Below are 57671 nucleotides of genomic sequence, written 5' to 3'. Positions count from 1 at the left end.
TGTTCGTCCCGTGAACCTTTACGAGTCACCCGCACCAACTGCTCGCCCCAGTCGACGTCGGCCATCCGCATCCCGAGGATCTCCCCAGCTCGGGCACCATTGCTGACCGCCATCGACAGCAGTGCCCTGTCGCGATTGGAGGTGAGCGCACCGAAGAGCCGAACCCATTCCGGATCGGGAAGGACCCTCGGACGACGTTTCGGTATGGGCGGGTTGTAGCGAAGCCGGCCGTCGGTTCGGAATGATTCGAGGGGGTTGTGGTGCGCATGGGCGCGCCGGCTCGCGTTGCGCAACTGGACTGGGTTTACCAGGGGCCCAGTCCCTTCGATGATGGCCCATTCGTAGAAGGTGCGCAGCACCGCATTGCTGTGGCGGATGGTCCGCGGCTTGTAGCGGTCGTCGAGGTACTGCTTGCGTGTGACGGCGTTGATCGTGCCCGCGGTCGAGACGGACACGGTCCGCCGACCACTTTCCGGCTTGATGGCATCAGACAACCAGAGAACGAACTCGCGCAGGTCTTCTTGTGTGGCACGGTTCCACGGCCGGTCGATCACACGCAACCAGCGCCACCATCGCAGCAGGTCATACGCATAGCTCCGAACCGTCCCGGCGCGGTGACCACGAGTGACCAACTCCTTCAGAAACTCGCCGACCGGCTCGATCTCACGATCGTCCGGTCCAACCAGAGACCAGAACGGAACCCCATCTACTGGGTTCACACGACCCCAGGCCGGAAGCCTCGTCGGCACACCCTTCGCGTCTTCACGGTTCACGGACACTCCCTTCAACAGTGCCCTCGACAATGACCACGCTGACCGCCCCCGCCTCGATCGTCCTCGGCGTGTCCGAACTTAGTCCGGTCAACATCCCGTGGGTCGTGCCTGGTTGTCCGGCGGTGCCGAAGAACAACGCATACAACGACCACAACAGCGCCGCGGTGGTGCCGACCGAGATGAGGGTGTCCATGGTGGCCGCACCGTGGCGCAGGTTGAGCAACGCGGCGCGATGAAACGGCCATGCCGCCCACACGATCACTGGCGCGGCCAACGTCAACGACGCCCACTGCCAGTAGGTGAACTGCAACGCCGGGACCATTGCCAGCGCGATCACCGGTACCGAGAGAACCACCGCACCGATCAGTCGGTGACGCAAGGCCACGAGCTCCCCGTCGTCGTCCGAAGGGTCATCGTCGGGGGCGGCACCTTTGGTGGGAGTGGCGGGCAGCGCAGCGTGGTATCCGGCCTGTTCGATGGTCTCGATCAGCAGGTGTGGGTCGACACCGGCGGGTGCGCTGACGTGAGCTTTTTCGGTGGCGTAGTTCACCGAGGCGCTCACTCCGTCGAGTTTGTTCAGTGTGCGTTCGATGCGTGCCGCGCACGATGCACACGTCATGCCCGACACGGCGAGTTCGATATCGACGGCGCCTGTCTGCTCGGCGGTGGCCGCAGGTGGGTGGATCGGAGCTGAGGTGGTCATGGGGGGGTTCCTCGTTGGGTGAATGCCTCGGCGCAGTGCCCCGGGTGGCGCTGGTCAGCGAGTTAGTGTCCGGCGTGCGGATCGGCCGAGGGGGCCGTGGAGTCAGGTGTCGGGGCCGGGGCGCCGGTGGGGACGTCGAGAACGAAGGTGGCGGTATGCACAGCGCCCTGGACCTGGAAGTCGAGGTAGAGCAGATAGCGGCCCGGGGTGGGGGCGGTGGTGGCGAAGCGGACCTGTGGTCCCGCGAGTTGACCGGCAGTCGGTGCCGCGCCCTCAGGGTGAACATGCAGGTAGGCCAGGTCACCCTGTCGCAGGGCCACCAAGTGACCGAAAGCGCCCAGATACGGCTGCAGGGTGGTGACCGGTTGTCCTGCTCGGCGCACGGTGACGGTCAGTTCGGACTCGACGCCCGCGCGCAGATGACCGGCCAGCCCGATGTCGAACCCGTCGACGGATGACTGTCGTGATTCGGCGGCGGGTGGGGCCGGCTGGTAGTCACCGCTGACTTCGACGGTGCTGGTGAGGGTGAGGGGTTGGCCGGTGGCGGCGGGCACGAAGTCGGCGTAGATCCGGTAGCTGCCTCCCGTCGCCCACTGCCAGGGCAGCGTCCAGCGCCCTTCGGGCGAGAGAGTGGGGTGCACGTGTCGGAAGTGGGTGCCATCCGCGCGGACGACGATCAGGTGCAGCTGCTTGTCGTGCTCGGCGGCGAAGTCGGTGACCGCGGCCCCGGCGGCGTCGAGGATCTCAAAGCTCAGCGGTGCCTGCACCCCGGACGCATGGGGTGCCACCACATTCCCCAGGATGAAGCCGGCTGCTGCCATCGAAACTCCGCGAACCTGATCGGCCCCCGGAGACGAGGCGGATGTTCGCGACTGTGGTGCAGCATTGTGATCGGCATGGGCGGACTCAGCCGGGGAGGTCGACGCCCTGTCGGGAGCGACACCAGCGGCGATGGCGTACGCCGCAGCGAAAACTATCAGCAGGGCCGCGGCGAAGACGCCGAGCTTGGTTGGAACATTCATCGCTGGATTCCTGTCATCGGTGGTGGCGACACCCACGCCGCCCGGGAGAGGCTGAAGTCGCCAGTGGGGCAGACACTTCAGCCCCTCGTCGGCTACTGCGCCAGGTGGTAGCCGGCCTCTTCGATCGCGCCGCGGATCGCGTCGGCCTCGATCGGGGCCGAGCTAGAGATGGTGACTCGCCCGCTGGCCACGTCGACGTCGACGTCAGTTACGCCGGCCAGTGCGCCGACTTCTTCACGCACCGACGCCGCGCAGTGCCCACACGTCATTCCGGAGACGATCACTGTCGATGTGCTCATGAGATGTGCCCTTTCGGTACAGCAGTGGTGCCAACGACCCTCAGGGGGTCTGTCGCTGTGGCGTCTCGCCACACCACCGTTATACCTTACCCCCCTAGGGTAATCAATGGGTTGTGGTGGGCTGAGCTTCGGTGGGGGCGGCGACACTGAGCCATCCGCGGCGGTGCAACAGCAACAGGGCAGACGCCGCCGCCATGCCGGTGAGGACTAGAGCGATCCACACCAGTTCGGGCATGTCGCGGGTGGTGGCCGCGCTGAACAGCCACCCGGTCGCGGCGTTGCCGAGCAGAATCCCGATCCCGACGATGGTGTTGTAGAGCCCGTAGTGGGTGGCGACAAGCGTGCCGCGGGCCAGTCCCACCACCGTGTCCATTTCGAATGGGAACACTGCTGCGGTGGCGGCGGCGAGCAGAGCTGCGGTGAGTAGCAGGGCGGCGATGTTGAGGGCGATGTTGCGCTGATGCGTTGCGGTGCTGGCGACTAGGGGCAGGAAAGCTGCAGCCATCAGCGTCATTCCCACGCTCAGGCTGCCGGTGCTGCCCCAGCGGTTGCCGAACCATGTGGTGATGCGTAGCTGGCCGGCGATGGCCACCAGACCGGTCACCACGAACATTGCGGTGACAACACTGGTGGCGAGGGTGGGGTTGTCTGCTATGCGGTCGGCATGTAGGGGCAGGGCGAGGTAGACCTGGAAGGACAGCACGTAAGAGCTGGCCATCGCCGCAGCGAAGAGCAGGAATCGCCGGTTACGGACGACGCTGCGCCAGTCCTGAATGATTGAGGTGCTGCTCGGGGCAGGTGTTGTTGCGGGTAGCGCTTTGATCTGCACGAGGGTCAGGACCGCGAAAACTGCTGCCGCACAGAGAGAGGTGAGCCGGAAGTCCAGGGCGGTCAGGGCTAGTCCGACCAGCGGCCCGAGCAGGATCCCGGCCTGGTAGAACACGTTGAACACGGCGAATGCTTCGATGCGGCGCTCACCGGCGTCGGCGGCCAGGTAGGCCCGTACGGCGGGGTTGAACAGCGCCCCGGCGAATCCCGTTGCCGCCGAGGCGATCAGGATCGCCGGCAGCGAACTGACCAGGGCCAGTAGGACGAATCCGATGACCCTCATCAGGCATCCGGCGATGATGAGCGGTTTGTAACCCCAGCGGTCAGCGAGTGTTCCCCCGATCAGGAACATGCCCTGTTGGGAGAAGTTGCGTATCCCCAGGACCAGGCCCACTGCCCATGCGGCCAGGGCCAGCGGGCCGGCGAGGTAGGCGGCGAGGTAGGGCATGAGCATGTAGAAGCCGAGATTGATGGTGAACTGATTGACCATCAGCACTTGGCTGGGGCGATCGAAGCTGCGGAAACTGCGGTAGAGGCGTCGCATAGATCAGCTCGTGGGCTCGGCGTGCGGCACGCAAGTGGGGTCGATGATGGTAGGGCACCGCGTCCAGCTGCTCGCGACCTGAGTGAGCGGATCGCTGATGGTGCGGGGTTCAGTGGGCGGCGCCGGGGCGCCGATCAGGTCGTGAGCGCGGCAGTACTCATCGTTGTAAATGGTTCCGTAGTAGCGAGCGGGGCCATCGGGGAACACCGCCGCGATGCGCGTATCGGCCGAACGAGTACGCGCCAGCCAGCCCGAGACCAGGGCCACCGCGCCCACGCTCCAGCCGCCGGTGGCGTAATGCGTGGCGGCCAGGGTGCGACATGCCCAGACTGCCTCGGCCGGCGCCACCCAGTGCACCTCACTGAACTGGTCATAGGCAACGTTGCGGGGGTAGATACTCGAGCCGAGTCCCCGCATAATCCGTGACTGTGCCGGCTGGCCGAAAATCGTCGAGCCAATGGTGTCTACGCCCACAACCTCCAGCTCAGGGTTGAACTGCCGCAGAGTATGAGCCACACCGGCTGAGTGCCCACCGGTGCCCACCGAGCACACCAGCACATCGATATGTCGCAGCTGCGCGATCAACTCCACACCCAACGAGCTGTAACCGGTCACGTTGTCGGGGTTGGAATACTGGTCGGGACACCACGCAGCCTCGTCGCGCTCGAGCAGGGTGCGCACGCGGTCGCGGCGGGCTTGTTGCCAACCCCCGACCGGATGGGGATCGCTGACGACATCGACCTGGGCGCCGTATGCGGCGAGCATCTGCCGCAAGATCGGTTCCAGTCCTGGATCGGTCACCAAGGTCACCGGATGCCCGAACACGATGCCCGCTAAAGCCAGGCCTAATCCCAGTGTCCCACTAGTTGATTCGATGATCCGCGCCCCCGGGGCCAGCTCTTCACGGGCGCGGGCGCGTTCCACCATGTGCAGCGCAGGCCGGTCTTTCATACCACCGGGGTTGAAGCCTTCCAGCTTGGCCCAGAAGCCGCGCCCGTGCTCGGCGAAGGGTTCCTCGATGCGCAACACCGGGGTGCCGCCCACCAGCTGACGACTCAGCCCAGCACGGGGCGACGCGGCTTCGGCGGGGAAGGTACTGGCGAATGGATCACTGGTGGTGAGGCTGTAGGAGACAGTCACACGGGCATCCTCTGCGTTGTTGAACAGGACGCCGCCGGGCAGAAATCAGATCATCAGTGTGAGAGGGAACTGTGTCGTAACGTTCCACCCGGCGACACCGCCACCTTGCCCACCGAACCTCAAGGCTGATCGGCAGCGTGGATCAAGATCTGCTCAAGAATGCCCACGAGGTTGGATGATCGTGTAGACCACCGCCACCATAGGAGCGTGCCCCAAGATCGCAACGTCGTCGACGACCTCCATATGCCGGTGGTCCGACCACCGCACGGTCTGCACGCCCTGGTGATCGAAGATGAGCCCGACATTGCCGAAGTCGTTGCTGACTACCTGCAGCGCAGCGGATTCACGGTCACCGTTGCGCCCGACGGCCAGGAGGGAGTCGCCGCCGCACGCACGGCGAGTCCGGCAGTAGTCATCCTCGACCTGGGCTTGCCGTCACTCGATGGCGTCGAGGTCTGTCGACAGTTGCGCACCTTCACCAACGCCTACATCGTGATGGTCACGGCCCGCGCGGACGAAGTCGACACAGTCGTTGGCCTGTCGGTGGGGGCCGATGACTACCTCACGAAACCATTTCGCCCTCGTGAGCTGATGGCGCGCATCGACGCCATGCTGCGCCGACCACGGCCGACCCCAACCGGCGAGTCGCACCCGCGGACGATAGGGGAGCTCACCCTCGACCCTCAGGGTCGTGAAGTCCAGGTGGAGAGCACACCCGTGGAGCTGACTCGGACTGAGTTCGACGTTCTCGAAGCGCTCACGCGGCGGCCCGGTGTTGTGTTCAGTCGAGAGCAACTGCTCACCGAAATCTGGGGACCCGACTGGGTCGGCGATGCCCACGTCGTCGAAGTCCATGTCGCCAGTCTGCGCCGCAAACTCGGTGACAGCGCCGTAGCCGGCCGATTCATCCGCACCGTTCGCGGAGTGGGCTACCGGATGGGTGACGGCCAACCTCGAGGAGCCAGCGATGAACGATGAACGTCGACGGTTACGTATCCCCGGCAGCTTCGGCTCCCGGCTCATGCTCGCTCAAGCTATCGTCATCGCCGGCGGCGGCATCAGCGTCGCGATCGTGGCACTATTCGTGGCTCCACACACCTTCCACGACCACCTCGGCCAAGCTCGCCTCGAGCCAGGGTCAGTTCAGGCCGACCATGTCGAAGCCGCGTTCACTTCCTCGATCGTCGTCTCAATGTCTGTCGCATTGATCACCTCGACGATCCTGGCCACGGCCGTCAGCTGGTTCCTGGCTCGCCGCGTACAACAGTCAGTCGCCAGTGTCGCCCGCTCAGCCGTGGCTATTGGCGCCGGCAACTACCGCACGCGCGTACCCGATCGCCAGCTCGGCACCGAGTTCACCCAGCTCAGCCGAGCTATCAACCAACTTGCACAACGGCTGGATTCACAAGACGACATCCGTAAGCGGATGCTGTCAGACCTTGCCCACGAACTGCGCACCCCACTGACCACCATCGGCGCGATCACCGACGCCATCGAAGACGGAATCCGGGCTCCCGACTCACAGACCTTTGACGTCGTGCGCACCGCCACCACCCGCCTGCAGCGTCTCGCCGAGGACATCGCGACCGTATCCAGCGCCGACGAGCATCAGATGCCCCTCCACCCGGCGACGATCACTGTCAACGAACTGCTCATCGCGACCTACGAAGAAGCCGCCGACCTGTTCACCGACGCCAAAGTCACGCTAGGCATCGTCACCACCGCCGCGCGCGTACACATCCATGTCGACGCCGAACGAATGAGCCAAGTACTGCTCAATCTGCTCACCAACGCGCTGCGACACAGCTCCCCGGGCCAGCGAGTCGTAGTGAAAGCCGACACCGCCCCGGCACACGCGGTGCGCATCAGCGTCGTCGACTGCGGTGACGGCATTCCCCCTCAACACCTTCCACACATCTTCGACCGCTTCTACCGCACCGACTCCTCACGCACCAGAGACGCCGGCGGCAGCGGAATCGGCCTCACCATCGCCCGCTCTATCGTCGAAGACCATGGGGGCACCTTGCTCGCCGAAAGCCTGGGAGCCGGACACGGAGCCACCTTCACCATCACGTTGCCGACCACCACCCGACGTCACATCCACCGCAGCACCCCTGGAACCGAATTCTCCGTGGCCTTCAAACACCGCCCGCGTCGCGGCGCTGCCGATGCGCTCCAACGGGACCAAGCTACTAACTGAGGTAGTCCGTCGTAAGATTGACCCGCATCTAGAGATGGTGGGTGAAAATGACTGGGCTGGGTTCACTGGAACGCGCAGTGATGGACGTGCTGTGGTCAGCCGGTGCGGCGATGTCGGTGCACGACCTAGTCGAGGAACTCCACGACCGCGAACCGGCCTACACCACAGTGCTCACCGTCGTCACCAACCTGCACAAAAAAGGGTTCGTCGGTCGAGAAAAAGTCAGCCGCGCCTACCGGTACTTCCCCATGCAGACCCGTGAAGAGGCCACCTCACGCACCTTGCGTCAGGTCCTCGACGCCAGCGGGGACTCCGCGGCAGTACTGATGCACTTCGCCCAGACCGTGACACCCGCCGAGCGTGAAGTGCTCAGCGAATACCTCACCCTTAAACCTCGCCACACCCGCGGCGGCGGCACCAAAGCCTAAGCCATAGAAACCCTCCGACAAGGGAAACTCCGGCGAGGCCCAGGCCCGACTACTCAACCGGTCGCGCGCCCCTTGACTGCTGGGAGTAGACGCGCCACCAGCGCACCGGCCACACCCGCAGCGAAGGCCGCAGCACTCAGAGCCGACACCCAGTCGTGCACATCCACAGCGGTCAGCACCCGCAGCTCAACCGGATCACCGCGCCCGACTCCTGAGCGGGGGTCGGATGGCACGAGATCCGACGTTCGGAGCAGCATCACCAGCCAGAACGCGGCCACCGCCTCAAACATCACCACAGCAAGACCCACCGCACGGGAGATCGTACGGGCAGGACCGCGCGGGCCGAACCGACCCGCACGCCGCACCGCGACACCGTCAGTCATGCCTCACCACCTCCCCGCACACCCGCATCACACCCCACTTCTACTAACCACCTTCGTATTTTGTGGCCATCGGGCGTGGGCGCCGGGAACGAGGGTCTCGAAGCAATCACCACAGGAGGCCGGCCGGGCCAGGCGGAAGACTATCGCGGCCACCAGACCGAAAATCGCGATCACACTGCCAGTACGGACCCACCTCGGGGGTCGATTGAGCTCTGCCCTCAACGCCAACTCGGCAATCGGATCAGCAGGCACCACACCACCCTCGATCGGCCCGCCCGTGGCGGCGAACACGATGAACACCCACATCGCCGAGGCCATCCACACGAGCGAGTCCACCATCACCGCCAACGACGCGCCGTGCAGACGAGCAGAAGACAGCATGAACGCCCCAACACAGAGCAGCGCCAACACGATAGCCGCCGCGAAAAAGCCCTGGGGAGCAACCACCATCACGCCGCCGGCCGCACTCACAGCAAGCGCACACGAAACGAGCGCCCGCCAAGCCTCCCCACCTCGACCCGGCCGACGGGCAGCGGCGACACCACACGCTACGACCGCACCGAACAGCCCCAAGAGTGCCCCTTGGGCCACAACGCTTGCGATCACCGCGCCTCCAACAGCCATCTTGAAACTAATCCAAATAGTAGTTCAGATGAGCCGGGAGGACGCTGAGCGGAGGGGGAGTAGCCCTACCCCATGGATGAACCGAGGCCTCCCGAGGCGAGGAACCCTGGGCCGCGCTCACACCAGTCCCTAAAAGGTGTCTGCCACCCGACTTCGAGAGTGACCGCGCGGTACACGCCAAACTGGCGTGCCCGTAACTGGAAGCGCAACAACCAAGTGCTCTCTGGTATCAGATCTCCTGGCAGGTCCCCGATAGCCGGTCCAGGCAGGGGTCACGGTAGTAATGGCGCAAAAAACAACGAAGTTCGCGTAGTGCCTGGTCAGCGGGTAGACGGACGCTCTTGTTGGTGGCCGCTATCGGTGGCTGCGGTCGGGGCCGATGAGGCTGGTGATGCCGCGCATGGCTGCCGGTGAGGGTTTGAAGTAGCGGCGTAGGTTCTCGGGTTTGCGGTGGCGGGACTTGGCCATCAGCTCCACCAGGCTGGCACCGGCCTCGCCGAGATGCGTCAGGCCGGAATGCCGAAGTTCGTGCAGATCCCAACCGGTGCCGGGCCCATTCGTCGCGGTGGCGGCATCCAGCACGGCGCGGGCCTGGCCGTAGGACAGCCGGGCCAGCCCGGTGTCGGGGCAGATGTCCCGGTCGGCGGCGGCCTTTCCGGGGCCCGGTCGGCGGTGGGTGACGAACAGCGGTCCGCGGGTGCGGCCCTTGGTGAGGCGTGGCAGGAGCCGGGCGGTGCCCGCGTCCCAGTACACGAGCTCGTGCGCGTACTCGTGGTAGGTGGCACCGCGGCGGCGGGTGCGGGGCTTGGCGCCCTTGGACTTCACCGGGCAACACCGCCCGGCCAGATCGAGGTCCTCGATGTTGACCTGGAGCAGTTCCTCGGTGCGGGCGCAGGTTTCGTAGAGCATCCGCCACAGCGTCTTCTCTCGGAGGTCGATGTCGCGGCGGGCGATGAGCCGGTCGATCGCGGTGCGCGAGTGCACCGGGGTGGTGGAGTCCGGTGGAGTGGAGCGTTTCACCCAGGCCGGGACCGCCGGGGCGGTGTGGCCGTGCTCGCGGCACCACGCCAGCCACGACGCGACCGCGGCGCGGCGGGCGTTCCAGGTGTTGACTGCTGAGGAGCCCCACAGGGTTTCGAGGGTTTCACCGATCTCATCGTCGGCGACGTCGGCCAGCCGCCGGGTCTCGCCGAGCGTGGCGGTGGTCTTGTCGACGGCGATGCCGTAGGCGCGGCGGGTGTTCGGGGAGCCGATCGAGTCGAGGAAGCTGTCGCCGGCGGCGCGGACGGTGATCCCGGACGGCACGGTGGTACCTCCCTCACTGGGCTTGCCGCAGATAACAGGTCCGCGTCGCGCACCGCCGGAGCGGAGTCGGCGCAGGCCGGATGTCATGATGCTACAGATAACAGGGTGTTATCCGTGGCAGTCGGAAAATGGCCTCACCCGAGTACCGGGCGATGCTCATGGGGTGTCTATGCGCCGATTTCGCGGTGGACGCCGCCGGCGGCGGTGTTGACCGCTTCGGCGAGGGTGGGGTGGATGTGGATGGCTTGGGCGAGTTGGGGTGTAGGTGGCGCCGGTGGTCATGGCGATGACGGCCTCGTGAACGAGGTTCCCGCCGTCGGGTCCGGCGATGTGGCAGCCGAGGATACGGTCGGTGGCGGCGTCGGCGACGAATTTGACCAGGCCGCGGGTGTTGCCGATGGCGCGGGCTTTCACGACGCCGGTGAAGTCCTGGCGCCCGACGACGACGTCGTAGCCGGCGGCGCGGGCGGCAGGTTCGGTGAGCCCGACGGCGCCGACTTCGGGGTCGGTGAACACCGCGTGCGGCACGATGCGCCCGGTTGTGGTGCGGTCCTGGCTTCGGAATATGGTGCGGTAGACGATGTCGGCGTCGTCGCGGGCGGTGTGGGTGAACATGGGCCCGCCGCGCAGATCGCCGAGCGCCCAAACATTTTCGGCGTCGGTGCGCAGGGAGGCGTCGACGGTGAGGAAGCCCTGTGGGTCGGGTTCGAGACCGAGGTACTCGAGGCCGAGATTGTCGCTGTTGGGGGTGCGTCCTGTCGCGATCAGCAGGTGGCTGCCGGTGATGTCGTCGGCTTCGCTGCCGGTGCAGCCGAGCCGGATGTTCCCGGTGGTGCCGGTGGCCGCGGTGCAGGTGGTGCCGGTGAGCACGGTGATGCCGTCGGCGGTCATGCCCTCTCTGACGGCGGCGGAGATGTCGGGGTCCTCGCCGGGCAGCAGCCGGTCGGCGCGTTGGATGAGGGTGACCTCGGAGCCGAATCGCCGGAACATTTGGGCGAACTCGCAGCCGACGTAGCCTCCGCCGACGACGAGCAGATGTGAGGGCAGGTCGGTGAGGTCCAGCAGGGTGCGGGAAGTGAAGTAGGGGACGGTGTCGAGGCCGTCGATGGCGGGGATGGTGATCCGGGTCGGGGCGGACAACACCCCGTGGCCTTACGGGCGCGGCGCCGCAGGGTGTAGCCGACGGCGGCGGCCACGACCAGCACGCCTGCGGCAAGCAGCCACGGGCTGGTCAAGACACCGCCGAGACCGGCGAGCACGCCGCCGGCGATCAGGGCGGGACCGGCGCAGCAGGCGACCATCACCAGCACGCCACCGGCCACTGCGAGCAGACCACCGAACCCGCCCGAGTCGTTGTCGGGTGTGTTCATCGCCTTGTTGTCGGGTGTGTTCATCGCCGCCCACTACCGTCCGCGGCGGGGATGCGCGGGCAGCAGCCCAGCGCGGCGGAGTTGTCGGCCGCCAGCGACCGCGCCAGCATCACCAGGTCAGCTACCCGCGGATCACCCACGGAGTACCGCAGTTTCTTCCCGTCGCGGCGCGCGAGGACATACCCGCAGTCGGCCAGGCAGGACAGGTGTACCGACACCCGGGGCTGCGAGATGCCGGCGTGTTCGACGCAGTCGGCGGAGGTGCGCTCCCCGGCGAGGATGAATTCGAGGAGCTTGAGCCGGGTCGGATCCGACAGGGCGCGAAAAAACTTCGCCGTCGTATCCAGATGCGTACACGCCGACTCGGCACCGGGCACGGTGACAGTGGCGGTGGTGGACCGGGCCATGGGATCGCCTCCACGAGACTTGAACTATTCGGATAAGCGCATAATATGGTTCCGGTAGATATTCGTCAACACGAATAGCAGCCGTTGTCGGTTCAGCGGTTGCCCGACCAGGAGGCACCCTCGTGACCTTGACAGATTCCCGCGCCGATCTGGCGATCATCGGTTCCGGCTCGGCGGCGTTCGCCGCCGCCATCGCCGCGGTCAACCTCGGCAAACGGGTGGTGATGGTGGAGCGCGGGACGGTCGGGGGCACGTGCGTGAACGTCGGGTGTGTGCCCTCGAAGGCGCTGCTGGCCGCCGCCGAGGCCCGCCACGCCGCCGAGGCGGCGGGCCGGTTCCCCGGGCTCACCCCCGCCGAGGTGCCGCTGGATTTCCCCGCCCTGATCGCGGGCAAGGACGCGCTGGTCGGGCAGCTGCAGGCGGAGAAGTATGTCGACCTGGCCGCCGACTACGGGTGGGAGATCGTCTCCGGCACCGCGGTGTTCGACGGCAGCGCCGAGGCACCCGTGCTGCGGGTCGCGCGCGCCGAGGGCGGTGTACGGGTGATCGAGGCCGACCAGTATCTGATCGCCACCGGTGCCGCGCCCTGGGCTCCGCCGATCGACGGCCTCGTTGAGGCCGGGTATCTGACCTCGACCACCGCCATGGACCTCCAGCAGCTGCCGGAGTCGCTGATCGTGGTGGGTGCGGGCTATGTGGGGCTCGAGCAGGCCCAGCTGTTCGCCCGCCTGGGCAGCAAGGTCACGGTGATCGCGCGTAGCCGGCTGACCTCGGGTGAGGAACCGGAAATCTCGGCCGCGCTCGAGGCCGTCTTCGCCCACGAGCGCATCGACGTGCTCACCGCCGCCACCGTCGAGAAGGTCCTCGCCGACGACGGGCACAAGGTGGTGACCGTGCGCACCGGCGGCGGCGCCAGCACCGAGCTGCGGGCCGAGCAGGTGCTGATGGCCACCGGCCGCCGCCCCAACACCGCCGGGCTGGGCCTGGATGCGGTCGGCGTCGCCGTCGACGAGCGGGGCGCGGTCGTGGTCGACGACCGCCAGCGCAGCAGCAATCCGCGCATCTGGGCGGCCGGGGACGTGGCCGGGGATCCGCAGTTCGTGTACGTGGCCGCCGCGCAGGGCACCCTGGTCGCCGACAACGCCCTGGCCGGTGCCGATCGCGTCCTGGACTACACCACGGTGCCGCGCGTGACGTTCACCAGCCCCGCGATCGCCTCGGTCGGACTGACCGACGCGCAAGCCGCCGCGGCCGGGCTGGCCTGCCAGTGCCGGGTGCTGGGGTTGTCGAGCGTGCCGCGGGCGCTGGTCAACCGGGACACCCGCGGCCTGGTCAAGATCGTCGCCGAAGCCGGCACCGGCCGGATCATGGGCGTGCACGCCCTCAGCGACGGCGCCGGGGACCTGATCACCGCCGCCACCTATGCGATGACCGCGGGTCTGACCGTCGACCGGCTCGCCCACACCTGGGCGCCGTACCTGACCATGGCCGAAGCGCTGAAACTGACCGCGCAGACTTTCACCACCGACGTCACCAAACTGTCCTGCTGCGCAGGCTGACGCCGTCGGACGGGAGGCAGTGATGAACGGACACATGACGATCGGGGACCTCTCGGCCCGCACCGGGGTGCCGGTGAAGGCGCTGCGCGAGTACACCGACCTCGGCCTGATCTACACCCTGGGCCGCAGCCCGGCCGGCTACCGCCTCTACACCGACGACGCGGAGTGGTGCGTGCGGTTCATCGGCGAGCTGCGCGGCCTCGGGCTCACCATCGCCGAGATCTGCCAGCTCACCTCCACCGACCGTGACGACCACGGCCGTTCGGTCGGCGCCCATCTCGCCGAGCTGCTGCAGCGGTCGCGGCAGCGGCTGCGCCAGCGCATCGCCGATGCCGAGCAGATCCTCGACCGCATCGACGCCTTCGAAACCGCACACCGTGCGCATCTGGCCACCGACGACCTGTGCTGGGCCGGTGACCCGTGCGGATGCGAGCTACGGGCTTGACCCTCACCCCGGGGACAGACCCTACCGTCGGCACCGTCACTGTCCGATCGCCCTCGAGGAGTCCGATCCCATGAGTACCGACAACCTCACTGCCGACGTTTTCGCCAAGATCCTGCCCGCCGGCCGGGACCGGGCGCTGATGCGCGCCGCGCTGCGGCTGCTCACCCACGGCACCCCGGTCACCGTCACCGAACTCGCCGCCGCCGCGGGAGTGCCCGACCTCGACCCCGCGCAGACGCCGATCGGCGCCGACGTCGAATACGACGAGGCCGGCCGGATCGTCGGCTGGGGCCTGACCCTCAACCCGACCCCGCACCGGTTCAGCGTCGGTGGCCACCAGCTCTACACCTGGTGTGCCCCCGACACCCTCATCTTCCCCGCCGTCATCGGCGCACCCGCCTGCATCGAATCCGACTGCCCGATCACGGGCACCACCGTGCGCCTGACCATCGACCCCGTCACCGGGGTCAGCGACCTGGAACCGGCCACCGCGATGGTGGCCTTCGTCGACCCCGACCGGATCCAGCCCGGTCACCTCCGCGCCACCTGCTGCAACCCGCAGATGTTCCTCGCCACCTCCGACGCCGCCCACCACTGGCAGGCGAAATTCCCAGGCATGACGGTGCTGCCGGTCACCGACGCCTACCACCAGCTCGCCCGCCCCCTCGCCGACGCGATCACCGACCCGACCACGACCACCGGAACCAGCGCCTGCTGCTAGATCGCGCCGCCGCCGATCCGGGCCGGCGCTGCGGGTCAGAACAGGGTGTCCCGCACGCGCAGCGGCCGGTACCCGGTGGGGCCGAGCTGGGCGAGTTCGGCGTCGATGTCGACCTCGATGGCGCCGAAGAAGTTGATGTTCTCGCTGTGGGCCGGGGAGATGTGCGTCAGCACCTCGTCGTCGATGCGCCGCCCGGCCCGCCGCATCTGTTCGGTCGCCAGCCCGTAATACTCTGTGGTCCAGGCGATGACGGCGTTGGTCGCCAACGTGAGGCACCATGCCTGTTCGGTCTGTCCCTCCAGGTGCCTCGCGCGCACGGCGCCTTCGTGCGCGTAGAGCAGGTCGCGGCGGAGCGCGTGCAGGGATTCGCCCTTGTTGAGCTGTCGGGAGATCTTGCGCCGATAGCCCGGGTCGGACAGGTACCGGGCGGCGTAGATCGTGCGCCGCAGCGCCCCGTATTCCTTGAGCGCCGCCGCGAGGGCGTTCTGCCGGCCCGACGCGGAGAGCTTGCCGACCAGCAGCGACGCGGTGGCGTGCCCGAACTTCAGCGACCCGCTCAGCCGGAGCAGGTCGTCGTAGTGCTCGGCGATGAGATCCAGATTCAGCTTGCGGGTCAGCAGCGGCCCGGCGTGCGGGAACGCGGACTCCACCTGGGCCCGAGGCGCCGCCCGATACAGGGTGATCCGGCCCAGGTCCCGGATGCGGGGCGAGAGCTGCAATCCGAGCAGGTCGAACAGCCCGAAGTTCACGAGGGTGACGCCGTGCGTGTCGGTCGCATGCTCGGTGATCGGCAGATCCGTTGCATTGCCGAGGATTTCGTCCAGCACGTAGTGAGCTTCGCGTCTCGTCGCGACGATGACCTTGGTGCCGTAGGTGGCGTGCTGATCGGTGACATGGGTATACGTGCTCAGTCCTTCGTTCGCGAAATAGCGGCTCAACGCTCTGGCGGTGACCGATTTGCCGCGGGTCGGGAACCGTTGCCCATCACTCGACGACAGGGTGCCGGCGCCGAAGACCGGGGTCAGCGGCAGCCTTTGGTGGTAGTCGATGATCGTCAGGTTCGCCGCCCGCAGCGTCTCCTCCCGCACATACCATTCGCTGGTCCAGGCCAGGATGTCGTAGGAGAGGCCCGACGCCTCGGCCATTCGGGTCAGCCCGAGGTTGGTGGAGTAGGCCAGCAGGACGGCGATGAGGTTGCGTTTCAGCTCCGGGCTGCGGGCCTGTTTGCCGCCGGCGTGGGTGAAGCAGTCCAGGTAGCCGGTGCGTTTGTCCAGCTCGATCAGCAGCGACACGATCGGCGCGAACGGCAGCATCTCCGTCAGCTCGGCCTTGAGCGCCGTCGCCTCCGCGGGCACATCCTCCGCCGACAGCGGTGAGATCACCAGGTCACCGGCCTCATCGAGACGGACCGGCCCGTCGCCGCCGGCGAGCACCTTCTCCAACTCGCCCATAGCGGCGTCGAGCTCGTCGGTGGCGGTCGCCAGCGCGCGAGCGGGATCAGCGGACTTGCCGACCAGGCGGCAGAACTCGTCACGCTGCGGCTCCCACGCCTGCGGGGTCAGCAGGTACGCGGCCGGGTCGGCGTAGCGGCGCGACCCCGGCACGAACACATCCCCGCTGCGCAACCCGTCACGCAGCCCCAGCAGCACGCACAGCTCCCAGTAGTGCCGATAGGCGGTGGTGTTACCGGCTTTGCGGGCCTCGTCGAGGTAGCCGCGCCACTTCGTCGGCACGAACCCGGTCGGCGCGTCGTCGGGCACCTTGCGGGTACCGGTCGCGTTCAGCTCCCGCAGCATGTGCACCCCGATCAGCAGCTCGGTCGCGGCGGTGCCGCCGGCGAACCGGACTGTCGACAGCACCTGCGGGGTGAACTGCCGCAGGTAGGAGTACGAGCTGTCCAGAGCGGCCAGGTGCCCGTGATCGCGCGGCAGCCGAGGCTTGGCCTGCGCGACCGCGGCCCGCAACCGCTCCCATCCGATCCGATCGCCCCGGATCAGGCCGCCGATCTCCTCGTCGGGGATCTGCAGGTCACAGACGATCGCCAGCAGGTCGTCGAGCAACCCCTGCCGATCCTCTCCGGCCTTACCGCGCTCGGCCAGCTCGTCGCGCATCCGGCGTTCGGCCTTGCTCAACCTGGCCGAGATCGCCTGATCGAACAGCTGCACCACCTCGTCGAGCACATCGGTGGCCGACTGCGCCAACACGGTGAGCAGAATCGGGTAGCGGCGTTGCGGATCCCGGCGTTCGAGGGCTTGGCCCGTCAAGCGGCGGCCCACCGTCGCCAGGAACCGCCGCCGCTCCGCCGGCAGCACCGACATGTCCAGCTCATCCGCGCCCAGGTTGCGCAGGAACACCAGCTTCTCGACCTCGGCCTTCACCGCGGTCGCCGACGCCTCCACCGGGCCGGTCGACAACCACCGCAACCGCGACATCTCGATCGACGGGTCGACGACCAGCAACGCATTCAGTTCCTTACACCGCTGCGGCGTGAACTCGCGCGCCAACCGGTCGTAGGTCTCCCGCTGCGCCCGCGTGCGAGCGTGCGCGACCCGGCGGACCACCGTTTCCGGGCCCGGCCGGATCACCCGCGCCGAGATCAGGTACTCACACGCCAGCCGGAACAACAGCGTCGGCGAATCGTGCTCCATCGCCCGCGCCAGCAGAAACTCATCCAGCTCCTTCAACTCCATCGCCCCGGCAGGCCGCCACCCCAGGTACTGGGCCACCAGCCGCACATGCTCGGTCCGCGTCTGCGCCCGCTTGCCATACGAACGAAGCTGCGCTGCATCGATATTCAGCTGATCCGCCAGCCGGGCCACCGCCACCGGCGGCGCCGACGGCACCTTGTCCGGCACGAACCCCAGCCACGGCAAGGTGCACAACGCCACCGCCAGGCCCAGACGGACCGCAGGGCCCCTGCCCTGCGGAGCAACAAACGCCAGATCCGCCGGGGTCAGCGTGAAGTACCGGAACAACTCCTCACGACTGATCTCCGGGAACTCCCGCAGGCGCTGCAACTCCTCGTCCGCGAATACCCGCGTCGCCACGAACCCCAGCCTCCAACACGCCGACCAACCTCATCGGCAGACAAGCCAAGCACCAACCACCCCGGCCCGCAGCCCGAACCGAGAAATCGCCGCTGACCAGGCACTACGCGAACTTCGTTGTTTTTTGCGCCATTACTACCGGGACCCCAGGCAGTTCTAGAGCCAGTTTCTTCTAGCTGTCGGTCAGTCGATCTCGCAGCCCACAGGGTGGTGCTGGTGGGTGCATCGGGCAGCGTACTCGGCCGGGGTCTGGTAGCCCAGCGCCGAGTGGCGGTGCCGGTGGTTGTGGTCGTCTTTGAAATCGTCGATCACCACGCGAGCTTCGAGCAGGGTGGGCCAGCAGTTGCGGTTCAGGCACTCGTCGCGAAGCCGGTTGTTGAACGATTCGATGAATCCGTTGTTCCACGGCGTGCCGGGCGGAATATAGGAGATGCCTACCGACCCTGCACAGAACGCCTGGAGCGCCTCTGAGATGAACTCAGGGCCGTTGTCCATGCGTAGCACCATGGGTGGGCCACCCCAGATCGCGAAGGTCTTCTCCAATTCCTCGACCAACCGGTCGGCGGTGATCGAGCGATCCACGATGTTGAGCAACGACATCCGGGTGTGTTCATCGACCATTGATGCGATCTTGACCTTCTTGCCATCCACGGTCGAGTCAAACTGAAAGTCCAATGCCCACACCACCTTCGGCGCATCCGCCGCCACGATCGGCACTGACGATTGCCCGGCTCGTTTGCGCCGCGGCGCCCGGCGCACCTGCAGGCCCTCCTCCGTCCACAGCCGATGCACCTTCTTCTTGTTCACCTCGATACCGTCGTCGAACCGCAGGTGCGCCCACGCCCGCCGGAACCCGTGTCGCGGGTGCTTGCGGGCGTAGGTGCGTAGCTGTGCACGCATACCAGCGTCCGGGTCGGCCGGTGTCTGAGCCAACGGCAGACGCCGGTAGGTAGACCGTGAAAGCCCAACAACCCTGCACGCCATACGTTCTGACATGTTCTTCACGTCTTTGAGCATGTCGATCGCGGCGCGTTTGGCGGTCGGGCTCAGAATTTTCCCTTGGCGATCTCCCGCAGCGCGTCTTTCTCCAACTCGGCGTCGGCGAGCAGGCGCTTGAGCCGGCCGTTCTGCTCGCGTAGCTTCTTGAGTTCCTTGGCGGCATCAGCGTCCATACCGCCGTACTGGCGGCGCCAGTTGTACAAGGTGGCCGCCGACACCTCGAGGTCGGCGGCGATCTCCTCGCCGTTCTTGCCCTCGGCCGCCAGTTCATCGGCTCGGCGCAACTTGCGCACGATGTCCTCAGCCGAGTGACGCTTCCGTCCCGCCATGATCCCTATCGTCCCTTCTCCGCCCTCAACAGGGCAATCAGGACTCTAGAACCACCCGGACCGGTTCACGGGGGACACGCCACGACCACACCGGGAGGTCGTCGACATGCGGGATCTTGCGGTTGGTCGCGAAGGCCGTGTCCGCGCGCGGCGACACCGCCGCCCAACCGACCACGTCCTCACCGTCATCGGTGGTCTCGTACGCCAGGACGCCAAGTGAAATGCCGCCGGCGCACAACTTCTTCACATACTCACCGCGTTCCTCGCGGACCAGCGCCTGGTTCTGCTTGCTCGGGATGCGGTAGCTGAGACACCAGCACACGTTGGAGGTCGGCTTCTTGGGGCCGAGAATCGCGGCCATGTCGGCGAAGTTCGTCGCGGGCCGGACGTCGATCGTCATGCGTCTCAGCATCACAACCGGCGTCGACGTGGCGCAAGGGCCAGATCGTGTCCGCGATCAACGATGGATGCGGGGAGCCGACCGGTAGACCGTGCGGAACCAGATGGTGGTCAGGATGTCGATGGCGGTGTCGTCGTCGGGAATCGACCCGACCACGCCTCCGCGAACGGCGAGCCACGACCAGCACGAGGATTCGAGCGTGTTCACCAACGCCGACGCGAGCGGTTCGAGGGGGAGGCCGACGTCGTATCCGGCGCGTTCCGCACTGTGCAGCCCCGCCAGGACCTGTTTGATCCCCGACGCCCGGTTGGCGTGCCAGCGATCCCGGAACTCGTCGTCGAGCATGGACATCTGGAACAGTCCGATGATCTCGGGCAGGTACTTCTTGTAGGTCGTCCAATAGGCGGTGACCGCGGCGCGCACTCCGGCTTCGGGATCGCTGTGGCGGGTCGCGAGGGACCCCTCGACCACCTCGTCGCTGAACTGGTCCAGCAGAGCCTCGAGGAGCTGATCCTTGTTGTCGTAGTAGTTGTAGAACGAGCCCGTCGAGCGTCCCGCGGCCTCCGCGATGTCGGAGATCTTGGTGTTCAGGTAGCCCTTGTCGGCGAAGCAACGGCGCGCCGCGTCGAGAAACGCGGCCTCGGTCTGACGTCCCTTGTTCGTCGGCGGCACCCGAGCACTCCTTTCTGGGGACTGATCGATGTATCGAACCACGCATCCACATCGGTCGGAGAAGGACCGGACAAACGGTGTGGTGCTTGTCATATTCTGAACCTGAATCTAGCATCAGAAACGCCGCACGGGAACCACCGGTGTCCCCGTGCAACCGATCGCGCCTGCTCGTCCGAACACGCACACAGGAGTCAGCCAGTGGAATCGTTCATCCAGCACCGGAAGGGTCGCACGCCGCGACAGGTCCACCGCGACGTCGAGGACCTCAAGGACGACGAGCTCGGGCGGTACGGGTTCACCGGTCGCACGGCGCACCTCTACCGGCGCAACGACCCGACGCAGTTCCGCGCGGTCGGTACCCACACCGGTGTCGACCGCTTCGTCACCGAGCTGACCCCGACCGATCAGATCGATCCGTCGGGTGAGCCGTTGTTGATGTTCTACAACGACGACTGCCGTATCTCGCTGGGTCGCCGTGGCGAGGCCGCACCGTTCTGGTTCCGTCCGGTCGACGGCGACGAACTCATCTTCGTCCACGAGGGCACCGGCTACTTCGAGACCGAATTCGGCCGGTTGCCCTACCGCCCGGGCGATTACGTCTACATCCCCAAGGGGTGCACGTACCGGCAGATCCCCGACGACCAGTCGCTGTTGCTGATCATCGAGGCGGTCGACGAGTACCGGGTTCCGGAGCCGGGCGTTCTCGGACGGTTCTTCCCGTTCGACTCGTCGCTGGTCGGCGTCCCGGAAGCCGAGGTCTTCGAGGGTGACGGACGCGAGGAGTACGAGGTCCGCTTCCGCCAGCGCGAGGGTCAGACGACGCTGTTCTATCCCTTTCACCCACTCGATGTCGAGGGATGGCGCGGTGATCTGTTCCCGTTCACCTTCAACATCGCCGACTACGACGTCATCACCTCGGAGTCGGTGCACCTGCCGCCGACCGTGCACCTGTTCATGCAGGCCACCGGCGTATACGTGATGAACTTCCTGCCGCGCCCGGCCGAGGCGCGCAAGGGCGCCGAGCGTCTGCCCTGGTTCCACCGCAACACCGACTTCGACGAGATCGCGTTCTTCCACGGCGGCAGCATGTTCGGGATCGACATGCCGCCCGGCCTGATCTCACATGCGCCGCAGGGTATTCACCACGGGATTCCGGAACGAGCCCGCGAACGGTCGCGCCGCAAATTCGACGAGTTCGAGCGCGTCGAGTGGAAGGTCATCGCGATCGACACCAGGCGTCGTCTCATCGCGACCCCGGTGATGACCGAGTCGGCGCCGGCCGAGGCACAGGAAGAGGCACAGGTATGACGTCGTCGACCACGAATTCGTCGAACACGTTGCCGCGCCACGACTACGAGCGCATCCCGTACCTTGTCGTCTTCGACGACACGTCGGCCTACAAGGACACCTACGGCGGCGTCACCGAGAGCGTCGTCCTGGAGAGTTACCTCCTGAAACCGGTCGGCGTGCCGTCGAAGAACGTCATCATCTTCATGCACCCGATCGGCGGCGGCGCCTACCTGCCGATGACCAACGCGCTGGCTCGCGCGGGCCATCACGTCATCTACTGCAACAGCCGGTATCGCGGCGTCGACAGTGCCCTGATCATGGAGAAGGTCGTCCAGGATCTCGGTGCCTGTGTGAAGGACGCCAAAGAACGACTTGGTTACGAGAAGGTGATCCTCGCCGGCTGGAGTGGTGGCGGTGCGCTGTCGCTGTACTACCAGCAGCAGGCGCAACATGCGACGGTCACCGAGAGCCCGGCCGGCGAGCCGCCGGACCTCACCCAACTCGACCTCCCGGCAGCGGACGGCATGATGCTCCTCGCCGCCCACGTGTCGCGGCACGGGACGCTGACCGAGTGGATGGACCCGTCGATCCTCGACGAGAACGACCCGGAGAAGCGCGATCCCGAGCTGGACCTGTACAACCCGGCCAACCCGAACCAGCCGCCGTACACCGCGGATTTCCTGGAGCGGTACCGGGCAGCGCAAATCGATCGCAATCGCCGGATCACCGCATGGGTGAAGGAACAGCTCGCCGACCTCCGCGGCCGTGGCGAGCCGCTGATGGAACGCGGGTTCATCGTCCACGGCACGATGGCCGACCCTCGGTGGCTGGACCTGTCGGTCGACCCGAGCGACCGCAAACTGGGCTGCTACCTGGGTGATCCGCGCATCGTCAACATGGGTCCGGTCGGCCTGGCGCGCTTCACGACGCTGCGAAGTTGGTTGTCGCAGTGGAGTTATGACGACGCCCACGGCGACGGACCCCGTTGCGCCGCCGACCTCGAGGTCCCGACCCTCGTCATCGGCAACTCGGCCGACAACGCGTGCACACCGAGCCACACCCACCGGCTGTTCGACGCCGTCGGCCACCCCGACACGACATTGCACACCATTGCCGGTGCGACGCACTACTATTCGGGCCGCGAACAGATCCCACACCTCAAGGAGGCGGTCGGCATCATCACCGGCTGGATGGGGGAGCGGGGCTGGGCCAACTGATCACCGGGCTCTCTGAGACCCACCCTGAAGTGCGCCCCTGATATCCGCCCCCGGAATGCGCCCTCCGTGGCGGCGCCGGCGACATAGCGGGCTGTTGCGTAATTGGCTGGGTCCGGTCCGGCCTGTCGTGGGTGGTTGGCGGCGGGTTCCGGCGATGATGTGTTGGTGGCCAAGGGTTATCGTCCGGTGCAGCGTGATCAACAGTTTCTGATGCCGCCGAGTATGCGGGAATGGCTGGCGGCTGATGATCCGGTGTGGCTGGTCATCGATACGGTCGCCTCGTTGGATACCTCGGCGGTGCAGGCGGTGCGCAAGACCGGCGGAGCCGGTCGCGCCGCCTATCACCCAGATATGTTGTTGACCCTGTTGATCTGGGGTTGGGCACAAGGTCAACGGTCCTCGCGGCAGCTGGAACGGTTATGTCACCGCGACGTCGCCTACCGCATCATTTGCGCTGGTGACGTCCCTGATCACGTGACGATCTCGCGGTTTCGCGCCGACTGCGCACCCGCGATCGAGAACTTGTTCGTTCAAGTGTTGATGCTGTGCTCGCGGGTCGGGATGGGCCAGTTGGGAGTCGTTGCCCTTGACGGCGTCAAGATCGCCTCCAATGCGTCACTGAGCGCCAATCGGACCGAGCAAGGATTGCGCGCAGCGTTGGCCGCCGAGGCTGCTCGTGCCGCGGCCGAACACGAAGCGGCCGATGTCGCCGAGGATGATGCCCATGGTGATGACCGCGGCGATCAGCTTCCCCGCGAGCTTCACGATCCAGGGTCGCGTCACGCCCGGATCACTGAAGCGTTGGCTGACCTGGCTGCCCACAATGAGCAACTCAACGACGCCGAGTCGGCGGCCGCCCAGCGCAAGAATGACCGTGAACAGGCTGGGGAGAAGGCCCAGAAGGCCCGCGAGGAGACGGTACAGCGGGCGCGGGAACGACGGGCCTCTGGCGGGCCCGCCACGGGTAAGGGATCGTTGCCGGTCGAGATCGAGGTCGAGGTGTTGACCGAGTCGTTGGCGCGAGCGATCGCCGTTCACCAGGACAAGATCGACCGCTATCGGCCCGGGCAGCGGGGCCGTGAACCCGGACCGGTCGAGACGAACTACTACGTGCTGCGCGCCCAACGAGCACTCCAGCGGGCCCTGGACCGTCAACAGCAGCGCCACGCCAAATCCGCGCCTGACTCAACTCCCACCCCGCCTGCCACCGCGACTGCGGCAACGACGTCACGGGCGCGACGGGCGCCACGGCGCAACATCACCGACCCGCAATCGCGGATGATGCCGTTGCGTGGCGGTGGTTGGCTCCAAGGGTTCAACTGTCAGGCTGTGACCAGCGACGACGGGCTGATCATCGCCACCGGTGTGGGCAACAGTCCCGCCGATGCCCCCACCTTCACCACGATGCTCGACAAAGCCGTCACTGCCGCAACACTCATCGACACCCATCGACCCCACCCGCCGGCGACGACCGGCATCGGGGTGGTCTTGGCCGATGCCGGATACCTCTCCGAACACAACCTCACCACCCCCGGACCCGACCGGCTCATCGCGACCGGCAAAAGCCGGGCAGTTTCAGAAGCCGCGCAACACACTCCGACCCACGGACCACCGCCACCAGACGCCTCGCCGATCGAAGCGATGGCCCACCGGTTGGCCACACCAGAAGGGCATGCGCTTTACCGTCAACGCGCCCACATCGCTGAAACCCCGTTCGGCCACGCCAAACACAACCTCGGATTCCGCCGCTTCACCAGCCGCGGACTCGATAGAGCCGCAGCGGAATTCAGCTTCCACGCCCTCGTCCACAACCTGTTCAAAGCCATCGGAAACCCCGCCCTGGCCCCCGCCCTCACCTGACACACCGCCCGGCCAGCCACCGGCCAACCCGACCCGAACCCGACCCCCACACCGATTACGCAACAGCCCGATAGTGTCGTCGAGTCGGTTGTGGAGGGCCTATTCCAGGGGCGGTTTCCAGCGGAGTTATCCACAGCTCCGGGACGCCACGCTCGATCGAGTCCCCAGCACCTGACACTGGACCGATGGACTACGACCAGCTGATCGAGCGCTTCGGGGGCGTGGTGTCGACCCGGCAGCTGCTGGAATCCGGAGAGACCACGCCGGATATCCGACGCGCCGTCGAAACCGGTGCGATGCACCGGATTCGGCACGGATGGTTACGAGTTCCCGGCGCCGACCCCGAGATCGTTGCTGCGGTGGCCGACAATGCCGTCGTGTCGTGCGCGACCGCTCTTCGACGGCACGGGTTGTGGATTCCCGACCATCCCGTCGAGTCCCATGCGCGCGTGACGCGGTACGAACGACGTCGGTCCCCCGACCGATGCCGACGCCATGGCCGCCCGACTCCGGCTCGGACCGCCGTCGACGATGTCGCGACCGCCCTCCAGTACGCCGCACGGTGCTTCGACGAGGAGGGCTTCGTCATCCTGTGTGACTCCGCTCTACATCACGGCAAGCTGACCCACGACGATCTCCGTTCCGAGTTCCGACTCACACCTCGCGATCAAGAACGCGATCGAGAGGTGTGACCGGCTCGCGGCGTCGGGAACAGAGACGGCGGCACGCCTGAGGCTGAGGAGTGCCGGGTTACGCGTCGAGGTGCAGCATCTCCTGCCCGGGGTCGGTTGGATTGATCTGCTCGTCGGTGAGCGGCTCGCGATCGAACTCGACAGCCGGGCCCACCACACCGGCGAAGACGACTACGAAAGCGACCGCGTCAGGTCCCGCAAGCTCATCCCGCTGGGCTATCTACCGATGCGACTCACCTACGCGCAGGTGTTCAGCCACTGGGAGACCACGTACGCCGACATCGCGGCCGCGGTCCGGAAGGGGTACCACCGCAACCGCGCTGCCGCCGGAAATCACCCCTGAAATCGACCCCTGCTCTCCACCCTCCACAGCCTCCAACAAGTCAGGCTGTTGCGGTGACCACTTGAACCTGCCCGCCACTATGTCGCCGACACCGCCAGCGAGGGTGCTTTCCAGGGGCGCTTTCCGGTGCGGGATGCCGGGCATGACCCGCAAGCCCTCAGCCGAGCAGCTTCTTCTGAACCTTCCCCATTGCATTGCGCGGGAGGGATTCGACGAACCGGATCTCTCGTGGCCGTTTGTGATTCGACAACTCGCCGGCGACGAATTCGATGAGCTCGGTGTCGGCGACGTCGTCGGCCACCACATAGGCGACGATCCGCTGGCCCAGGTAGTCGTCGGGGACGCCGACCACCGCGACCTCGCGGACCGCCGGGTGGGCGAGCAGTACGGTCTCGATCTCGCCGGCTCCGATGCGGAAACCGCCGGACTTGATGAGGTCGGTGGCCCGGCGTCCGACGATTCGGTGCATGCCGTCGGGGTCGATGACGGCGACATCCCCGGTGGCGAAAAAGCCGTCGGCGAGCCACGACTCGGCGGTCGCGTCGGGGCGATTGAGGTAGCCCGACGACATCATCGGGCCCCGTACGTGGAGGTCGCCGACGGATTCGCCGTCGTGGGGCACGTCGGCGTCGCCCTCGCGAAGCCGGGTCTCGACCCCGACAAGGGGGAGTCCGACCCAGCCCGGACGGCGCTCCCCGTCGACGCGGGTGCTGAGCGTGATTAGGGTTTCGGTCATACCGTATCGTTCGACGATCTCGTGGCCGGTGAGTTCGCGGATGCGGTCGAAGACGGGAACCGGCAGCGGGGCGCTGCCGGACACGAGAATGCGTGCGCCGGTGAGGGTTCGGGCCGCATCGGGTTCGGCGCCCACCCGGCTCCAGACGGTCGGGACGCCGAAGAACATCGAGGCACCGGCCTCTGCGGCGGCGGCGTACCCGGCCGCCGTCGGCTTCACGGTGTGGATCAAGCGGCCGCCTCGACGCAGCGGACCGAGGACACCGAGGATCAGCCCGTGGACGTGGAAGAGTGGAAGGCCTTGTGCGAGAGTGTCATCAGCGGTCCACAACCAGGCGTCGGCGAGGGCGTCGAGTCCCTCGGCGATCGCCTGCCGGGTGATCGGCACGCCTTTGGGTAGCCCCGTGGTGCCGGAGGTGTAGAGGATCAGTGCCGTCGAGTCGGCGTGGGGTTCGGGATGCCGGTGCCATGACTTCGCGTAGCGCCGAACCGGGACCAGCGGGAGCGTGGCGTCGGCGGGTGCCTGCCCGAGCCACGCCTGCGCGCCGGAATCGGCCAGTATGTGCGCGAACTCGCGCGGACCGGAGTCGGGCGGCACGGGGACCACCGGCACTCCGGCGATGAGCCCGCCCACCATCGCGAGGACGGTCTCGACCGTCGGATGCGCCAGCACCGCGACGGTGCGTGCGCCGGCTATCCGTTCTGCCACGGCCGTGGCGGCGCCGACCAGGTCTTCTCGCGACAGCCGATCGTCCCCTATCCGGATGACTTCCGGATCGTCCGGGGCAGTGGGGGTCAGCGTCGGCAGCAGCACCCTTCAACTGTGCCACGACGGGCATGTGGTCCCGTGGATCTCCTGCGTGACCTGCGTGGCTCACCCGGCGTGCGCGAGCGCTTCGGCTCGCTCCTTGATCCCGTGGAGCATCTTGCGTTCCATGATCAGCGACCCCGGTTCCATGGGGATCATCGCCAGCTTCTTGCCCAGCCCGGTCAACCGGAATCGGTTCCGGCTGATCAGCCGTGTCGAGGCGCCGTCGGGGACCAGAGTGAACGACCACACCCAGTCACCGTCGGTGGTCCGGGTGACGAAAGCGTGGTCGGATTCGGCGATCTCGATCCGCGAGGCCTCCGGTCCGACGCCGATGGTGTCGCCGACGACGGGATGCTGGAACTCCTCGAGCACCCGGTCGGTGCTGTGCATGTCGAGCCCGAGGAGGTTCTCGATCCAGTCATAGGTGTACGCGCCACCCCGCGGGGACGGGCCCATCTGCGCCAGCCACGGATAGATCGCCTCGGGAGGTGCGTGGATCGTGATCGCCCGTGTGGCCACCCCGTCGGCGTCGGGCAGCAACTCGTCGCCCGGGAGTGCTGCAGCGACTTCCTCTTCCGTCGCTCCCCAGGTCATCACCCACGGCCGCACCCAGGCGTAGTACGTGCCGGAGCACGCGGCAGCAGCCAGCAGACCGGCGATGATCGGGCCGCTCCTCATTGCCGATTCCGGTTTGCCGCGGCGGACAGCGGGCGAGTCGGATACGTGTCGCCGGGCGGAGGTGCTGGGCGACGCGTCAGTGCACGCCGCCACAGAATGGCCAGACAGATCTCGATGATCCCGAAGGCGACGATGACCGGTTGCAGGAAGAAGAAGATCTGGAGCAGCGCGATCTGGATGCCGATCCAGACCACCAACGACGCGCCGCTCAACAGACCCCCGAGGATGCCGATCCGGGAGTCGACGGGCAGGAGGACGACGGCCAGTGCGGCGAGCGCATGTGGCACGCCGATCGCCGCGATGAGGACGAGACCGGGGCCGGTCCAGGTGTCGAACGGTGTGTTGTGCAGCCACTCCCGGGGCATCTGCCACCGGTCGTCGGCGAGCGCCAGACCACCGTCGATCGCCTGATAGGCGACCAGTATCTCGACGACAGCCAGCAGTGCTGCGGCCCAGGTACGTCGGTATCGGGCGGCCATGGGGAGCGGGCGGCGGAGGCCCGGTGTCGACCTCATGATTCAAGTCTGCGCGCCCGACGACGCGGCGTCGTGGGTACTAGGTCCCTGACCAGGATGTCCTCAGGGTCGAACCCAACCGTCGGCCATGAACTCGAGGAGGAGCTGGGCCTTGTTGCCGACGGGCCGACCGGCTTCTTCGTATCGCCGCACGACGCGGCGGTAGTGCTCGCGAACCGTGCTCTCTGCGATCTGGTGCGCTTGCGATGTCTCGCGGAGCGTGGCGCCGAGGGTGTAGGTCTGCAGGATCTCGCGTTCGCGTTCGGTCACCCGCACGCGGTTGGCGGGCGCGGGCGGGGTCGACCTCTCAGAAGGGCCAATGGTCGCGGCGAGGGCCTGGCGCAGTGCCGCCTCGGCGCCGGGCGCACGGGGCGAGATCCGGATGTGGTCGCGTCCGGTGATCCCGTCACCGAGAAAGACGACGCGTACGTTGCGCAGCATCGGCGCGCGCCGGACCAGTGCGAGGGTGCCGGGCGACCGAACGAAGAGGACGGCGGGATTGCGCAGGTAGGGGAGCTGCGCAGGCTCTACGAGCATGGCGCCGTAGCCGACCCCCTCGATGAGGGCCACCAGTGCGGCGTCGAACAGATCGCCTTCGGCAACCACGGCGGCGAGGCGTTTGGCCTGCGAGTGCGGACCGGCGGGTTGCGGTGCGCCCCGGCCGGCCGAACCGAGCCGGGACACATCGGGCTGCGTAGTTGCTTCGTGCGGGCGGTGGAGCTCGTCCAGAGGGGCTGACATCGGTACCGTCCTCCTGTCGACAGAATCACTACCGGCTCCGGTATCGCCATGGTCGACGGATCGGCGTTCCCCGGGAAGCCGTGATCGACCTTTGCTCGCGATCTGGCAGGCGGAGAGATGAACTGCTCTCAACGTCTACTTCTCTAGGGTTACGAACATCTGTCGGTAAGTCATGGTCTTTGCGACCTGATTGATAGGTAATCGAGCCATGATTGGCTCGAATGACTCCAATCAATGCGTGATCACGCACGGATGCTCTGCATCAGGCAAAATCATGCACGTGCCGAATCGTCTGCGCGTGCTGGTTGCCTCCCCACTCGGTCACGTCGTGGCAGGCCCTCTCCAAGGCGCGCTCGAGCACGCCGTCGTCACGGTGGCGACGAGCGACGCCGAGTTCACCCGCTCGGTTGCCGGCCACGTCCGGTTCGACGTCGTGATCGCGGACCTGATCTGGAACCGTCCCGACCTGGAATGGCGGTTCGACGGACTCGACGCCATCGACGCCCTGAACCAACACGATCGTCAGGCGCCGGTCATCCTCGCGACCCAGGGCCACGGGGTCGAGCTCGACCATCTCGACGAGGCGCGGTTGCGCGACGAGGTCGCCGGCGTCATCGCGAAGTCCGACGGGTTCGCGACGCTCATGAGTGCGGTGCGCGCGGTGGCGCTCGGCCAGGGACTCGGGGAGAAGCCGGGGCCTTCGCGTCGGAAGCCTCTGTACGAGCTGTTCACGGGGCAGCGGGGACAGACCGCGGGACGTCTGGCGGGCGCGATCGCCTCGGGCAACGCGTCCGATGGTGCGACTCTGGCCCGCGCGGCCAAGGTCTCACCCAACACGGCGAACAAGGTGACGAGTCACTATCTCGGCCCGATCATCTCCGAGCGCGGCGAGGAACCGACGTCCTCCCCGATGACGCAGGCGGCCGTCTACCGCTGGTGCGGTCTGCACGCGCGGTACCTGATCAGCTGGTGCCGACGGCACGGGCACTCGGACGTCCTGGGTCCGATGCCGTCCTGACCGAACACCGGTCGTGGAACCATTCGAGGATCTCCACGCCGGCGAGAGCTCCGGTCCCGGCGGTGACGGTGAGCCCTGGCGTCGTCCACCCGAGGAGCTCGAGCTCGCCGTGGCGGGGTCGGATCGCGTGATCGGCGAGCTCGAGAAGGTCGGCATCGAGCCACCCGTCCCCGGCCGCGTACAGCTCCGCGTCCGTTCCGATCACGCCGTCGTCGACGAGCCGCCCGCGCACCTCGGCGATCGCCGCGGACTTGGTGACCGACCGCGGCGTCGCGTAGATCTTGCGACCCTGCTGCGAGGCCACCCACCCGTGCGCCGCACACCAGTCCTGCCACGCCGGCAGGAAGTCTTCCGGCTGGGCCGCCGGTTCGACGACGAGGTAGCAGAACAGGTCGTCGGCGATACGCAACGACTTCACCCAGGAATCGTCGACGCGGGTGCGGAGTTCGGTCAGTACCTCGTCGAGCCCTGCGCCGGATTCGGAGACTCCACGCTCGACCTGGCGACGCCACTCCGGGTCGTCGGTTCCGTCGACGAGGATCCGCCCGCCGTTGCTCGCCACGGCATACCGGAACGGCCCGCCGGGCAGGGCGATTCGTTCGTACTGGGCCGGCGTCCGCGTCGTCGTCGGGATCACCGGTACCCGTTCAGCGAGGCGGGACAGGAGTTCGACGGCGGTCGCCGTCATGTACGACAGCGGGGCGTCGCGGTAGATCTCGACGCAGACGGTGTCGAGGGAGGCGAACTGTGCCTCGCCCATCGCCGGCTGCGAGTAGATCATCGTCCGGTCGAGGTCGGTGGCGACCAGAACGCTCACGCGTCCTCCTTGATCAGCCCGACACACGAGTACGCGAGATCGGGTGAGACCTCCACCGGCACTCCGCGTTCGGCGGCGAGGAGTCGGATGTGGCGGTGCTCGGGTAGGTCGTCGGCGCGGACGAGCACCCGCCACGGCACTCGACGCAGCAGCACGCGGGTCGTCTCGCCCACGCCCGGCTTGACCAGGTTGATCGACGACAATCCGTAGTCGAGCTGGATACGTTCGACCGATCGCCATCCCGACCAGGTCGGCGTCCGATGCTCCGCGGTCATGGCGGCCAGCGTGGCGGCGACGCGGTCGGCGACGGTGGGGAACTCGGCGCTCACCGCATCGAGAAGCCGGGCGGAGACGTCGAACTCGGCCAGATGCCGATAGAACTTGGCGCCGTGGAACTCTCCCGGACCGGTGTGGTCGGCGTTGAGGACCGTGCGCGACACCAGACCCGACACGGTGGAGTTCAGGCATGCGGAAGCGATGAGGAAGTCGTCGCGCGTACCGAACAGGGTGGTGCAGGAGCCGGGATCGGCGAGCACGGCCAGTTCGTCGTGCAGTGCCGGGCGGCCGGGCAGCTCCGCGTACTCGGCCAGGGCTGCGGTGAGTTCGCGCTGGATCGCACCCTTTCCGGTCCACCCGTCGACGAAGACGATCGACTCGGCGGGATGGCGTTCGACGATGTGGTCCAGTGCGACCGTGTCGATCCCGCGATCACGCACGATCGAGATCGTGTAATGCTGGGGCTCGATCCCGTGGACCGCCTGCATCCACCGGCGGATCAGGATGCCGACGGGTGTCCCGGCTCTCGCGAGCGACACGAGTGTCGGCAACGAAGCCCGTTCCGCGAGAATCAGTTCGGAGACGACGCCGACCGCCTCGGCGAGACGTTGCGCCGATGACCGCAGGGTCGCGTGGAAGAGGTCTTGATACTCACGACCGGGTTGATACTCGATCGGCAGGGACTCGGCGTAATGCGCCTTGCCCGACTGGATTCGGCGTTCCCGCTCGTGCAGGTCGCCCTCGAGTGCGAGGTCGGAGAGGTCCTTGAGCAACCATGTCACCTCATCGGGTGCGTAAGAGCCGAAGTCGGGACCGCGGAGCGGGGGTGTGGACGTCACGGGTTGACCGCCTGTCGTGATGCGCGGAGTTGCGCCTGGTCTGTAGCCGGCAGGATCGCCAGCGTGACGGGATGGCCTGCGGCGGCGAGGACGTCCAGGAGGCCGCCGGGAGCACGGAGATCGGGGGTGTCGGCCGGGGTGTCGACCACGACGACCACCTGGGGATCGGGCAGGGCGTCCGACGAGACGTTGTAGATGTAGCGCGGTGTTTCGGGATCGGATTCGGGTGCGAGGAAGCGGAAACCGCGACGCAGCGGGTAGCCGGGCACGTCGTGGACCTGCGCCGGTGACCGGGTGGTCGTCTGGTATCCGGTGATGAAGCCGCGCTGCTCGAGGCGCTCGGCGATGCACAGCGGCGCGTACATCAGCTCCTCGTGTCCGATCACGACGACGGGGCGATGCAGATCGAGACGTTCTGCGATGGCCGCGGCGGCGGCCTCGGTCGCCTCCCGGAACGGCACGGTATCGGATCGTTCGAAACCGTGGCGGCCGCCGTCCGGTGTCCCCACCGGCCAGTCGAGCTCGAGCGTGGTGACGCGCGCCCGTTCCGGCGCAACGGGATTGAGCGTGTCCGAGGGCAGCCCCCACACGTCGTCGAGCAGCGTGGGCGGCAGCGTGACCGAGCCGTGTGCCAGTGCGACGTAGGCGACCTCCACGCCGAGGCCGGCGGCGACCTTGCCACACTCGGCCCGCTGGTCCTGGCTGCGCATGTCGACGAGTGAGGCGACGACGAACCGCGTGCGCGGACGCGTCGCGACGATCGTCTCGATCGCGCCCAGTGCCGTGGTGCCGGTCGAAATCTCGTCGTCGACCAGGATCAGCGTCTCGTCCGGTGTGGCGGCGTCGAGAAAGCCCGGATCGCTGGGTTGCAGCAGGTGGGTCGTGGCGTGGGAATGACCTTCTTCGAAGGATCCCGACACGACCACGCCGGGCAGCTCCCGTCGGGTGGAATGCAGGTAGCGGGACGCGGAGATCCGCTGCGCGACACAGTGGCCGAGGCCGGTCGCGGTCTCGGCGAAACCGAAGACGATGGAGTCGCGCGCGGCGTCGGCGCCGATCTGCGCGATGATCGCCGCACCGAGGTCGTCGGCCGCACCGCGCACGATGCGGGGAGGCGTGGGTATGTGCTTGCCGAGCACCGTGGAGACCAGCAGGTGGGCGCGGCGTTTGTTGTGTCGCAGACCGAGGACGACGAGGTCGCGCAGATGGTGCCCGGCGTACCCGCTGCCGTCGGATGCGGCATGCACGCCGAAGCGGGTGCTGACCCAGTCCGGTTCGCGGTCGGAAGGATGGTCGCTCGCTGCGTTCACCGGGCCGCCGGTCCCGGAGCGGCGAGGGCGGTCAGGAGATCGACGAAACTGACGCCCTGGCGGGTCACGCCGAAGGCAGCGGCCCGGTCGATCACGCGCAGCGCCCAATTGCGATGGGGTTTCAGCTCGTTCATCTTGTTCCGGTACGACGATGCCCGGACACCGCCGGCTTCACCGGCGAGGATGTCGAGCGCATCGTGATATTCCTCGTGGGTCACCGCGGACAGCGCGTGCACGGCGGCGACGTGGGCCGGATGGATCACCGTCTTGCCGTGGAGGCCGTTGGCCCGGTCGAGCGAGATCTCGCGCAACAGGCCGTCCATGTCCCGGCTGACCAGTTGCTGCCGGAAGTAGACGGCGTCGTTCTCGCGAAAAGGAGTGTGCCGCAACATCGGTTGGAACATACGCTCGTGGTCGGCGAAGTACTCCCACACCGGTCCGGTCACGATGAAACCGGATTCGTCGGTTCGTCCGAGATGATTGACGATGCCGGCGATCACGTCGGCGGCGACTCGGACGTCGTAGATCGTGAGGTCGCGGTCGCGTCGGATGCCGAAGTAACCGCAGATGTCGGTGGCCCCGATACGAACTGCGAGCACGTTGGCGCGATGCACGCTGAGGTGTGCGGCCAGGGCGGTGAGTTCGTCGTCGCGTGTCTCGCGGTGGACCACCGCGGCGGACTCCAGGACCGGCATTACCCAAAGGTGTTGTCCCAGTACCGCACTCGCCTGGACGATGGCGGAGAGCGCCTCTTCGGCGTTGGTGGAGTCGAACTTCGGGATGACGAAACCGGTGAGCGCGGACGGGGTGCCCGGTGCCGAGGGGGTCACGAGGGCCCTGGCGATGCGCACGATGCGGTCGGCCGATCGCGGACGGACGAAGAGGAGCATCGGCGCGCCGGGGTTGTCCGCGATGTCACGCAGCGCCGCGACCGCGTGGTCGATGGCGTCCGCCTCCTCGTGATCGGCGACCGCATCCTCGAGGTCGATGACCATCGAGATCACGCCCTCGGCTCGGCGTTTTCGGATGACGTCGGCGAGGTCGGGGCGGGTGGCGGGCACGTAGAGGGTGGCGCCCAGCGCGATCGCCAATCGCTGTGCGGGCCAGGCGCGGTCGATCGGCTCCGGTTGCCGGAAGAACAGTTGCTCCCGGGTCTCGAACCCCAAATGATCGAAATGCCGGATTGTTCCGGGTTCGAGCCAGGTGTCGTGGCGTGCCGTGGTGGTCATCGTGCGGCCACCTGTCCTCTCATCCGGGAAACGATCTCGCTGATCCGGTCGTCCACGGCCCGCAGTCGGGTCAGGTATCCCCAGTAGTCGGGGTGGACGCGATCGAGGTCCCCCTTCGCTCGCTCGATCCGGTCGGCCTGAGCATCGAGCACCGAGCCCCATTCGTCAACCAGGGCGTGATTCACCGCGAAGAGCTGGGCGTCGCGGAGACGGAAGCGCACGGTGCGTTCGGTTGCCTGTGGATCGGCGCGCACCTCGCGCAGGACGCGCAGTCGGTCTAGGACGGCGTCCACGGCGGCCTCTGCCACGGACAGGTCGTCCCGGGCGGAGTCGGCCTGATCGATCGCCTGGTCGGGAGCGTCGGTGAGCATTCCGCGCGCCGTCGATATCGCCGAATCCGCGCGGGCCAGACGCTCGTCGACCACGGTTTCGGTGCGTTGCAGGTCCGCCGAACAGTCCGCACTGAAGTCGCGGCGCAACGCCGAAAGAGTTTCGGGAACCAGGGCGCGGCGGGTCGCGATGGCGCTGCGCCGCGTTTCCACCGATCGGATGACCCGTCGGGCGCGGTCTTCGAAGGAGGGCGCTTGCTCGAGGATGTTCTCGAGTCGGTGTGCCGATGTGATGACCGTCGCAGCGGCCGACTGCCGCTCGCGCAGCTCGGAAGCCTGCTCGAAGACTCTCAGGGCACGGTCGAGTTCATCGGTGGCACCGGCGACCGACTGCAGCCGTGCAACTGTCGGACCGGCGTTCTCCAGGGCGGTCATCGCCCGGTGCGCGGCGACGCGGGCCTCGTGGTCTTGGACGTTCGCGGCCTGCATTGCGGCGCGGGCGCGTCGGAGTGCACCGGCGTTGGCATCCGCGAAGGCGCGCATCGACGCCGTGACCGCACGGAGGGCCTCGGTGGATCGCTCGTAGTCCTGTTGGCGAAAGCGCGTGCCCTCGGGCGGGGAGACGAGGTGGAGGTAGTCGGCGGTCGCCTCGGCGTGCTGTTCGCGGATCGCCGACCATGCCCCGCGCAACTGCGAGCGCGGGTCGGTGGCGGCGACCACGGCGACCGCCGGATCGATCTCGGCGAGGACCGCTTCGGACTCCAGGAAGGCCGCTGTCATTTGTTCCGATGATGCAGGTGAGGCGGAATTCGTGCGTGAATCGTTGCCGAACCAACGACGTACGAAGTTTCCGGGCACGACACGATGCTATCGGCTAATTTCAACTCGGTATGAGGCCGGACCGGCCGAGACGATCCACCGCCTCACACCGGAGATGGATGCCGATCGGCGTCGGTGCCGTGATTCGGGACGGCGTCGGGGAACACACGAGGGGGGCCGAGTAGCGGCCTCCCGGCGGCGCGAGAGAGGCACGTCGAATGCAGTTGGTACAACGATCCAAACGCGTGGTCGAGGCCAGGCTGAACAACACGTCGGTCCGCGCGATCAGCGGGTCGATGGTGGCTTATGAGGGGCAGGTCGCGTTCAAGTCGGCCGGCTTCGGTGGTGGCGACGGCGTGCTCGCCGGCCTCAAGCAGCGGGCGACCGGTGAGGCGCTGTCCCTCATGGAAGCCTCGGGCAACGGCATCGTCTACTTCGCCCACAACGCGGCCGAGACGACGATCATCGAACTCAACAACGAGACGTTGCAGGTCGAGTCCCAGCAGCTCATGGTGCTCAACGGGAACCTCCAGACCAACGTGGCGTTCGCGGGTCTGCGCGGCGCGTCGTCGGGTCAGGGCCTGTTCACGACGACGGTCAGCGGCTACGGCCAGATCGCGTTGCTGTCCAACGGTGGACCGCTCATCCATCTCGAGGTGTCACCGCAGTACCCGCTCGTCGTCGACCCGGACGCTTTCGTTTGCGCCCGTGGGCAATTGAACCAGTCCTTCGTCACCGACGTGTCCTGGCGCTCGGTGATGGGACAGGGCGGCGGCGAGGCGTTCTCGCTGCGGTGGGACGGAACCGGTGTCGTGTCGATCCAGCCGGCCGAACGGTGAGGGTGAGGTAGCGAATGTTCACCAAGGTCAACAGCAAGATCGTCTCCGTCGACATCGGTCGCAGCGGGCCCGTCGTCGCTCGTAAGGGCGCGATGATCTTCTACAAGGGCAACGTCTTCTTTCAGCCGCACCAGATCGCCGGTGCCGGAATGGGCGGCGGCATGCCGGGATTGGGTGCGATGGGCGGCATGGCCGGTCGTATGCTCGCCGGCGAGCACGAGTCGACGATGATCGCGCAGGGGCAGGGCGAGGTGCACTACGGATTCCTCGGCATCGAGGTGCACGTCGTCGATCTCGGCGCGGTCGGCGGGACCATCCGCGTCGAGGCGTCCCGGCTGCTTGCGTACGGCGCCAATCTCCAGGCGTCGGTGGTCTCGGTCGCCTCACAGGGAGGCGGTGGCGGGGGAGGCGGAGGCGGTGGCCTCTTCGGAGCACTGCGGTCCGCCGCGGCCGGCGCCGTGACCGGTCAGGGCATGTTCACGACGCAGCTCTCGGGTCCGGGATCGGCCGTGATCCTCGGCCACGGCGGGGTCTTCGAACTCGAGGTGACTCCGAACAAGCCGCCGGTGACCGTCGACCCGCAGGCCTTCGTCGGCTCCGCGGGACAGGTCAACACCAATCTTCGCTCGACCGTCAGCTGGCGCAACGTCGGCCGGACCGGAGGTGAGGCAATGCAATTGGAGTGCTCCGGACAGGGCATCGTCTACGTGCAGGCATCGGAGGAGAAGCTGTGAGCCAACTCAACACCGTGTGGAATCCGATGACCTTGCCATCGGATGACAACGTGCCGGACAACAACTACTCGTTCTGCATCGATCTCAACCAGCCGTGGTTCATGTCCAAAGGCGCGATGATCGCCTACTACGGCCAGATGCAGTTCACCTCGCTCCAACAGGGATTGCAGGGTCAGCTGCTGCAGATGGTGGCCCAGCAATTCTCTGCCCCGCTGTACCTGGGCGACTACGTGGTCGCCGAGGGGCAGGGCAAGCTGATCATCGGTGACCGCGGTTACGACATCAACGCCTACGACCTCGAGGACGGCAACCTCACGATCCGTGCCTCGAATCTGCTGGCGTTCCAGCCGAATCTCTCGCTGAACCAGTCGATCGTGCCCGGCTTCCTCACCCTGATCGGCACCGGGAAGTTCCTCGCATCATCGAACGGGCCGGTGATGTTCGTCGAGCCGCCGGTGCGCGTCGATCCGGAAGCCCTTGTCGGATGGTCGGATTGCCCGTCCCCGAGCCACCACTACGACCAGGCGTGGGTGAACAGTTTCATCGCCGCCGCCGGCCAGCGGTTCGGCATCAACTCCGGCGAGGAGCGGCAGTTCGACTTCACCGGCGCCGGAACGGTTCTGGTGCAGTCGAGCGAGAAGGTGCGCGACGACTCGTCGGTCCTGCGCACCATCCAGGGCCAGTTGCCGGGTCTCTCGGTACCCGGCCTGCAGCAGATCAACCAGCAGATCAGTCAGCAGCTCACGCAACACCAGGGCTGACACCGGCGGAAACGAGAACTGCGCCGCAGATCCCGAAAGGATCTGCGGCGCAGTTGTTCGTCTGGGCCTCTGCTCCCTGAGGTGCGAGGAGCGTAGCGACGAGCCTCGAAGGGCTAGACCTCGACCTTCTCCTGCTCGCCCTTCGCAGCGAGCCGGTTTCGGCGGACGATGCTGGAGATCAGGGCGGCGATGATCAATGCGACACCGATCAGGCCGGTGATGATCTCCGGCACGTGGGTGCCGATCGAATACAGCAGGATGAACGCCAGCGCACCGATGGCCCAGTGGGCGCCGTGCTCGAGGTACACGTACTCCGAGAGCGTGCCCTTGCGGACCAGGTACACGGTGAGCGAACGAACGAACATCGCGCCGATGAGGCCGAGGCCCAGGGCGATGATGATCGGGTCCGCGGTGATGGCGAACGCGCCGATGACGCCGTCGAAGGAGAACGACGCGTCGAGCACCTCGAGGTAGAGGAACAGGAAGAAGCCTGCCTTGCCCGTTGCCTTCGCGAGATCCGACGGTCCCTTGCGGCCGCCGGACTCCTCGACCGCTGCGTTCTCGGCCGTGTCGGTACCCGGCTCGGCGGCTTCGTCGTCCTCCTCGGTCTCGACGTTGAAGTACTCGCCGAGGCCGTTGACCAGGATGTAGGTGATCATGCCGAGGGCGCCGGCGATCATGACCGTCGACCGCTCGTCGGCCGGTGCGATGAACGTCGCGGTGAGCACGAGGAGAGTGATCGCGATGACGACCTCGAGCATCTCCAACTTGCCGATCTTCTCCAGCGGCCGCTCGATCCACGACAGCCAGGTGATCTCCTTCTGTTCGAAGACGAAGCCCAGGAACAGCATCAGCAGGAACATGCCGCCGAATGCCGCGATCTGCGGATGGGCGTCGGTGATGATCGTCTCGTAGCTCGGCGAGCCGTCGGCGAAGTATGCGGCGTCGTTGGGCGGCGGGTTGAGTGCGAGATCAAGCGCCTCCACCGGGTTCAGACCCGAGGCGAGCCACACGATGACCAGCGGGAACACCAGGCGCATACCGAAAACCGCGATCAGGATGCCGACGGTGAGGAAGATCTTCTGCCAGAATTCGCTCATTCTGCGAAGAATCGTGGCGTTGATGACCGCGTTGTCGAAGGACAGTGAGATCTCGAAGACGCCCAGGATGGCCGTCAGGATCAGCGCTTCGATGCCGCCATAGAGGAACGCGATGATCAGCGACACGATCGTCACGACGACCGAGAGGCCGAAAATTCTTACTACCACTGGATGGTGGCCTTTCTGAGGTGTTCAAGGGACCACTGCCGACGGCGACGCCGGAGGGTGAAGACACGAGGATGCCGCACCCACTCTAGGAGGGGTGCGGCATCCTCGCGGAATCTGCTGCGCGAACAGCAGGCGAAGACCGGACTCAGACGTTGACACCGAAGTCGCGGGCGATACCCGCGAGCCCCGATGCGTAGCCCTGGCCGACGGCGCGGAACTTCCACTCCGAACCGTGGCGGTAGAGCTCGCCGAACACCATCGCGGTCTCGGTGGAGGCGTCCTCGGTCAGGTCATAACGCGCGATCTCGGAACCGCCTGCCTGGTTGACGACGCGGATGAACGCGTTGCGGACCTGTCCGAACGACTGCGACCGCGCATCGGCGTCGTAGATCGAGACGGGGAAGACGATGGAGTCCACCTCCGGCGGGACACCGGCGAGGTCGACCTTGATGACCTCGTCGTCGCCTTCGCCCTCACCGGTCAGATTGTCGCCGGTGTGCTCGATCGAACCGTCGGGGGAGCGCAGGTTGTTGAAGAAGACGAAGTGCTGATCGGACAGCACCTTCTTGTTCGCGCCGAGCGCGATCGCGCTGGCGTCGAGATCGAAGTCGGTACCGGTGGTGGTGCGGATGTCCCAGCCGAGGCCGACCGACACCGCGGTCAGTCCCGGGGCCTCCTTGGTCAGCGAGACATTTCCACCCTTGCTCAGGCTCACGCCCATGGTTATGCGCCTTTCTGTTGGTACGTGGTCTGGGTGCCGTCCAGCGCGCCGACCCAAGCCGGGCGCACGGAGCGATCGACAACACTCTATGTGAAGGGCGCGAAGCGGTCACTGAGTCGGATGCATGACCTGCGGATTCCCGGCTCTCGGGTGCCACGCGACAGGTTGTTTGTCGTACAAGCGGCGTTCCGGACCCTGGCGCATGTCGGTTGTGGCTGGGACCATGGGGGCAGTCCGAGCGAGAGCGCCTGGCGCGTCACCGCGTCGACGACGCGGACAGGTTCTGACTCCGGTTCAGCCCCGAGCCATGCACGGCTCGGGCGTGACCCGATCAGGAGTGTGCGATGCCTGCCCAGAACGTTGCCCGGAAGCTCATCGAAGCCCACCTCGAGGCCGGGGACATGACTCCCGGCGACGAGATCGCGATCCGCATCGACCAGACCCTCACGCAGGACGCGACCGGGACCCTGGTCATGCAGGAACTCGAGTCGCTGGGTCTCGACCGCGCCCGCACGGAGGTGAGCGTCCAGTACGTCGACCACAACCTGCTGCAGACCGACGAGAAGAACGCCGAGGATCACGAGTACCTGCGCACCGCGTGTGAACGCTTCGGGCTCTGGTTCTCCAAGCCCGGCAACGGCGTCTCCCATCCCACCCACATGCAGCGGTTCGGCATTCCCGGCAAGACGATGGTCGGGTCGGATTCGCACACGCCGGCGGCCGGATCGCTCGGGATGCTCGCGATCGGCGTCGGCGGACTCGAAGTGGCACTGGCGATCACGGGTCGGCCGTTGAACATCCGGATGCCGGAGATCTGGGGCGTTCGGCTGGAAGGCGAACTGCCGCCGTGGTGTTCGGCCAAGGACGTGATCCTCGAGATGCTTCGACGGCACGGCGTCAAGGGTGCGGTGAACCGCATCATCGAATACCACGGCCCCGGGCTCGCGAGTCTGACGGCGATGGACCGACACGTGATCGCGAACATGGGTGCGGAACTGGGTGCGACGACAACGGTCTTCCCCAGCGACGACGCGGTGCGCGAGTTCCTCCGTGCCGAGGGCCGCGAGGACGACTGGACCGAGCTGGTCGCCGACGACGGCGCGACCTATGACTCCGAGGAGACCATCGATCTCGCCGAGATCGTCCCGCTGATCGCCAAGCCATCCTCACCGGGGGACGTCGTGCCGGTCAGCGAGGTCGCCGGCGAGGAGATCTCGCAGGTGGTCATCGGGTCGAGCGCCAACCCCGGGCTCCGCGACTTCGCGATCGCCGCAGCGATGGTGGCGGGGAGACAGACGTCGTCGAGTGTCAGCTTCGACATCAACCCGACCTCGCGCGAGATCCTCACCGACCTCACCAAGATGGGCGCCACGACCGAGCTCGTCGTCAGCGGCGCGCGGATCCACCAGGCCGGCTGTATGGGTTGCATCGGCATGGGGCAGGCGCCCGCGACCGGGCAGAACTCGCTCCGCACGATGCCCCGCAACTTCCCCGGGCGGTCGGGCACCAAGGACGACAAGGTGTGGCTGTGCTCGCCGGAGACGGCGGCCGCGTCGGCCCTGACCGGCGTGATCACCGATCCCCGTGACTGGGCCGCCGACAACGATGCCTCCTATCCGGAGCTCGGGTTGCCCGAGGAGCATTCGATCAACACCGCGATGCTGGTCCCTCCGCTGTCGCCGGAGGAGGCGACGAAGGTCGAACCGGTGAAGGGGCCCAACATCTCCGACCTGCCGGACCTCGATTCGCTGCCCGACGTCGTCGAAGCGCCGGTGCTGCTGAAGGTCGGCGACAACATCTCCACCGACGACATCTCCCCTGCCGGCGCCAAAGCGCTGCCGTACCGGTCCAACATCCCCAAGCTCGCCGAGTTCTGCTTCACCCGGATCGACGACACCTACACCGAGAGAGCACGATCCGCGGACTCCGGACACATCATCATCGGTGGCGAGAACTACGGGCAGGGCTCGTCGCGGGAGCACGCGGCGATCGCGCCCCGCCACCTCGGCCTGCGGGTGGTGATCGCCAAGTCGTTCGCGCGCATCCATTGGCAGAATCTCGCCAACTTCGGTGTGCTGGCAGTGGAATTCGTCGATCCCGCCGACTACGACGCCGTCGAGCAGGACGACACCCTACGGCTCGAGAACCTTCGGGATGCGCTCGGCGCCGACGACATCCTCACCGTTCGCAACGTGACCAAGGACCGGAAGTTCGAAGTCCGGCACCGACTCTCGAAGCGCCAGGTGTCAGATGTGCTGGCGGGCGGGCTTATCCCGCGCCTCGCGGCCGAGGAACACCCGGATGAGCATCGCGTCGAGGAGACCGTGTTGCAGGACAGCGGCGAGATCAGCTGAACATCAGCGTACGTACCCCGTGAGCTGGTAGGTCTCGGGCGGGCCCGTGATCGAGGAGTACAGCGAGATCTGGGTGAACGCACCCTTCTTGGGTGCGAACAGCCAGATCCCCACCGGGTACTTCGCGACCTTCCCGGCCGCACAGTTCGGCTCGCACAGCTTGCGGCTCTCGTTGCCGAAACCGACGGCGAAGGCGTCGGTCCACGCGAGCCAGATGATGTCGGAGACGATTACTCCCACGTCGGCACAGAAGATCGACGAGAGAGTGCGTGGTTGAACCAGTTTCGCGCCGTCGCAGCCGCCCACGACGGTCGTGGCCGGCGTGGGGGGCGGTGCGGCGGTCGCGGTTCCGACCCCGGACAGCCCGAGCATCACGACGACGCCCGTGACAGCCACTGCGACACATGCCCTGAACAATTTCGAAGCCATCCCGGTCGTCTCCTCGTCGCTCGTCCGGCAGCCGGCGGTTCGAGGACTCATTTTCGGGCAAGCGTGACCAGGTCACCGGCGATTCACGAATTTGTCGTCGGAAACGACGACGCCCCCGCCGGATCGTGAGGATGTACCTCACGAATCCGACGGGGACGTCGTGGATCGTTCCGAAGAGGATCAGGCCTCGACGATGAACGCCTCGAGCTGCTGACGCGCGACGTCGTCGGCGAGCTGCTTCGGCGGGGACTTCATCAGGTAGGCCGATGCCGGGAGGATCGGGCCGCCGATGCCGCGGTCCTTGGCGATCTTGGCGGCGCGCACGGCGTCGATGATGATGCCGGCCGAGTTGGGGGAGTCCCAGACCTCGAGCTTGTACTCCAGGTTCAGGGGCACGTCACCGAAGGCACGACCCTCGAGGCGGACGTAGGCCCACTTGCGGTCGTCGAGCCATGCGACGTGGTCGGACGGGCCGATGTGGACGTTCTTGTCCTCGACCTTGCCGGCGAGCGAGCCGGTCAGGTTGGAGGTCACGGCCTGGGTCTTCGAGACCTTCTTGGACTCCAGGCGCTCACGCTCGAGCATGTTCTTGAAGTCCATGTTGCCGCCGACGTTGAGCTGGTAGGTGCGGTCGAGGGTGACGCCGCGATCCTCGAACAGCTTCGCCATCACGCGGTGGGTGATGGTGGCGCCGACCTGGCTCTTGATGTCGTCGCCGACGATCGGGACACCGGCGTCGGTGAACTTCTGGGCCCACTCGGGGTCAGAGGCGATGAAGACCGGGAGTGCGTTGACGAAGGCGACGTTGGCGTCGATGGCGCACTGTGCGTAGAACTTGTCGGCCTGCTCCGAGCCCACCGGCAGGTAGCTGACGAGGACGTCGACCTCGGCGTCCTTGAGGGCCTGAACGACGTCGACACCCGAGCCGTCGGCCTCGGTGATGGTCTCGAGGTAGTACTTGCCGAGACCGTCGAGGGTGTGGCCGCGCTGGACGGTGACACCGGTCGGCGGCACGTCGGCGATCTTGATGGTGTTGTTCTCGCTCGCGAAGATCGCGTCGGACAGGTCGAAGCCGACCTTCTTCGCGTCCACGTCGAACGCGGCGACGAACTCGACGTCGCGGACGTGGTACGGACCGAACTTCACATGCATCAGGCCGGGAACGCTGGCGTTCTCGTCGGCGTCCTTGTAGTACTGCACGCCTTGCACCAAGGATGAAGCGCAGTTTCCTACGCCCACAATGGCAACGCGCACCTTATTGGGCTCACCCATGGTCGGGCTCTCCTTCTTGTTGCGGCGTCGCAGACCTTCGCTGCGCCACCGGTGTTTTCACTTGCTCGGGTGCCCGAGCTGTTCGTCCCGGCTCTGCGTCGAGTCCGGTTCTGGCAATTCGTCATCGGATCGTCCGATGCCGGCGTCCGGCCCCGGATCGACAGGTGACTGTTCGGTTCCGGCGTCGTCCCGAGCGGTGTCGTCGGGATCGAACGTGTCGGAATCGAACGGACTTGGAGTCCCGTCTCGCTGTTGGGAGCTCTCGGCGGCGATCAGCTCGTTGAGCCAGCGGACCTCCCGTTCGCTGGACTCGAGGCTGAGTTGATGCAGCTGGCGGGTGTAGCGATCGACCGCCCGGTTGGACCGTCCGACGATCTCCCGCAACCCTTCGCGGCGCTCCTCGACCTGCCGGCGACGGCCCTCGAGGATGCGCATGCGCGCAACTGCGGGAGTCCGGCTGAAGAACGCCAGATGCACACCGAAACCGTCGTCGGTGTAGTTCTGCGGCCCGGTGTCGGCCACGAGCTCGGCGAACCGAGCGCGACCGGCATCGGTGAGCTGGTACACCCGACGCCCACGACGAACCTTCATGCCCGAGGGCGCGTCGGCTTCGTCGATGAGACCGTCGGCCTGCATCCGACGCAGGGTCGGATACAGCGAACCGTAGGAGAAGGCACGGAAAGCCCCGAGGAGCCCGGTCAGCCGCTTGCGCAGCTCGTAACCGTGCATGGGGGCTTCGAGAAGTAACCCCAGGATCGCGAGCTCGAGCACTTCGTCACCCCCTCCGGTCCGTCGATGTGTCGGAAGGTGCTGACAGCACAACACCTCGCTCCGATGTGTTAGCAAATGTATCGCACCGATATAACCGTGTCCACGACCAGGTCGACCGACGAAGGTACACCGGGTCCCTGGCTGGTTTCGGCGGCCACCCGGTCCCGTGAGCGGCGGACCCGTCGCGCCGACGGCAAAGGTGTGACCACGTACGCTTGAACCCGTGCAACGCCAGATCGTCGACTACGCCCTGCAGCGGCGCGCTCGGCTGTCCTCGGTCCACGCGGGCCGGACTGCCGTGGCCGACGTATGCGATGCGAGTCCGTACCTTCTGCGCGCGGCGAAATTTCACGGTCGGCCTAGTGAAACGATGTGCCCGATCTGCCGAAAAGAGCAGGTCACCCTGGTTTCCTGGGTGTTCGGCGAACGGCTTGGCCAAGTCAGCGGCTCAGCGCGGAGCACTGAGGAGATCACCCGGCTGGCGACCACCGCCGAGGAGTTCTCGGTGCACGTCGTCGAAGTGTGCCGGACGTGCAGCTGGAACCATCTGGTGCAGTCATACGTTGCCGGGCTGCCGCCGCGGACCACGCGTCGCACCCGACGTGTGGCCAAGTAGCGCGCTGGCCTGCGGGTTTTTGCCGGGGCCTCATGCGTGCTGTCAAAGTGGAGTGGCACGAGGCTAGAGAATGAGACCGAGGCCAGCGGCGTGTGACGCGCCGCACGGCCCGGTAGGAAAGGTGGACGATGAGCGAGGCGTACGGTTCTTCGCCCACACCGCGCGGTACCGGATCCCGTCCCGGTCGCAACGGTGGCGGTAACAACGGACGAGCCAACAGGCAGGCCGCTCAGGTGCGGCAGAAACGGTTCGCATGGGCGCTCGGCGCCGTGGGTGCGATCGTCCCGGCCATCGTCCTGGTGTTGACCATCGCGTTCGCCTTCACCTACTTCACCGCGGAGATCCCCGAACCCGAGGTCAGCCAGAAGGCAACAATCGTCGACACCTCCGGCCGCACCCTCGCCGACATCACCCAGCCCGACGGCAACCGCCAGGTGGTGCCGTTCGACGAGATCCCCGACACGATGATCCAGGCGATCGTCGCCGCCGAGGACCGCGAGTTCTGGACCAACAACGGCTTCTCGCCCCGCGGTCTGTCCCGCGCGGTGATCGGTCAGATCACCGGTAACACCTCCGCCGGCGGTGGTTCGACGATCACCCAGCAGTACGTCAAGAACGCGATCGTCGGCGACGAACGCAGCTTCGACCGCAAGTTCAAGGAACTCGCGATCGCCGCCAAGATGAACGAGCGACACGGCTGGTCCAAGGAGAAGATCCTCGAGGCCTACCTCAACACCATCTACTTCGGGCGCGGTGCCTACGGCGTCGCCGTGGCCACGCAGAAGTACTTCAACAAGTCGATCACCGATCCGGCGCGTGCCAAGAAGAACCCACTGACCTTCGAAGAGGCCGCGCTGCTCGCCGGCGTCATCCGCGCACCGTCGTATTACGACCCCGAGAACAACCTCGAGGCGACCGAGGCCCGGTGGCGCTACGTGCTGAGCGGCATGGTCGCGACCGGCGCCATCACCCAGCAGCAGGCCGACAACGCGGTCTTCCCCAAGACCGTCAAGGCGCGGGTCAGCGGCAGTGACGAGACACCCGGCCCCAACGGTCTGATCAAGCGTCGGGTGCTCGAAGAGCTCAACAGCGTCGGCATCACCGAGAAGCAGTTGCAGACCGGCGGCCTCAAGATCAGCACCACCATCGACCCCCAGGTGCAGAACGGCGTCGTTCAGGCGGCCTGCCGCAAGAACAAGATCTACAAGTGCCCGAACGGCCAGCTGAACGGGGAACCGGACGACCTCCTGGCATCCGTGGTGTCCATCGACCCGCAGTCCGGGGCGGTGCGCGGCTACTACGGCGGTGACAATGCCGGCGGCTGGGATCTCGCGCAGGCCGGCCTCCAGACCGGCTCGTCGTTCAAGGTCTTCGCGCTCATCGCGGCCCTCGAGCAGGACATCCCGCTGTCGAAGACCTACAGCTCGGCGCCCTTCGAGGCCAGCGGCGGACTGACGGTCGAGAACTCCGACGGCGAGAGCTGCGGCTCGTGCAACCTCGCGACCGCGATGAAGATGTCGCTGAACACCGTCTACTACCGCCTCATGATGGACCTCAAGCGTGGCGCCGAGGACGTCGCCGACGCGGCGCACCGGGCCGGCGTCGCCGAGTCCTTCGGCAACATCGAGAAGACCCTGCAAGAGGCGAACGGCTCCCCTGAGGGCGGCGTCGTACTCGGCCAGTACCAGTCGCGCGTGATCGACATGGCCTCGGCGTATGCGACGCTCGCGGCCTCCGGCGTCTACCACGAGCCGTACTTCGTGCAGAAGGTCACCGACTCCGAGGGCCAGGTGCTCTTCGAGCGCAAGAACGAGGGCAAGCGGGTCTTCCCCGCCAAGGTCGCAGACACCGTGACCGCGGCCCTCGAGCCGATCGCGGCCTACTCCAACGGCAACTCGCTCTACGACCCGTCGCTGGGCGCGCGTCCGTCGGCTGCCAAGACCGGAACCGTGCAGCTCGGCGACACCGGCAAGAACAAGGACGCCTGGATGGTCGGGTACACGCCGCAGCTGTCCACCGCGGTCTGGGTCGGCACCAACGACGGCACCGCGCTCACCAACTACAGCGGCGCGTCGATCTACGGCAGCGGCCTGCCCTCGCAGATCTGGAAGGCGGCCATGAACTCCGCCCTCGAGGGCAAGGAGATCAAGGAGTTCCCCGAGCCCGAGGAGGCGATCGGCGGACAGGTCGGCATCCCGTACGAGGCGCCGGCGACGACCTACGCCCCGCCGACGCGCTCGCGCGGACCCTCTGTCCCGACCTTCGAGATCCCCGACCAGGGCGGCGACGGCAACCTGACCCTCGCGCCGGGTGTGACCATCCCGCTCCCGGGAGGCGGCCCGCGCGGCGGTGGCGGCACCGGCGGCGGCAACTCGCCGGGCGGGGGCAACTCACCCGACGGCGGAGGCGCCGGTGGCGACAACTCGCCGGGCGGGGGCAACCAGCCCGGTGGTGAGGACGGCGGAGGAATCCCTGAACCGCCCGTCGGCTGACCAGGATCCCCCGGCTGACTCTGCTGACGCAGCCGACCCTGCCTGGGACAGCCCTGCCCCGTTGGCGTGCGATGAACGCGTCGACGCCGAACGAGTACTCCCGACGCGCTCGGACAACCTGGTGCGCGAGGCGAGTTCGCTCGTCGGCGGCCCGGCGGGCGCGCACGCCGTCATCGGACGCAGCCGCCACCTGACACCGCTGCGCGTGCTGTTCGCGCTCGCGTTGTGCGGACTGGCCCTCGGCTGGTTCGGTAAAGCGAGCTGCCTGCAGCAGGCTCCGGCGGACGACGGTTCGGCGGGCCGCCCGGGCGCCGAGATGAGACTCGACTGGGACGACCAGCGGCAGTTCACCAACCTCTGCTACAGCGACGTCATCAGCCTGTACGGGGCCGAACGACTCAACATCGGGGCCCTGCCGTACCGCGATTTCTGGTTCCAGGAGGACGCCGGGGGCCAGACCATCAAGCGGTACATGGAGTACCCGGTCCTCACCGGGATGTTCATGTACGGCGCCGCGCAACTGACCCGCGGGTGGGTGTGGGCCGAGGAGAACTGGGGTGTCCCCGGTGCGCTCGACGTCGTGCTGTTCTCCACCATCGTCGCGCTCGGTCTGGCCCTGTTCTGGCTGGTCACGATCTGGGCGACGGCTCTGACCGCACGCACCCGGATGTGGACGGTCTGGCTGGCCGCGCTCTCGCCGCTGGTGTTCGTGCACGCCTTCACGAACTTCGACACCATCGCGACGGCCGCCGTCGCGGTCGCACTGCTCGCCTGGTCACGGGACCGGCCGTGGATCGCCGGCGTGGCCATCGGGGTCGGTGCCGCCGCGAAGCTCTACCCGGCATTGCTCCTGGTGGTTCTGGGAGCGTTGTGTCTGCGGTCCGGTCGCGTCCGCGAGTTCGGGGCCACGGCCGGGGCCGCGGTCGCTGCCTGGCTGCTCGTCAACCTGCCGATCCTCATCCCGTATCCCACCGGGTGGTGGGAGTTCTTCCGGTTCAACGGCGATCGCTCGGCCGACGCCGACACCATCTACCGCATCCTCGCCGACACGCTTGGTTTCACATGGAACATCAACATTCTGAACGCGCTGTCGGTCGGGTTGACCGTCGTCGTCCTGGTGGGGGTCGCCCTCATCGGTCTGTGTGCGCCGTTCCGTCCGCGGGTCGCGCAACTGGCGTTCCTCGCCGTCGCCGGCTTCCTGCTCGTCAACAAGGTGTGGAGCCCGCAGTACTCGCTGTGGCTGGTGCCGCTGGCGGTCCTCGCGATCCCGCACACCCGGTTGCTCCTGACGTGGATGACGGTCGACGCGCTGATCTGGATTCCTCGGATGAGCCTGTTCCTCGACCAGGAGCGGCGCTGGCTCCCCGACCAGTGGTTCACCGCCGCGGTGGTGCTCCGCGGTCTGCTCGTCATCGTGCTGTGTGCGGTTGTGGTCTGGCAGATCTGGCATCCGAAGGACGATCTCGTCCGACGCGGGAACGACGGTCGCTGGTACGACGATCCGGCCGGTGGAGTGCTCGACGGTGCGCCGGACCACATCCGGTTGCACCTGCCGTCGGGGCGAAGGCGACGGCGGGCCGAAGCCGAAGTGGCCGAGCCGATTTCAGTCGGTACTCGGTGACGGGATAGCCATCGCGCCGCGGGCGGAGACGAACCCTAGGGAACCGAACGCCGCGCCGCTGCGTCCAATCCAGCATGAATCCGTTGCAACTCGCAGTACCCGACGACCTCACCGACTGGCTTGCCGCCGGCGACCGAACGGCCGAACTCCTGGCCGATTCCGTGCTGGTCGACCAGCAGTGGTGGACCGACACCCTGGCCGAGTTCGAGATGCCGAACACGTTGCACGGCAGTCGAATCGGCCGACAGGACCTGTTCGGCCTCGGTGCGGTCGCCGGAGAGTCCCCGGAGGATGCGATCGCCCTGCTGTGGAATGTCGTCGCGTTCTGCCTGGGCCGGCAGAACTCCGACGGCAAGAAGCGGATCGCCGCCGTGGCCGCCGACCGCAAGCGCCTCGGAAAGCTGCTGCAGGAGGCCGCCCTCGCGAGTCGCGACGACCCGGGTGCGGCGTACGCGATGCTGCGACCGGACAAGGGCGGCAACACCATCGACCGGCTCGGACCGGGCGGGTTCACCTGGTTCCTGTACTTCGCGGGCGCCGGGGACCCGAAACACCCGAGCCCGGTGCTCGAGGCCAAGGTGGGCCGGTCGTTGCGACGTGCCGGGTGGAAGGGTCTGCGCGACGGCGTCTGGACCGCCGCCGACTACGTCGCCTATTCGCGGCTCGTGGATCGCTGGCGCACAGAGGCGGGGGTCGATCGCAACGACGTCGTCGTACGCGGCCTGTTCGCGATCTCGCCCCCGACCGGATGGGACCACCCGTGGCAGGCCTGGGAGCGTCAGACCTGGGAGAAGGCCAACTGGGTACGTGGCCCGCTGTCCACCGACGATCTGCGCGTCGTCCACCGCTGGTTGTGCACCCTTTCCGCGCTGGCGCCGAGATCCGCTGAGGCGCAACCAGAATTCCGCGAGCTGAGTCGCAAGATCAGCCAGGCACTCAATGGCGAGGTCAGTGAGATCAACGGCGGATTCGACGAGGACTACGTCTACGGCAGCTACCTCGGTCGACGCCTCTGAGGGTTGAGGCGTGTCCGTCGTGGGTATGGTCCGGACATGGCTGAGCGTGGCGAGAACATCCCGGACAGCACCGCAGAGGCGGTCGGCAAGGTGGGGGAGGCGCTCGAGTACGTCGAGCGTGCCCGCGGCCACCTCTACAGTTTCCATCAACTCATCGGGCACGCAGACCTGTTGCTCGGCGAGGCCGTGGACGCACTGCGCGAGGACGGGCACTCCGAGATGGCGGATGCCCTCGCCACCGAGATGGTCGGGCGCAATGTCATCAACGGGCGCTGGACATTCCAGGTTGTCGAGGAGTTCGACTCCACCTACTGGCAGCCGTTGCGCGAGCATGCCGATCGGGCGCGGGCCGAGCTGACCGACGGGATCGCACACCTCCACGAGGCGCGGATGAAAGAGGACCGACGGACGCACGGTCACCCCGACCACACCAAGGAGCCCGAGGGCAGGGGACCTGGATCAGGCGGACATCCGCTGTAGCAGTAAGGCTTTGGCGGCCGGCCAGTCGTCGTCGGTCATCGCGTAGAGCGCGGTGGTCCGCCAGTCGTCGCCGAACCGTCGGTGTTTGCGGAGCAGCCCCTCGAAGCGGGCGCCGAGCTTCTCGATCGCGGCGCGGGACTGCGCGTTGTGCTCGTGGGTGTGCCAGGTGACCCGAACCGCGCCGCAGTGTTCGAACGCGTGCCGCAACAGCAGGTACTTCGCTGTTGGGTTGACCGTCGTCCCCTGAACGCGTTCGGCATAGAACGTGTACCCGATGCAGACACTCCGGTGGGCGTGGTCGATTTCGTAGAAGCTCGTCGACCCGACGACCTGACCGTCGACGTTGTCGACGACCGCGAACGGGACGCGCGCTTCGGGGTCGGCGTTGGCGGCGTCGACGTAGCGGTGGGCGGTGGCGAGGTCGACGGGGACACCGGGAGACCAGCGGAACCGGGCCGGGTCCCCGACCACGCGGGCGAGTGCCGGAGCGTCGTCGGCGGTTAACGGCCCCAGGGTGACCCGCTCGCCGACGAGTGGGCCCGTGCCCAACCAGGAACTCATGTCAGGTCCGGTCCGTGGCAGGTACCGGCCGGGTCGTGGGAGTTCCGGTGCGATCACCCGGTCCCGCGGCGCGGATCGTCTTCGACGCGAGCGGTTGCCGCAGCGGTGTGCGGGCGAGCGTGCCGATCAGGTAGACGAGCAGCACCGCGTGCACCCACACCGAGCCGGCGACCCCGGTCAGCACCCACCAGGGCAGGGGATCGCCGGCGTCGCGGATGGGGAACAGGCGGAAGATCGTCAGATCGAGGGCGATATCGGTGAGCAGGTAGACGGCGATCACCTGCCAGCGGACCCGCATGAGCACGAAGAACGGAAGAATCCAGAGCGTGTACTGCGGTGAGTGAACCTTGTGGAACAGCATGAAGCCGGCGAGCATCGCCCCGCTCACACCGATCCAGGGGAAGACGCCGATCCGCTCGTAGCGGCGCCACCCCAGGTACATGGCCACGGCGAAGCCGGCGAGTATCAGGATCGGCGACGCCACCCCGACGATGGAGTGGTAGGTGTCCGTCGTCCCGGTGACGTAGCGGAGACCCCAGTACCAGATGGAGTTGGTGTCGACATCGGCCCGACGCCGCCCCTGGAACGTCAGTGCAGCCTTCCAACCGTCGAATCCGAGGATCATGAACGGCAACTGGATCGCGACGACGGTGACCACCGCTGCGCCGGCCACCCACGCGGCGCCCACCCAGTCGAGGCCGCGACGCCCGGCGCGTCGTGGTCCACCGGCGCCCCCGGTCAGGACATAGGCGGCCAACGGCAGCACGAAGATCCCGGGATAGAGCTTGAGGCAGAAGCCGATCGCGAGCAGGACGGCCGCCACCACGGCACAGGCGCGCAGCGGGAGTCGTCGTCGGCCGGTGGCGTGGTCGATCGATCCGCCCCACGTCATCACCGCGATGGCGGCGACCGCGGTGGCGACCACCGGCAACTCCCAGTTGTGGAAGGAGTACAGGACCAGCGGGGGAGTGGCCGCCCACAGCAGCGCCCACCAGCGGACCATCAGCGCCAGCATCAGCGTGATCGCGAAACCGAACGGCGCCAACAACAGTGCGGACTGGGTGAAGAACGCGGTGTCGGTGTCCGCGCCGATCGCCCCGACGTACATGAACAGACCCGACAGCACCGGATATTCGACGACGCCCCCGAAAAGCGTGCCGTCCCCGGTGATCCCGCCGTGGATGTAAGGGAACACGTGGTTGTTGATGTCGCGGCCGAGCCACAGGTACATCAGGTCCGAGTAGCAGGGGATGAGACCGCCGGGATCGCCGGAGGGCCAGTTGGCGCTGCGACCGTCGGCGTCGAACGGCGCCCCGCCGCAGCGGGCCTTCGTCTGGAAGCTCCAGAACATCGTCGCCGCGGTGGCCAGCAGGGACACCAGCACGATAACCGCGGTCTCACCGCGGCCGGACAGCCACGGGATCCGCCGAGGCGTACTGGTCCGCGGCTCCGACATGGCCAACAGCGTAGGTCGTCGCACACGAACAACACGAACCGAGTGATCGGGGTCGTCATCAGCCGCTGAACCGGTGCTCACGACCTCGGATTTCCGGGAAAACGTCCTGGTCATGTATCTTGGACCGGTTGCCGACGCAGGCGACCCTCCTGCCACGGACAGTCCGTGGCCGACCTAGCCCATAGGAGGTGATGTGGTCTTATGCGTCACTACGAATTGATGGTCATCCTCGATCCGAATCTGGACGAGCGCACCGTCGCACCCTCACTCGATACTTTCCTCAATGTTGTCCGCAAGGATGGCGGTTCGGTGGATGGTGTCGACATCTGGGGCAAGCGCCGCCTTGCTTACGAGATCCTGAAGCACAACGAGGGCATCTACGCCGTCATCGATCTCAATGCCGAGCCCGCCACGGTCACCGAGCTGGACCGTCAGCTGAAGCTGAACGAGTCGGTTCTGCGCACCAAGGTCCTGCGGAAGTAATACACAGGGTTTCTTGAACGTCTGAAGACGTCGGTACCGGGTTCTAGGGTTGACCCAGAAAATCCCGGTGCATGTCGATCAGCGAGTGCCCACCTACGACCCAAGGGGAAACACACATGGCAGGCGACACGGTCATCACCGTCATCGGCAATCTCACCGCCGACCCGGAACTGCGGTTCACGCCGTCCGGCGCAGCGGTTGCCAACTTCACGGTGGCTTCCACCCCGCGCACGTTCGACCGTCAGACCAATGAGTGGAAGGACGGCGAAGCGCTGTTCCTCCGCTGCAACATCTGGCGCGACGCCGCGGAGAACGTGACCGAAAGCCTGACCAAGGGTTCCCGGGTGATCGTGCAGGGACGGCTCAAGCAGCGGTCCTACGAAACCAAAGAAGGCGAACGACGCACGGTCGTGGAACTCGAGGTCGACGAGATCGGCCCCTCGCTGCGTTATGCCACCGCCAAGGTCAACCGCGCCTCGCGCGGCGGCGGTGGCGGCGGCGGATTCGGATCCGGTGGCGGCGGCGGTAGCCGCGGCGGCGGATCGAACCAGCAGGTCGCCGACGATCCCTGGGGCAGCGCACCTGCCAGCAGCGGCGGATCGTTCGGTGGCGGGGACGACGAACCACCATTCTGATAACTCCCGGGTTCCGCCCGTCGGCGGCGACCCGGATTGCATGACTGGAGCAATACACACATGGCAAAGGCAAAGGCCAGCCGGAAGCCTCGCGTCGAGAAGGTCACCAAGACCAAGGCGTGCAGCTTCTGCAAGGACAAGAAGGCCGTCATCGATTACAAGGACACCGCGCTTCTGCGTCGTTTCCTGTCCGACCGCGGCAAGATCCGCTCGCGTCGCGTGACCGGCAACTGCGTGCAGCACCAGCGCGACGTCGCCGTGGCCGTCAAGAACTCGCGTGAGGTGGCCCTGCTGCCCTTCACCTCGACCAGCCGATAAGCGGAAAGGATCAGTTGACATGAAGCTCATCCTCACCGCCGCCGTGGAGAACCTCGGCGAAGCCGGCGACATCGTCGTGGTCAAGGACGGCTACGGCCGCAACTACCTGCTGCCTCGCGGCCTGGCCATCAAGGCCACCCGCGGCGCCGAGAAGCAGGTCGAGGGCATCCGCCGTGCGCAGGAGGCCCGCGAGGTTCGCGGTCTCGAGCACGCCAACGAGCTGAAGCAGGCCCTCGAGGGCCTCGACGCAATCTCGCTGGACGTCAAGACCCACGACTCGGGCAAGCTGTTCGGTTCGGTTACCGCGGCAGACGTCGCCGGTGCCATCAAGACCGCCGGCGGACCCGTCGTGGACAAGCGCAACGTCGTGCTGCCCAAGGGTCACATCAAGGCCACCGGTAGCTACCCGGTCACCGTCACCCTGCATCCGCAGGTCTCGGCAACCGTGCAGCTCGCCGTGGTCGCCGCCAGCTGACCCCAGCGTCGAACACACAAAGGCCGGGTGGAAGAGATTCCACCCGGCCTTTGTCGTGTCTGTCTCCGCGGCCTACTTCGGCGCGGGCGGGTTGGCGGGCAACTGATTCCAGTACTGCAGCCGCGGCGGCAGGTACCGCGGCGCCGGGTTGGCGCTGTGCGCGACGGCGTTGTTGCCCGGTCCGAGAGTGTCCCAGGACGGAAAGAAGAACTTGTGCCACGCGGGGGTGAAGATCAGCGCCCGTTCGCCGGTGCGGCAGGCGACGACGTCGCGCCGCGGCACGGTGCAGGTGACCCCGGCGATGGTGACGCGTTTGCCGACACCCAGGACCGGCGGACGGAACCCGGTCTTCGAACCGAAGCGGTATGTCTGGTCTCTGTTGACCCACCACGGGCCCTGCTGGTCCGCTGTGATGGCGGCGCCGGTCGCGGTGGGCGGGGCTGTCGCCGGGCGGCCCTGACAGCCCACGTAACGGTAGGCCTGACCGATCTGGCACATCCAGCGGCCGGTGGTGAAGAACGAGCGCCCGTTGTCGCCGTAGGCGATCGAGCGGAAGGTCGTCGGATCGACCGGCTGGTACCGCGACAGGTCGAACTCGACGGGCATCGTGGGACCGGGCGCGGCGTTGGCCGGAGGCGCTCCCAGCGCGATCCCGCCCGCGACCGTCAGCGCGGCCACCGCCCCGACCGTTCGACGGATGACCCCGGTTCCCAACCCCAACCTCGACACGATCGACATTGCATCACATGGATTCGGGTCGCGGTCGGCTATCCGGCGAGATGGCACGTGGCTGAGCGCCGTCGTGCCTGGCTGTTACGTAGATCACTCGGGAAATTCACCGAATTGTTGGCCACTCGCACTTGAACGGTCGTCGCAACACGCCCATGTGACGACGCGCCGAAGAGTGGCGAAGGATTTTCAGTTTCTTGATTGTGGAAATTAATGGACGCTCTGAACTGGGCAAACAGGGTTGTTCACACCCGAATTCCTCAGGTTGTCCACAACGGGTGCACAATCGCTCCCCCGCTCATTCACACGTCGTCCACAAGTGCTCCCCAGATTCATCAACAGCCCGGTTTGAGTCGTCGTGGCGGAGGTCTTAGTGTCACGGCTCAGGTCTCAGTCCTGTTTTCGCGCGCCCGCCGGCAGTCGTTGTCGGAGCGTCCCGATAGGAAAGAGACGGACAGAGCAAGAGACAGAGCAGTACGTCGACACCGGAGACTCGCGAGGTGGCCTGCCGGGGCCGACACCACAGAGGTCGTATCCACTCGTCAGGGCGAGCGGTGCGAGCGTATGCGAGAGGTTAGACACACGTGGCTGTTGTGGATGACCGCGGGCACGGTCCTGCCGCCGGCGATCGGGAAGAACGAGGTCGAGGTCGAGGCGGGGACGACGCCCCACCCACCGAGGACTTCGGTAGGCAACCCCCACAGGATCTGGCTGCCGAGCAATCAGTGCTCGGCGGCATGTTGCTGTCCAAGGATGCGGTCGCCGACGTCGTCGAGAAGATCCGTACGGCCGATTTCTATCGTCCCGCGCACCAGGCGGTGTTCGAGGCGATCCTCAGCCTCTATTCCAAGGGCGAACCCGCCGATGCGGTCACGGTCGCCGCGGAACTCGAGCGCTCGGGCGAGCTCAAGCGCATCGGGGGCGCGCCCTATCTGCACACCCTGATCTCGACGGTGCCGACGGCCGCCAATGCCGGCTACTACGCCGAGATCGTGGCTGAGAAGGCGATCCTGCGCCGTCTGGTCACCGCGGGCACCCGCATCGTGCAGTACGGCTACGCGGGCAACGACGGCCAGGACGTGGCCGAGGTCGTCGACCGCGCGCAGGCCGAGGTCTACGAGGTCACCGAACGCCGTCAGGCCGAGGACTACCTCCCGCTCGAAGAGCTGCTGCAGCCGACGATGGACGAGATCGACTCCATCGCGTCGCGCGGCGGCATCTCGCTGGGCGTGCCGACCGGTTTCGCCGACTTCGACAAGCTGACCAACGGTCTCCACCCGGGCCAGATGATCATCGTGGCCGCGCGACCCGGTGTCGGTAAGGCGCTCGCCCTCGACACTCCGCTGCCCACGCCTTCCGGCTGGACGACGATGGGCAAGGTCGGGGTGGGCGACGAGCTGCTCGACGCCCACGGCCGGCCCACCAAGGTGGTCGCCGCGACCGACGTGATGACCGAACGTCCCTGCTACGAGGTCGAGTTCAACGACGGCGCTGTGCTGGTCGCCGACGAGCAGCACCAGTGGGCGGCCGAGATCGACGGCGAGCGTCAGGTCGTCACCACGGCGGGGCTACGCGCGCACGTGGGCTGTGCGGTCATCCGCAACACCGCGCCACTCGAGTTGCCGCGCAAGCGATTTGCTTACGGTCCGTACACCGTCGCGGCGCTGGCGGGGATGGCATTCGACGATCCCGAGATCAGTATGCGCATCGACGCCGAGGGGCCCGTCGACGTGATGACGCTGATGGCCGACCTCGGCGGACGGATCCCCTACGAGTACCTGCGCGGTTCGATCGCTCAGCGCCGTGCGCTGCTGGCCGGTCTGCTCGACGCGCGGGCCACCGTCGACGACGACGGCTGGATCACCGTGCCCGCGGCGACCCGGCACATGACCGCGGTCGTCGCCGACCTGGTCGCCGGTCTGG

The 57671-nt window shown here is 66.9% G+C and carries 56 protein-coding genes and 3 pseudogenes (2 of these 59 only partly in view); 26 read left to right on the top strand and 33 right to left on the bottom strand.

Annotated features, from left to right (window positions below; genetic code table 11):
• The 7 genes and pseudogenes from RVF83_RS05435 to RVF83_RS05410 all read right to left on the bottom strand — a co-directional run.
• A protein-coding gene (locus tag RVF83_RS05435; protein WP_255220627.1) for a tyrosine-type recombinase/integrase crosses the window boundary here: on the bottom strand, positions 1-359 show its 5' end (the start). 463 nt of this gene lie to the left of the window's left edge; the window shows 359 of its 822 coding nt (coding positions 1-359); the start codon lies at positions 357-359; its stop codon lies off the left edge, out of view.
• Positions 360-527: 168 nt separating this feature from the next.
• Positions 528-719, bottom strand: a pseudogene (locus RVF83_RS23700) (site-specific integrase); the annotation flags it as partial.
• A gap of 138 nt (positions 720-857) precedes the next feature.
• Positions 858-1476: pseudogene (locus tag RVF83_RS05430) on the bottom strand (cation transporter); the annotation flags it as partial.
• Between the two features lie 62 nt (positions 1477-1538).
• Positions 1539-2498: a hypothetical protein gene (locus RVF83_RS05425; protein WP_005195302.1), complete on the bottom strand. Its 960-nt coding sequence runs from the start codon at positions 2496-2498 to the stop codon at positions 1539-1541.
• A gap of 92 nt (positions 2499-2590) precedes the next feature.
• Positions 2591-2797: a heavy-metal-associated domain-containing protein gene (locus tag RVF83_RS05420; RefSeq protein ID WP_005195294.1), complete on the bottom strand. Its 207-nt coding sequence runs from the start codon at positions 2795-2797 to the stop codon at positions 2591-2593.
• A 103-nt stretch (positions 2798-2900) separates the two neighbouring features.
• Positions 2901-4169 (bottom strand): MFS transporter, encoded by a 1269-nt coding sequence (locus tag RVF83_RS05415; RefSeq protein WP_005195292.1) that lies wholly within the window; start codon positions 4167-4169, stop codon positions 2901-2903.
• 3 nt (positions 4170-4172) lie between these two features.
• On the bottom strand, positions 4173-5309 hold the full coding sequence (locus RVF83_RS05410; protein WP_005180004.1) for a PLP-dependent cysteine synthase family protein: 1137 nt from the start codon (positions 5307-5309) through the stop codon (positions 4173-4175).
• Between the two features lie 243 nt (positions 5310-5552).
• Here RVF83_RS05410 and RVF83_RS05405 point away from each other — a divergent pair, with 243 nt between their 5' ends.
• Genes RVF83_RS05405 through RVF83_RS05395 form a run of 3 tightly spaced genes read left to right on the top strand, consistent with a single transcriptional unit; the run spans position 5553 to position 7937 of the window.
• Entirely contained in the window at positions 5553-6287 is a 735-nt protein-coding gene (locus RVF83_RS05405) for a response regulator transcription factor (RefSeq protein ID WP_005180009.1), read from the top strand.
• Complete coding sequence (locus RVF83_RS05400; RefSeq protein WP_005195289.1) at positions 6277-7509, top strand: sensor histidine kinase; 1233 nt, start codon at positions 6277-6279, stop codon at positions 7507-7509. Before RVF83_RS05405 ends, RVF83_RS05400 begins: the two co-directional genes overlap by 11 nt.
• A gap of 47 nt (positions 7510-7556) precedes the next feature.
• Positions 7557-7937, top strand: coding sequence for a BlaI/MecI/CopY family transcriptional regulator (locus RVF83_RS05395; protein ID WP_005180013.1), 381 nt, complete (start codon positions 7557-7559; stop codon positions 7935-7937).
• Between the two features lie 53 nt (positions 7938-7990).
• Here the strand turns inward: RVF83_RS05395 and RVF83_RS05390 are convergent, their stop codons facing one another.
• The 5 genes from RVF83_RS05390 to RVF83_RS05370 form a co-directional block, all read right to left on the bottom strand.
• Positions 7991-8320, bottom strand: a complete 330-nt coding sequence (locus RVF83_RS05390; protein ID WP_005195283.1) for a hypothetical protein — start codon at positions 8318-8320, stop codon at positions 7991-7993.
• 27 nt (positions 8321-8347) lie between these two features.
• On the bottom strand, positions 8348-8791 hold the full coding sequence (locus RVF83_RS05385) for a hypothetical protein (RefSeq protein ID WP_231742666.1): 444 nt from the start codon (positions 8789-8791) through the stop codon (positions 8348-8350).
• 507 nt (positions 8792-9298) lie between these two features.
• Positions 9299-10249 (bottom strand): tyrosine-type recombinase/integrase, encoded by a 951-nt coding sequence (locus RVF83_RS05380; RefSeq protein WP_005195278.1) that lies wholly within the window; start codon positions 10247-10249, stop codon positions 9299-9301.
• Positions 10250-10405: 156 nt separating this feature from the next.
• On the bottom strand, positions 10406-11392 hold the full coding sequence (locus RVF83_RS05375; RefSeq protein ID WP_341262004.1) for a dihydrolipoyl dehydrogenase family protein: 987 nt from the start codon (positions 11390-11392) through the stop codon (positions 10406-10408).
• 247 nt (positions 11393-11639) lie between these two features.
• Positions 11640-12026, bottom strand: a complete 387-nt coding sequence (locus tag RVF83_RS05370; RefSeq protein ID WP_004018626.1) for an ArsR/SmtB family transcription factor — start codon at positions 12024-12026, stop codon at positions 11640-11642.
• Positions 12027-12148: 122 nt separating this feature from the next.
• On the opposite strand from RVF83_RS05370, the gene merA reads away from it, so the two are divergent.
• The 3 genes from merA to merB all read left to right on the top strand — a co-directional run bounded on the left by merA (position 12149) and on the right by merB (position 14751).
• On the top strand, positions 12149-13585 hold the full coding sequence (gene merA, locus RVF83_RS05365) for a mercury(II) reductase (RefSeq protein ID WP_005195274.1): 1437 nt from the start codon (positions 12149-12151) through the stop codon (positions 13583-13585).
• 34 nt (positions 13586-13619) lie between these two features.
• Complete coding sequence (locus tag RVF83_RS05360; protein ID WP_004018624.1) at positions 13620-14030, top strand: MerR family transcriptional regulator; 411 nt, start codon at positions 13620-13622, stop codon at positions 14028-14030.
• Between the two features lie 70 nt (positions 14031-14100).
• Positions 14101-14751, top strand: coding sequence for an organomercurial lyase MerB (merB, locus tag RVF83_RS05355; RefSeq protein ID WP_005195267.1), 651 nt, complete (start codon positions 14101-14103; stop codon positions 14749-14751).
• A 35-nt stretch (positions 14752-14786) separates the two neighbouring features.
• On the opposite strand, the gene RVF83_RS05350 is transcribed toward merB, so the two are convergent.
• The 4 genes and pseudogenes from RVF83_RS05350 to RVF83_RS05335 all read right to left on the bottom strand — a co-directional run bounded on the left by RVF83_RS05350 (position 14787) and on the right by RVF83_RS05335 (position 20198).
• Positions 14787-17798 (bottom strand): Tn3 family transposase, encoded by a 3012-nt coding sequence (locus RVF83_RS05350; protein WP_005195266.1) that lies wholly within the window; start codon positions 17796-17798, stop codon positions 14787-14789.
• 183 nt (positions 17799-17981) lie between these two features.
• Positions 17982-19126, bottom strand: a protein-coding gene (locus tag RVF83_RS05345) for an IS3 family transposase (RefSeq protein ID WP_085950783.1) whose coding sequence is annotated in 2 segments (ribosomal slippage) — positions 17982-18859 and positions 18859-19126 — 1146 coding nt in all. Because the reading frame shifts where the segments join, the coding sequence is not laid out codon by codon here.
• A 61-nt stretch (positions 19127-19187) separates the two neighbouring features.
• Positions 19188-19526, bottom strand: a pseudogene (locus tag RVF83_RS05340) (GNAT family N-acetyltransferase); the annotation flags it as partial.
• 57 nt (positions 19527-19583) lie between these two features.
• A complete protein-coding gene (locus RVF83_RS05335; protein WP_005195262.1) occupies positions 19584-20198 on the bottom strand; it encodes a TetR/AcrR family transcriptional regulator in 615 nt (204 codons plus the stop codon).
• A gap of 198 nt (positions 20199-20396) precedes the next feature.
• On the opposite strand from RVF83_RS05335, the gene RVF83_RS05330 reads away from it, so the two are divergent.
• From RVF83_RS05330 to RVF83_RS05310, 5 genes are all read left to right on the top strand, one after another.
• Positions 20397-21506 (top strand): homogentisate 1,2-dioxygenase, encoded by a 1110-nt coding sequence (locus RVF83_RS05330; RefSeq protein WP_005195261.1) that lies wholly within the window; start codon positions 20397-20399, stop codon positions 21504-21506.
• Positions 21503-22705, top strand: coding sequence for an alpha/beta fold hydrolase (locus RVF83_RS05325; RefSeq protein ID WP_005195260.1), 1203 nt, complete (start codon positions 21503-21505; stop codon positions 22703-22705). The genes RVF83_RS05330 and RVF83_RS05325 overlap by 4 nt, the downstream gene beginning before the upstream one ends.
• A 165-nt stretch (positions 22706-22870) precedes the next feature.
• Positions 22871-24565 (top strand): transposase, encoded by a 1695-nt coding sequence (locus tag RVF83_RS05320; RefSeq protein WP_005194066.1) that lies wholly within the window; start codon positions 22871-22873, stop codon positions 24563-24565.
• A gap of 185 nt (positions 24566-24750) precedes the next feature.
• Positions 24751-25257, top strand: a complete 507-nt coding sequence (locus RVF83_RS05315; protein ID WP_005194173.1) for a type IV toxin-antitoxin system AbiEi family antitoxin domain-containing protein — start codon at positions 24751-24753, stop codon at positions 25255-25257.
• Positions 25258-25327: 70 nt separating this feature from the next.
• The gene (locus tag RVF83_RS05310; RefSeq protein ID WP_005194171.1) at positions 25328-25600 is read left to right on the top strand and encodes a DUF559 domain-containing protein; all 273 of its coding nucleotides are present in this window, start codon (positions 25328-25330) and stop codon (positions 25598-25600) included.
• A 157-nt stretch (positions 25601-25757) separates the two neighbouring features.
• Here RVF83_RS05310 and RVF83_RS05305 read toward each other — a convergent pair whose 3' ends face one another.
• From RVF83_RS05305 to RVF83_RS05290, 4 genes are all read right to left on the bottom strand, one after another.
• Positions 25758-27149: an acyl-CoA synthetase gene (locus RVF83_RS05305; RefSeq protein WP_005194167.1), complete on the bottom strand. Its 1392-nt coding sequence runs from the start codon at positions 27147-27149 to the stop codon at positions 25758-25760.
• A 60-nt stretch (positions 27150-27209) separates the two neighbouring features.
• Positions 27210-27824 carry an SRPBCC family protein gene (locus RVF83_RS05300; RefSeq protein WP_005194165.1) on the bottom strand — a complete coding sequence of 205 codons (615 nt, stop codon included), beginning with the start codon at positions 27822-27824 and terminating at the stop codon, positions 27210-27212.
• Entirely contained in the window at positions 27821-28339 is a 519-nt protein-coding gene (locus RVF83_RS05295) for a hypothetical protein (protein ID WP_157226794.1), read from the bottom strand. The genes RVF83_RS05300 and RVF83_RS05295 overlap by 4 nt, the downstream gene beginning before the upstream one ends.
• A gap of 63 nt (positions 28340-28402) precedes the next feature.
• Positions 28403-29080: a helix-turn-helix transcriptional regulator gene (locus RVF83_RS05290; RefSeq protein ID WP_005194161.1), complete on the bottom strand. Its 678-nt coding sequence runs from the start codon at positions 29078-29080 to the stop codon at positions 28403-28405.
• Between the two features lie 274 nt (positions 29081-29354).
• Between RVF83_RS05290 and RVF83_RS05285 the strand changes: the two genes are divergently transcribed.
• Positions 29355-30098, top strand: a complete 744-nt coding sequence (locus tag RVF83_RS05285; protein ID WP_005194159.1) for a response regulator — start codon at positions 29355-29357, stop codon at positions 30096-30098.
• Here RVF83_RS05285 and RVF83_RS05280 read toward each other — a convergent pair.
• Genes RVF83_RS05280 through RVF83_RS05260 form a run of 5 tightly spaced genes read right to left on the bottom strand, consistent with a single transcriptional unit; the run spans position 30043 to position 35678 of the window.
• The gene (locus RVF83_RS05280) at positions 30043-30915 is read right to left on the bottom strand and encodes a hypothetical protein (RefSeq protein ID WP_005194157.1); all 873 of its coding nucleotides are present in this window, start codon (positions 30913-30915) and stop codon (positions 30043-30045) included. The genes RVF83_RS05285 and RVF83_RS05280 overlap by 56 nt on opposite strands.
• Positions 30912-32030 (bottom strand): cysteine protease StiP family protein, encoded by a 1119-nt coding sequence (locus tag RVF83_RS05275; protein WP_005194155.1) that lies wholly within the window; start codon positions 32028-32030, stop codon positions 30912-30914. The genes RVF83_RS05280 and RVF83_RS05275 overlap by 4 nt, the downstream gene beginning before the upstream one ends.
• On the bottom strand, positions 32027-33340 hold the full coding sequence (locus RVF83_RS05270) for a phosphoribosyltransferase domain-containing protein (protein ID WP_005194153.1): 1314 nt from the start codon (positions 33338-33340) through the stop codon (positions 32027-32029). The genes RVF83_RS05275 and RVF83_RS05270 overlap by 4 nt, the downstream gene beginning before the upstream one ends.
• Positions 33337-34569, bottom strand: coding sequence for an HpcH/HpaI aldolase/citrate lyase family protein (locus RVF83_RS05265; protein WP_005194151.1), 1233 nt, complete (start codon positions 34567-34569; stop codon positions 33337-33339). The genes RVF83_RS05270 and RVF83_RS05265 overlap by 4 nt, the downstream gene beginning before the upstream one ends.
• Entirely contained in the window at positions 34566-35678 is a 1113-nt protein-coding gene (locus RVF83_RS05260; RefSeq protein ID WP_005194149.1) for a hypothetical protein, read from the bottom strand. Before RVF83_RS05260 ends, RVF83_RS05265 begins: the two co-directional genes overlap by 4 nt.
• A gap of 257 nt (positions 35679-35935) precedes the next feature.
• On the opposite strand from RVF83_RS05260, the gene RVF83_RS05255 reads away from it, so the two are divergent.
• Genes RVF83_RS05255 through RVF83_RS05245 form a run of 3 tightly spaced genes read left to right on the top strand, consistent with a single transcriptional unit; the run spans position 35936 to position 38051 of the window.
• Positions 35936-36556: an AIM24 family protein gene (locus RVF83_RS05255; RefSeq protein WP_005194147.1), complete on the top strand. Its 621-nt coding sequence runs from the start codon at positions 35936-35938 to the stop codon at positions 36554-36556.
• Between the two features lie 14 nt (positions 36557-36570).
• Positions 36571-37290, top strand: coding sequence for an AIM24 family protein (locus tag RVF83_RS05250; protein WP_005194144.1), 720 nt, complete (start codon positions 36571-36573; stop codon positions 37288-37290).
• Entirely contained in the window at positions 37287-38051 is a 765-nt protein-coding gene (locus tag RVF83_RS05245) for an AIM24 family protein (protein ID WP_005194143.1), read from the top strand. The genes RVF83_RS05250 and RVF83_RS05245 overlap by 4 nt, the downstream gene beginning before the upstream one ends.
• Before the next feature lie 113 nt (positions 38052-38164).
• Here RVF83_RS05245 and RVF83_RS05240 read toward each other — a convergent pair whose 3' ends face one another.
• A complete protein-coding gene (locus tag RVF83_RS05240) occupies positions 38165-39319 on the bottom strand; it encodes a DUF475 domain-containing protein (protein WP_005194141.1) in 1155 nt (384 codons plus the stop codon).
• A gap of 145 nt (positions 39320-39464) precedes the next feature.
• Positions 39465-40040 carry a TerD family protein gene (locus RVF83_RS05235; protein WP_005194139.1) on the bottom strand — a complete coding sequence of 192 codons (576 nt, stop codon included), beginning with the start codon at positions 40038-40040 and terminating at the stop codon, positions 39465-39467.
• A gap of 344 nt (positions 40041-40384) precedes the next feature.
• Between RVF83_RS05235 and RVF83_RS05230 the strand changes: the two genes are divergently transcribed.
• Positions 40385-42394 carry an aconitate hydratase gene (locus RVF83_RS05230; RefSeq protein ID WP_005194137.1) on the top strand — a complete coding sequence of 670 codons (2010 nt, stop codon included), beginning with the start codon at positions 40385-40387 and terminating at the stop codon, positions 42392-42394.
• 3 nt (positions 42395-42397) lie between these two features.
• Here RVF83_RS05230 and RVF83_RS05225 read toward each other — a convergent pair whose 3' ends face one another.
• From RVF83_RS05225 to RVF83_RS05215, 3 genes are all read right to left on the bottom strand, one after another.
• Complete coding sequence (locus RVF83_RS05225) at positions 42398-42823, bottom strand: hypothetical protein (RefSeq protein WP_005194136.1); 426 nt, start codon at positions 42821-42823, stop codon at positions 42398-42400.
• Positions 42824-43003: 180 nt separating this feature from the next.
• Entirely contained in the window at positions 43004-44095 is a 1092-nt protein-coding gene (locus tag RVF83_RS05220) for an inositol-3-phosphate synthase (protein ID WP_039879823.1), read from the bottom strand.
• Positions 44096-44152: 57 nt separating this feature from the next.
• Positions 44153-44866: a PadR family transcriptional regulator gene (locus RVF83_RS05215; protein WP_005194132.1), complete on the bottom strand. Its 714-nt coding sequence runs from the start codon at positions 44864-44866 to the stop codon at positions 44153-44155.
• Positions 44867-45089: 223 nt separating this feature from the next.
• Here RVF83_RS05215 and RVF83_RS05210 point away from each other — a divergent pair, with 223 nt between their 5' ends.
• The 5 genes from RVF83_RS05210 to RVF83_RS05190 all read left to right on the top strand — a co-directional run bounded on the left by RVF83_RS05210 (position 45090) and on the right by RVF83_RS05190 (position 51091).
• Complete coding sequence (locus RVF83_RS05210; protein ID WP_005194128.1) at positions 45090-45482, top strand: DUF5318 family protein; 393 nt, start codon at positions 45090-45092, stop codon at positions 45480-45482.
• 128 nt (positions 45483-45610) lie between these two features.
• A complete protein-coding gene (locus RVF83_RS05205; RefSeq protein WP_005194126.1) occupies positions 45611-47974 on the top strand; it encodes a transglycosylase domain-containing protein in 2364 nt (787 codons plus the stop codon).
• 61 nt (positions 47975-48035) lie between these two features.
• Positions 48036-49595 carry a glycosyltransferase family 87 protein gene (locus RVF83_RS05200; RefSeq protein ID WP_005194124.1) on the top strand — a complete coding sequence of 520 codons (1560 nt, stop codon included), beginning with the start codon at positions 48036-48038 and terminating at the stop codon, positions 49593-49595.
• 74 nt (positions 49596-49669) lie between these two features.
• Positions 49670-50611, top strand: a complete 942-nt coding sequence (locus RVF83_RS05195; RefSeq protein WP_005194122.1) for a hypothetical protein — start codon at positions 49670-49672, stop codon at positions 50609-50611.
• 36 nt (positions 50612-50647) lie between these two features.
• Complete coding sequence (locus RVF83_RS05190; RefSeq protein WP_005194120.1) at positions 50648-51091, top strand: hypothetical protein; 444 nt, start codon at positions 50648-50650, stop codon at positions 51089-51091.
• Here RVF83_RS05190 and RVF83_RS05185 read toward each other — a convergent pair.
• Together RVF83_RS05185 and RVF83_RS05180 are read right to left on the bottom strand one after the other, a co-directional pair.
• Positions 51071-51652, bottom strand: a complete 582-nt coding sequence (locus tag RVF83_RS05185) for a GNAT family N-acetyltransferase (RefSeq protein ID WP_005194119.1) — start codon at positions 51650-51652, stop codon at positions 51071-51073. The genes RVF83_RS05190 and RVF83_RS05185 overlap by 21 nt on opposite strands.
• Before the next feature lies 1 nt (position 51653).
• A complete protein-coding gene (locus tag RVF83_RS05180) occupies positions 51654-53108 on the bottom strand; it encodes a hypothetical protein (protein ID WP_051989228.1) in 1455 nt (484 codons plus the stop codon).
• 201 nt (positions 53109-53309) lie between these two features.
• Here RVF83_RS05180 and rpsF point away from each other — a divergent pair, with 201 nt between their 5' ends.
• The 4 genes from rpsF (at position 53310) to rplI (ending at position 55019) form a co-directional block, all read left to right on the top strand.
• Positions 53310-53591 (top strand): 30S ribosomal protein S6, encoded by a 282-nt coding sequence (gene rpsF, locus RVF83_RS05175; RefSeq protein WP_004020660.1) that lies wholly within the window; start codon positions 53310-53312, stop codon positions 53589-53591.
• 116 nt (positions 53592-53707) lie between these two features.
• The gene (locus RVF83_RS05170; protein WP_005194110.1) at positions 53708-54226 is read left to right on the top strand and encodes a single-stranded DNA-binding protein; all 519 of its coding nucleotides are present in this window, start codon (positions 53708-53710) and stop codon (positions 54224-54226) included.
• Between the two features lie 60 nt (positions 54227-54286).
• Positions 54287-54544, top strand: coding sequence for a 30S ribosomal protein S18 (gene rpsR / locus RVF83_RS05165; protein ID WP_005194109.1), 258 nt, complete (start codon positions 54287-54289; stop codon positions 54542-54544).
• Between the two features lie 19 nt (positions 54545-54563).
• Positions 54564-55019, top strand: a complete 456-nt coding sequence (gene rplI, locus RVF83_RS05160; RefSeq protein WP_005194104.1) for a 50S ribosomal protein L9 — start codon at positions 54564-54566, stop codon at positions 55017-55019.
• A 72-nt stretch (positions 55020-55091) separates the two neighbouring features.
• Here the strand turns inward: rplI and RVF83_RS05155 are convergent, their stop codons facing one another.
• Complete coding sequence (locus tag RVF83_RS05155; RefSeq protein WP_005194102.1) at positions 55092-55757, bottom strand: hypothetical protein; 666 nt, start codon at positions 55755-55757, stop codon at positions 55092-55094.
• A gap of 575 nt (positions 55758-56332) precedes the next feature.
• Between RVF83_RS05155 and dnaB the strand changes: the two genes are divergently transcribed.
• On the top strand, positions 56333-57671 hold the 5' portion of the coding sequence (gene dnaB / locus RVF83_RS05150) for a replicative DNA helicase (protein WP_039879821.1). It continues 911 nt past the right edge of the window; 1339 of the gene's 2250 nt are visible here — the first part of the coding sequence; it begins with the start codon at positions 56333-56335; the stop codon falls past the right edge of the window.

Origin of the sequence: Gordonia rubripertincta, assembly GCF_038024875.1 — a bacterium.
Taxonomy (GTDB): Bacteria; Actinomycetota; Actinomycetes; order Mycobacteriales; family Mycobacteriaceae; genus Gordonia; species Gordonia rubripertincta.
Note: the sequence above shows the minus strand (reverse complement) of the source record. Positions and strands in the feature narration are given on the sequence as shown.

Coding starts and splice junctions, on each gene's coding strand:
- RVF83_RS05425 (WP_005195302.1), bottom strand. CDS start 2,498: ATGAATGTTCCAACCAAGCTCGGCGTCTTCGCCGCGGCCCTGCTGATA.
- RVF83_RS05420 (WP_005195294.1), bottom strand. CDS start 2,797: ATGAGCACATCGACAGTGATCGTCTCCGGAATGACGTGTGGGCACTGC.
- RVF83_RS05415 (WP_005195292.1), bottom strand. CDS start 4,169: ATGCGACGCCTCTACCGCAGTTTCCGCAGCTTCGATCGCCCCAGCCAA.
- RVF83_RS05405 (WP_005180009.1), top strand. CDS start 5,553: ATGCCGGTGGTCCGACCACCGCACGGTCTGCACGCCCTGGTGATCGAA.
- RVF83_RS05400 (WP_005195289.1), top strand. CDS start 6,277: ATGAACGATGAACGTCGACGGTTACGTATCCCCGGCAGCTTCGGCTCC.
- RVF83_RS05395 (WP_005180013.1), top strand. CDS start 7,557: ATGACTGGGCTGGGTTCACTGGAACGCGCAGTGATGGACGTGCTGTGG.
- RVF83_RS05390 (WP_005195283.1), bottom strand. CDS start 8,320: ATGACTGACGGTGTCGCGGTGCGGCGTGCGGGTCGGTTCGGCCCGCGC.
- RVF83_RS05370 (WP_004018626.1), bottom strand. CDS start 12,026: ATGGCCCGGTCCACCACCGCCACTGTCACCGTGCCCGGTGCCGAGTCG.
- RVF83_RS05360 (WP_004018624.1), top strand. CDS start 13,620: ATGACGATCGGGGACCTCTCGGCCCGCACCGGGGTGCCGGTGAAGGCG.
- merB (WP_005195267.1), top strand. CDS start 14,101: ATGAGTACCGACAACCTCACTGCCGACGTTTTCGCCAAGATCCTGCCC.
- RVF83_RS05325 (WP_005195260.1), top strand. CDS start 21,503: ATGACGTCGTCGACCACGAATTCGTCGAACACGTTGCCGCGCCACGAC.
- RVF83_RS05315 (WP_005194173.1), top strand. CDS start 24,751: ATGGACTACGACCAGCTGATCGAGCGCTTCGGGGGCGTGGTGTCGACC.
- RVF83_RS05300 (WP_005194165.1), bottom strand. CDS start 27,824: ATGAGGAGCGGCCCGATCATCGCCGGTCTGCTGGCTGCTGCCGCGTGC.
- RVF83_RS05295 (WP_157226794.1), bottom strand. CDS start 28,339: ATGAGGTCGACACCGGGCCTCCGCCGCCCGCTCCCCATGGCCGCCCGA.
- RVF83_RS05290 (WP_005194161.1), bottom strand. CDS start 29,080: ATGTCAGCCCCTCTGGACGAGCTCCACCGCCCGCACGAAGCAACTACG.
- RVF83_RS05285 (WP_005194159.1), top strand. CDS start 29,355: ATGCACGTGCCGAATCGTCTGCGCGTGCTGGTTGCCTCCCCACTCGGT.
- RVF83_RS05265 (WP_005194151.1), bottom strand. CDS start 34,569: ATGACCACCACGGCACGCCACGACACCTGGCTCGAACCCGGAACAATC.
- RVF83_RS05260 (WP_005194149.1), bottom strand. CDS start 35,678: ATGACAGCGGCCTTCCTGGAGTCCGAAGCGGTCCTCGCCGAGATCGAT.
- RVF83_RS05255 (WP_005194147.1), top strand. CDS start 35,936: ATGCAGTTGGTACAACGATCCAAACGCGTGGTCGAGGCCAGGCTGAAC.
- RVF83_RS05250 (WP_005194144.1), top strand. CDS start 36,571: ATGTTCACCAAGGTCAACAGCAAGATCGTCTCCGTCGACATCGGTCGC.
- RVF83_RS05235 (WP_005194139.1), bottom strand. CDS start 40,040: ATGGGCGTGAGCCTGAGCAAGGGTGGAAATGTCTCGCTGACCAAGGAG.
- RVF83_RS05230 (WP_005194137.1), top strand. CDS start 40,385: ATGCCTGCCCAGAACGTTGCCCGGAAGCTCATCGAAGCCCACCTCGAG.
- RVF83_RS05225 (WP_005194136.1), bottom strand. CDS start 42,823: ATGGCTTCGAAATTGTTCAGGGCATGTGTCGCAGTGGCTGTCACGGGC.
- RVF83_RS05220 (WP_039879823.1), bottom strand. CDS start 44,095: ATGGGTGAGCCCAATAAGGTGCGCGTTGCCATTGTGGGCGTAGGAAAC.
- RVF83_RS05205 (WP_005194126.1), top strand. CDS start 45,611: ATGAGCGAGGCGTACGGTTCTTCGCCCACACCGCGCGGTACCGGATCC.
- RVF83_RS05195 (WP_005194122.1), top strand. CDS start 49,670: ATGAATCCGTTGCAACTCGCAGTACCCGACGACCTCACCGACTGGCTT.
- RVF83_RS05190 (WP_005194120.1), top strand. CDS start 50,648: ATGGCTGAGCGTGGCGAGAACATCCCGGACAGCACCGCAGAGGCGGTC.
- RVF83_RS05185 (WP_005194119.1), bottom strand. CDS start 51,652: ATGAGTTCCTGGTTGGGCACGGGCCCACTCGTCGGCGAGCGGGTCACC.
- RVF83_RS05180 (WP_051989228.1), bottom strand. CDS start 53,108: ATGTCGGAGCCGCGGACCAGTACGCCTCGGCGGATCCCGTGGCTGTCC.
- rpsF (WP_004020660.1), top strand. CDS start 53,310: ATGCGTCACTACGAATTGATGGTCATCCTCGATCCGAATCTGGACGAG.
- RVF83_RS05170 (WP_005194110.1), top strand. CDS start 53,708: ATGGCAGGCGACACGGTCATCACCGTCATCGGCAATCTCACCGCCGAC.
- rpsR (WP_005194109.1), top strand. CDS start 54,287: ATGGCAAAGGCAAAGGCCAGCCGGAAGCCTCGCGTCGAGAAGGTCACC.
- rplI (WP_005194104.1), top strand. CDS start 54,564: ATGAAGCTCATCCTCACCGCCGCCGTGGAGAACCTCGGCGAAGCCGGC.
- RVF83_RS05155 (WP_005194102.1), bottom strand. CDS start 55,757: ATGTCGATCGTGTCGAGGTTGGGGTTGGGAACCGGGGTCATCCGTCGA.